Source organism: Crossiella sp. CA198, from assembly GCF_052078295.1.
Classification (GTDB): Bacteria; Actinomycetota; Actinomycetes; order Mycobacteriales; family Pseudonocardiaceae; genus Crossiella.
The window spans coordinates 1-57,671 of record NZ_JBQJIM010000002.1 but is presented as its reverse complement, the minus strand read 5'-3'; the positions used below and the strand labels follow the sequence as shown (position 1 = coordinate 57,671).

General features: G+C 71.9%; 45 protein-coding genes, 1 rRNA gene, 1 other RNA gene and 1 pseudogene (1 of these 48 running past the window's edge). 34 read left to right on the top strand and 14 right to left on the bottom strand.

The features are described from left to right. The 6 genes from ACTOWY_RS02700 to ACTOWY_RS02675 all read left to right on the top strand — a co-directional run. Positions 1-456 carry the final stretch of a hypothetical protein gene (locus ACTOWY_RS02700; RefSeq protein WP_441308007.1) on the top strand. The gene continues 639 nt to the left of window position 1, outside the view, so only the last 456 of its 1,095 coding nucleotides appear in the window; the start codon falls outside the window, past its left edge; its stop codon occupies positions 454-456. A 266-nt stretch (positions 457-722) separates the two neighbouring features. Continuing rightward, positions 723-1,088, top strand: a complete 366-nt coding sequence (locus tag ACTOWY_RS02695; protein ID WP_441308006.1) for a hypothetical protein — start codon at positions 723-725, stop codon at positions 1,086-1,088. A 2-nt stretch (positions 1,089-1,090) separates the two neighbouring features. Beyond that, positions 1,091-1,702: a DUF3558 domain-containing protein gene (locus tag ACTOWY_RS02690; RefSeq protein WP_441308005.1), complete on the top strand. Its 612-nt coding sequence runs from the start codon at positions 1,091-1,093 to the stop codon at positions 1,700-1,702. 44 nt (positions 1,703-1,746) lie between these two features. After that, positions 1,747-2,946, top strand: a complete 1,200-nt coding sequence (locus tag ACTOWY_RS02685) for a hypothetical protein (RefSeq protein ID WP_441308004.1) — start codon at positions 1,747-1,749, stop codon at positions 2,944-2,946. Positions 2,947-2,948: 2 nt separating this feature from the next. Beyond that, entirely contained in the window at positions 2,949-3,734 is a 786-nt protein-coding gene (locus ACTOWY_RS02680; RefSeq protein ID WP_441308003.1) for an ESX secretion-associated protein EspG, read from the top strand. 219 nt (positions 3,735-3,953) lie between these two features. Then, positions 3,954-4,997 carry a saccharopine dehydrogenase family protein gene (locus ACTOWY_RS02675; RefSeq protein WP_441308002.1) on the top strand — a complete coding sequence of 348 codons (1,044 nt, stop codon included), beginning with the start codon at positions 3,954-3,956 and terminating at the stop codon, positions 4,995-4,997. A 76-nt stretch (positions 4,998-5,073) separates the two neighbouring features. Here the strand turns inward: ACTOWY_RS02675 and ACTOWY_RS02670 are convergent, their stop codons facing one another. The 4 genes from ACTOWY_RS02670 to ACTOWY_RS02655 form a co-directional block, all read right to left on the bottom strand. Continuing rightward, a complete protein-coding gene (locus tag ACTOWY_RS02670) occupies positions 5,074-6,486 on the bottom strand; it encodes a M14 family zinc carboxypeptidase (RefSeq protein WP_441308001.1) in 1,413 nt (470 codons plus the stop codon). Positions 6,487-6,657: 171 nt separating this feature from the next. After that, positions 6,658-10,794 carry a TIGR02680 family protein gene (locus tag ACTOWY_RS02665; RefSeq protein WP_441308000.1) on the bottom strand — a complete coding sequence of 1,379 codons (4,137 nt, stop codon included), beginning with the start codon at positions 10,792-10,794 and terminating at the stop codon, positions 6,658-6,660. Beyond that, on the bottom strand, positions 10,791-12,026 hold the full coding sequence (locus ACTOWY_RS02660; RefSeq protein ID WP_441307999.1) for a TIGR02678 family protein: 1,236 nt from the start codon (positions 12,024-12,026) through the stop codon (positions 10,791-10,793). The genes ACTOWY_RS02665 and ACTOWY_RS02660 overlap by 4 nt, the downstream gene beginning before the upstream one ends. Continuing rightward, positions 12,023-13,555: a DUF2397 domain-containing protein gene (locus tag ACTOWY_RS02655; protein WP_441307998.1), complete on the bottom strand. Its 1,533-nt coding sequence runs from the start codon at positions 13,553-13,555 to the stop codon at positions 12,023-12,025. Before ACTOWY_RS02655 ends, ACTOWY_RS02660 begins: the two co-directional genes overlap by 4 nt. Before the next feature lie 102 nt (positions 13,556-13,657). Between ACTOWY_RS02655 and ACTOWY_RS02650 the strand changes: the two genes are divergently transcribed. After that, positions 13,658-14,623, top strand: coding sequence for a cobalamin biosynthesis protein (locus ACTOWY_RS02650; protein ID WP_441307997.1), 966 nt, complete (start codon positions 13,658-13,660; stop codon positions 14,621-14,623). On the opposite strand, the gene ACTOWY_RS02645 is transcribed toward ACTOWY_RS02650, so the two are convergent. Genes ACTOWY_RS02645 through ACTOWY_RS02630 form a run of 4 tightly spaced genes read right to left on the bottom strand, consistent with a single transcriptional unit; the run spans position 14,564 to position 17,553 of the window. Beyond that, a complete protein-coding gene (locus ACTOWY_RS02645) occupies positions 14,564-15,385 on the bottom strand; it encodes an SURF1 family cytochrome oxidase biogenesis protein (protein WP_441307996.1) in 822 nt (273 codons plus the stop codon). The two genes, ACTOWY_RS02650 and ACTOWY_RS02645, sit on opposite strands and share 60 nt — an antisense overlap. Positions 15,386-15,407: 22 nt before the next feature. Next, positions 15,408-16,256, bottom strand: coding sequence for a fructosamine kinase family protein (locus ACTOWY_RS02640; protein WP_441307995.1), 849 nt, complete (start codon positions 16,254-16,256; stop codon positions 15,408-15,410). Then, positions 16,253-16,723, bottom strand: a complete 471-nt coding sequence (locus tag ACTOWY_RS02635) for a low molecular weight protein-tyrosine-phosphatase (RefSeq protein WP_441307994.1) — start codon at positions 16,721-16,723, stop codon at positions 16,253-16,255. Before ACTOWY_RS02635 ends, ACTOWY_RS02640 begins: the two co-directional genes overlap by 4 nt. Further along, positions 16,720-17,553 (bottom strand): PIG-L deacetylase family protein, encoded by an 834-nt coding sequence (locus tag ACTOWY_RS02630; RefSeq protein ID WP_441307993.1) that lies wholly within the window; start codon positions 17,551-17,553, stop codon positions 16,720-16,722. Before ACTOWY_RS02630 ends, ACTOWY_RS02635 begins: the two co-directional genes overlap by 4 nt. A 68-nt stretch (positions 17,554-17,621) precedes the next feature. On the opposite strand from ACTOWY_RS02630, the gene cobC reads away from it, so the two are divergent. The 5 genes from cobC to rnpB all read left to right on the top strand — a co-directional run bounded on the left by cobC (position 17,622) and on the right by rnpB (position 22,637). Next, positions 17,622-18,686 (top strand): Rv2231c family pyridoxal phosphate-dependent protein CobC, encoded by a 1,065-nt coding sequence (cobC, locus tag ACTOWY_RS02625; protein ID WP_441307992.1) that lies wholly within the window; start codon positions 17,622-17,624, stop codon positions 18,684-18,686. After that, a complete protein-coding gene (locus tag ACTOWY_RS02620) occupies positions 18,683-19,831 on the top strand; it encodes a Nif3-like dinuclear metal center hexameric protein (RefSeq protein WP_441307991.1) in 1,149 nt (382 codons plus the stop codon). Before cobC ends, ACTOWY_RS02620 begins: the two co-directional genes overlap by 4 nt. Next, positions 19,828-20,559 carry a zinc ribbon domain-containing protein gene (locus ACTOWY_RS02615; RefSeq protein ID WP_247759869.1) on the top strand — a complete coding sequence of 244 codons (732 nt, stop codon included), beginning with the start codon at positions 19,828-19,830 and terminating at the stop codon, positions 20,557-20,559. The genes ACTOWY_RS02620 and ACTOWY_RS02615 overlap by 4 nt, the downstream gene beginning before the upstream one ends. Before the next feature lie 2 nt (positions 20,560-20,561). Beyond that, positions 20,562-21,686, top strand: coding sequence for a bifunctional RNase H/acid phosphatase (locus ACTOWY_RS02610; RefSeq protein ID WP_441308385.1), 1,125 nt, complete (start codon positions 20,562-20,564; stop codon positions 21,684-21,686). Between the two features lie 550 nt (positions 21,687-22,236). Beyond that, positions 22,237-22,637, top strand: an RNA gene (rnpB, locus tag ACTOWY_RS02605) — RNase P RNA component class A. A gap of 18 nt (positions 22,638-22,655) precedes the next feature. On the opposite strand, the gene ACTOWY_RS02600 is transcribed toward rnpB, so the two are convergent. Next, complete coding sequence (locus ACTOWY_RS02600; RefSeq protein ID WP_441307990.1) at positions 22,656-23,183, bottom strand: hypothetical protein; 528 nt, start codon at positions 23,181-23,183, stop codon at positions 22,656-22,658. After that, the gene (locus ACTOWY_RS02595) at positions 23,180-24,298 is read right to left on the bottom strand and encodes a helix-turn-helix domain-containing protein (protein WP_441307989.1); all 1,119 of its coding nucleotides are present in this window, start codon (positions 24,296-24,298) and stop codon (positions 23,180-23,182) included. The genes ACTOWY_RS02600 and ACTOWY_RS02595 overlap by 4 nt, the downstream gene beginning before the upstream one ends. A 553-nt stretch (positions 24,299-24,851) precedes the next feature. On the opposite strand from ACTOWY_RS02595, the gene ACTOWY_RS02590 reads away from it, so the two are divergent. From ACTOWY_RS02590 to ACTOWY_RS02530, 13 genes and pseudogenes are all read left to right on the top strand, one after another. Further along, positions 24,852-25,121, top strand: a complete 270-nt coding sequence (locus ACTOWY_RS02590; protein ID WP_185002384.1) for a hypothetical protein — start codon at positions 24,852-24,854, stop codon at positions 25,119-25,121. 6 nt (positions 25,122-25,127) lie between these two features. Next, positions 25,128-25,505 (top strand): annotated as a pseudogene (locus ACTOWY_RS02585) (hypothetical protein); the annotation flags it as partial. Between the two features lie 298 nt (positions 25,506-25,803). After that, on the top strand, positions 25,804-28,599 hold the full coding sequence (locus tag ACTOWY_RS02580; protein WP_441307988.1) for an ATP-binding protein: 2,796 nt from the start codon (positions 25,804-25,806) through the stop codon (positions 28,597-28,599). Beyond that, entirely contained in the window at positions 28,596-30,545 is a 1,950-nt protein-coding gene (locus tag ACTOWY_RS02575) for a hypothetical protein (protein ID WP_441307987.1), read from the top strand. The genes ACTOWY_RS02580 and ACTOWY_RS02575 overlap by 4 nt, the downstream gene beginning before the upstream one ends. A gap of 14 nt (positions 30,546-30,559) precedes the next feature. Beyond that, positions 30,560-31,168, top strand: coding sequence for a hypothetical protein (locus ACTOWY_RS02570; RefSeq protein WP_441307986.1), 609 nt, complete (start codon positions 30,560-30,562; stop codon positions 31,166-31,168). Position 31,169: 1 nt separating this feature from the next. After that, a complete protein-coding gene (locus ACTOWY_RS02565) occupies positions 31,170-32,165 on the top strand; it encodes a C40 family peptidase (protein ID WP_441307985.1) in 996 nt (331 codons plus the stop codon). A 23-nt stretch (positions 32,166-32,188) separates the two neighbouring features. Then, positions 32,189-33,241 carry a hypothetical protein gene (locus tag ACTOWY_RS02560; protein ID WP_441307984.1) on the top strand — a complete coding sequence of 351 codons (1,053 nt, stop codon included), beginning with the start codon at positions 32,189-32,191 and terminating at the stop codon, positions 33,239-33,241. Between the two features lie 62 nt (positions 33,242-33,303). Continuing rightward, positions 33,304-33,747, top strand: coding sequence for a hypothetical protein (locus tag ACTOWY_RS02555; protein WP_441307983.1), 444 nt, complete (start codon positions 33,304-33,306; stop codon positions 33,745-33,747). Between the two features lie 41 nt (positions 33,748-33,788). Next, on the top strand, positions 33,789-34,226 hold the full coding sequence (locus ACTOWY_RS02550; RefSeq protein ID WP_441307982.1) for a hypothetical protein: 438 nt from the start codon (positions 33,789-33,791) through the stop codon (positions 34,224-34,226). A gap of 75 nt (positions 34,227-34,301) precedes the next feature. Then, a complete protein-coding gene (locus ACTOWY_RS02545; RefSeq protein WP_282105969.1) occupies positions 34,302-34,490 on the top strand; it encodes a hypothetical protein in 189 nt (62 codons plus the stop codon). A gap of 20 nt (positions 34,491-34,510) precedes the next feature. Further along, positions 34,511-35,926, top strand: coding sequence for an RNB domain-containing ribonuclease (locus ACTOWY_RS02540; protein WP_441307981.1), 1,416 nt, complete (start codon positions 34,511-34,513; stop codon positions 35,924-35,926). A gap of 64 nt (positions 35,927-35,990) precedes the next feature. Then, complete coding sequence (gene npdG, locus ACTOWY_RS02535) at positions 35,991-36,662, top strand: NADPH-dependent F420 reductase (RefSeq protein WP_441307980.1); 672 nt, start codon at positions 35,991-35,993, stop codon at positions 36,660-36,662. Further along, positions 36,663-37,409, top strand: coding sequence for a helical backbone metal receptor (locus ACTOWY_RS02530; RefSeq protein ID WP_441307979.1), 747 nt, complete (start codon positions 36,663-36,665; stop codon positions 37,407-37,409). On the opposite strand, the gene pip is transcribed toward ACTOWY_RS02530, so the two are convergent. Further along, positions 37,399-38,355 (bottom strand): prolyl aminopeptidase, encoded by a 957-nt coding sequence (pip, locus tag ACTOWY_RS02525; protein WP_441307978.1) that lies wholly within the window; start codon positions 38,353-38,355, stop codon positions 37,399-37,401. The genes ACTOWY_RS02530 and pip overlap by 11 nt on opposite strands. A gap of 74 nt (positions 38,356-38,429) precedes the next feature. On the opposite strand from pip, the gene ACTOWY_RS02520 reads away from it, so the two are divergent. Continuing rightward, positions 38,430-39,416 carry a glutathione S-transferase family protein gene (locus tag ACTOWY_RS02520; RefSeq protein WP_441307977.1) on the top strand — a complete coding sequence of 329 codons (987 nt, stop codon included), beginning with the start codon at positions 38,430-38,432 and terminating at the stop codon, positions 39,414-39,416. A gap of 54 nt (positions 39,417-39,470) precedes the next feature. Here ACTOWY_RS02520 and panB read toward each other — a convergent pair whose 3' ends face one another. Continuing rightward, positions 39,471-40,340 carry a 3-methyl-2-oxobutanoate hydroxymethyltransferase gene (panB, locus tag ACTOWY_RS02515; protein WP_441307976.1) on the bottom strand — a complete coding sequence of 290 codons (870 nt, stop codon included), beginning with the start codon at positions 40,338-40,340 and terminating at the stop codon, positions 39,471-39,473. 126 nt (positions 40,341-40,466) lie between these two features. Continuing rightward, positions 40,467-41,339 (bottom strand): alpha/beta fold hydrolase, encoded by an 873-nt coding sequence (locus ACTOWY_RS02510; RefSeq protein ID WP_441307975.1) that lies wholly within the window; start codon positions 41,337-41,339, stop codon positions 40,467-40,469. Positions 41,340-41,402: 63 nt separating this feature from the next. On the opposite strand from ACTOWY_RS02510, the gene lysX reads away from it, so the two are divergent. Together lysX and ACTOWY_RS02500 are read left to right on the top strand one after the other, a co-directional pair. Continuing rightward, the gene (gene lysX / locus ACTOWY_RS02505; protein ID WP_441307974.1) at positions 41,403-44,789 is read left to right on the top strand and encodes a bifunctional lysylphosphatidylglycerol synthetase/lysine--tRNA ligase LysX; all 3,387 of its coding nucleotides are present in this window, start codon (positions 41,403-41,405) and stop codon (positions 44,787-44,789) included. A 69-nt stretch (positions 44,790-44,858) separates the two neighbouring features. Beyond that, complete coding sequence (locus tag ACTOWY_RS02500; protein WP_441307973.1) at positions 44,859-45,272, top strand: hypothetical protein; 414 nt, start codon at positions 44,859-44,861, stop codon at positions 45,270-45,272. A 39-nt stretch (positions 45,273-45,311) separates the two neighbouring features. Here the strand turns inward: ACTOWY_RS02500 and ACTOWY_RS02495 are convergent, their stop codons facing one another. Continuing rightward, complete coding sequence (locus ACTOWY_RS02495) at positions 45,312-47,033, bottom strand: NAD+ synthase (RefSeq protein WP_441307972.1); 1,722 nt, start codon at positions 47,031-47,033, stop codon at positions 45,312-45,314. 72 nt (positions 47,034-47,105) lie between these two features. Between ACTOWY_RS02495 and ACTOWY_RS02490 the strand changes: the two genes are divergently transcribed. The 6 genes from ACTOWY_RS02490 to ACTOWY_RS02465 form a co-directional block, all read left to right on the top strand. Continuing rightward, positions 47,106-48,695: an alpha/beta hydrolase gene (locus tag ACTOWY_RS02490; protein WP_441307971.1), complete on the top strand. Its 1,590-nt coding sequence runs from the start codon at positions 47,106-47,108 to the stop codon at positions 48,693-48,695. A gap of 52 nt (positions 48,696-48,747) precedes the next feature. Then, positions 48,748-50,292: an alpha/beta hydrolase gene (locus ACTOWY_RS02485; RefSeq protein WP_441307970.1), complete on the top strand. Its 1,545-nt coding sequence runs from the start codon at positions 48,748-48,750 to the stop codon at positions 50,290-50,292. A 55-nt stretch (positions 50,293-50,347) separates the two neighbouring features. Continuing rightward, positions 50,348-51,691 carry a type I glutamate--ammonia ligase gene (gene glnA, locus ACTOWY_RS02480; protein WP_247759891.1) on the top strand — a complete coding sequence of 448 codons (1,344 nt, stop codon included), beginning with the start codon at positions 50,348-50,350 and terminating at the stop codon, positions 51,689-51,691. Positions 51,692-51,732: 41 nt separating this feature from the next. Continuing rightward, a complete protein-coding gene (locus tag ACTOWY_RS02475; protein WP_441307969.1) occupies positions 51,733-53,235 on the top strand; it encodes an amidase in 1,503 nt (500 codons plus the stop codon). A 62-nt stretch (positions 53,236-53,297) separates the two neighbouring features. Continuing rightward, positions 53,298-56,981, top strand: a complete 3,684-nt coding sequence (locus ACTOWY_RS02470; RefSeq protein ID WP_441307968.1) for an FkbM family methyltransferase — start codon at positions 53,298-53,300, stop codon at positions 56,979-56,981. Between the two features lie 390 nt (positions 56,982-57,371). Next, positions 57,372-57,671 (top strand): 16S ribosomal RNA (locus ACTOWY_RS02465); the annotation flags it as partial.

Sequence of the window (57,671 nt, the reverse complement as noted above, 5' to 3'; positions counted from 1 at the left end):
TTCACCACCATCCGCAGCCACTGCGTCCCGGCGAAATCCCCCAAGGAACTCCGGCTGCCCAAGGACCAGCACCTCATGGGCATGCTGACCGCCTTCGGCGCCCCACAACCGCTGATCGACGACTGGATCACAGTCCGCCAGACCCTGTCCCAGCTGCCACCCGCCGAGGTCGTGGCAGCGGAACCGGAGGAAACCGGCCCGCCCCCACCCTGCCTGCCGCCCGCACCCCGGCGACCACCGGAGGCCCTCGACCCGGCTGCCGGCAACCCGCCGCCGGTCGACCCGACCGCCACCGCCCCACCGACACCCGCGGGCACCTCCGCCCGGCTGCCCGTGCTGCTGTCGGGCCTGCTCCCACTCCACCCCCGCCCCACCCGCACCGACCTGTGCTGGGGCCTGCGCGGCCTGGTGGCCGGGATCCTGCTCGCCGTGGTGGTGCTGTCGATGGTGTGGTGACCGGGTGGGGACCGGCTCCGTGCGCGCCGGTCCCCACCCGGCGACTCCACGAAATCGACACCACCGCGCCCACCACTGCCCGTAGTCACGTTTTCGCTGGCTACGGGCTTTTCTTGAGTTCGGTCAGTGTTACTACTTAGGGGCCAGCCGCCATTCGGGTGATGTGATCGCGAATACGTGTGGATTGGTCACGAACCGGTCGTGACGCCGTCGTGATCGCGTTACTGTCCGTTGGGGAGATTTTCCAGGGGACGGGGGGATTTGCCATGGCTCCACGTGAGACCAAGGTGTCGATCGACTTCGGCGGGGGTTCGAAGTTCACGGTCGACGTGGCACAACTGGACAACCTGATCAGGGGACTGGCGGAAGCCAAGACCAAGGTCGAGGAGATCGGTCAGCTGGCTGCTGAGACCAGCAGGATGACTAACCCGCCCAGCGACGAGGACTACAGTCGCGGAGCTATCCGTCAGATCATCGAGCGCACCACAGCCGAGCGCGATGGCACGCATACCAAAGCCAACCAGGCGTATGCCGCTGCCCTCGATGCGATGATTCACAAGTTGACGGCAGCCCGTGACCAGTACGCCGGGACCGAGGGCGCCAACAAGAACAAGCTGAAGCCAGGGGGCTGACTGTGACCCGTCGAGGGATTCGCGTGCTGGTTGCGATTGGCGCGGTCGCCGGGGTGGTGCTGGCCGGATGTGGTGGCGGACAGACTCCGGGCACGACAACCACGTCGGCGAGCGGCGCACCCACCTCGAGTCCGGCGCCGAGCGACGTGCCCACGGTGCCGTCGCCGGATCTGGACACCAGCCGGTTCGCTGCAAACCCGTGCGGCCTGCTCACCACCGACCAGGCCAAGCAGGTCGCGGGCGGGGTGCGAGGGGATCTGCGCGAGAGCCCGCTCGGGCCCTCGTGCAGGTGGTTGGCCAGCAGCACGCCGGTGAAGAACCACTTCTCGGTGACGGTGAACAACCAGCTCGGCGGGCTTGCCCAGCTCTACGCGCGGAAGTCGGACTTCAAGGTGTGGCAACCGGCGCAGGTGGCGGGCCAGCCCGCGGTGATCGCGATGGATGCGGACGTCCGGGACAAGGGCGTGTGCGTCCTGGAGATCGGCACCGCACAGCAGACCACGGTCGCCATTGATGTCCGGTTGTCACTGGGCGCTCCTGATTACGCGAACGCCTGCCGTTCGGCTACCGGGATCGGCGAGATGGTGATCGCCACGTTGAAGGGGGGAAGCTAATGCCATTGCCACTGCTTGTCGGAGTGGCTGCCGGGGGTGCGGCCATGCTGGGGATCAACCTGTGGCCGTCGGACACGCCGCGGCCGGAAGGTATTCGGGGGGACCAGATCTACAAGTGGTTCCAGGAAGGCAAGGGGCCGGGGACCGGTATCTCGCCGATTCAGCAGACCTGGAACAAGGTCGGGAGCCAGTACGACGAGGTGAAGGCCCTCGTGGAGAAGGTGCTCCGGGACTCGCACGGGGTCTGGGAGGGCAAGGCGGCTGATGCGGCGCGGCAGCAGATCAGTCCGCTGGCCGCTTTCGCCGATCACGCCAAGCAGATGGCGGGGAACACCGCCAAAGCCGTTGGGCAGCAAGGTACTGACTGGCACGGCTGCAAGAACCAGCTGAAGCCGGTGCCGGAGAATCCGCCGCAGAACAATCTCGGCAACAAGTTGACTCCGTTCACCACCGATCTCGATCGGGAAATCGACAAGTTCAAGGCCGACACCGGTGACAATCAGCGGGTTTATGCCGGTTATGGGGTGCGGACCGAGGACAATGTGAAATCACTGCCGACCTGGTTGACGCCGCCGGAGGTCAGTGGCGACGTCTCCGTGGTCAAGCCCGGACCCGGCGGTCCTGGTGGGCCCGGTGGCGGCGGCGGATTTGAGGGTGGCCGCAGCGGCGGTGGAGGTCTTGGCGGCGGGCACGGGCAGTTCGGCGGCGGTGGTGGCGGTGCGGGCTACGGCGGCGGGGCTGGTGGCGGTGCCGGCGGTGGTGTCGGCAGTGGTGGTGGCGCTGGTGGTGGGTCGGCGGAGGTTCCCGTGGTGGGGACTGGGCCCGCTTATCCGCCGCGGGATCAGACCGGGTCCGCTGGGTACGTCTCCAATGAGGTGCCGATTTCCGGTGGTGGCACCGGTGTCGGGCCCGGTGGTGGCGGGGGTGGTTACGCCGGTGGGGCCGGTGGTGGCTTTGGTGGTGCCGTGCCTGGTGGGTTTGGGCCTGGGGGCGGTGCCGGTGGCGGGCTTGGCGCCGGGGGGAGTGCCGGGGTTGGGCGTGCTGGTGGTGGTGGGTTTGGGCCTGCTGGTGGTGGTGCGGCTGGGCGGGCCGGCGCGCCGGGGATGGGTGGGATGCCCATGGGTGGCGCGGGGGCCGGGCGCAAGGAGGAGGACGAGGAGCATGAGCGGGCCTCGTTCCTGATGGAGACCGACGACATCTTCGGCGACCATCGGTCCGTGGCGCCGCCGGTGATCGGCGAGTAGTGATGTTGCGTTCCGCTGTCACGTTGTCGGCGCTCGCCTACGACCTGGTCTGGGAGGCCGAGGAGATCGGGGACAAGCACAACGCGCTGCTCACGCACTCGCCGGGGGCGACCATGGCCGAGCGGTTGGCGGTGGCCCGGCCCGCACTGGCGGAGTTGGACCGGGCCGGGTTGTTCGATGGGCGGCGGGTGCATCCGGATCTGAAAGCGGCCATGCGGCTCATCGCGCGGGCTCATCGGGAGCTGTACGGGTGGTTCATGCCTGAGCCTGCGGCGCCGATCCGGTCGGTGCTCGCGGTGGCCAGTGGGCGGGACGGACTGCTGGCGGTGCTGGCCGAGGAGCAGTTGCACCTCCAGCCGATCGACGCCAGGGAACTGGCGCCCGCGGTGGCGGGGGTGTTGCCGGAGGCTAAGCCGTTGCGGATTCCGACCTATTCGGTGCCGGTGGCGGATCTGCACGGGGGTGGGCACCGGCGGGAGGAGGACGGGGGCGGGTATCTGCAGCGGTCCGCGGCCGGAGCCGGGCGGGGGGCCGAACTGGACCGGGTGCGGCGGTTGTTCGCCGAGCCGCGGCTGGGGGCTGGGCAGTTCCGGGCCGCCGGGCGGGACCGGCACGGGCGGCGGCAGGTCAGTGGCGCCCCGGTGGACTACTTCGACGTCGCGGGCGGGCGGTACGTCACCTACCTGCCCGCGGGCTCGGACGGGCCGGAGTGGGGCCTGGTCGCGCCCGGTGGGCGGGCGCAGCTGGTGGAGCGGTTCAGCGAGCTGGTGGCGAGCACCGCGAACTGAGCGGTGGGATGTTCCGCAGGTCACATCTGTCGCCGCGTCATCGGTTCGCGGTCCGTGTGTCCCTTTAACGCCGCGGGGGGCACACAGACCAACTGGCGAATCCCTGCACGCGGCCCGGACAGGCGTCCCCTCACCTGTCCGGGCCGCGGCAGGTCTCCGGGGGCGCGGCGGATACCTACCCCCTGGTAACTCCAGTTCGAATTCGGCATGCTCTTGGGCATGACGTGGATGGTGTACGGGGCCAACGGCTACACGGGGACGCTGATCGCGGAGCTGGCGGCGCGCCGGGGTGAGCGGCCGGTGCTGGCGGGGCGGGCGGCGGAGAAGGTCGTGCCGCTGGCGCAGCGACTGGGGTTGCCGTACCGGATCTTCGGGCTCGACGAGCGGGTGACCGACCACCTCGCCGACATCGACGCCGTGGCGCACTGCGCCGGGCCGTTCTCGGCCACCGCGGCCCCCATGGTGCAAGCCTGCCTGGACGCCAAGGTGCACTACCTGGACATCACCGGCGAGATCGACGTGTTCGAGCAGATCGCGCGCCGCTCCGCCGAGGCCGAGGCGGCCGGGATCGTGCTGCTGCCCGGTGCCGGGTTCGACGTGGTGCCCACCGACTGCCTGGCCGCGATGCTGGCGGCCGACCTGCCGGGCGCCACCCACCTGGAACTCGCCTTCGCCGGGATGGCCAGTGCCAGCGCGGGCACGCTGCGGACCGCGGTGGAATCACTCGGCCAGGGCGGCCGGGCCCGGATCGACGGGAAGATCCGCGAGGTCTCGCCGGGCTGGCGGGTGCGTTCGGTGGACTTCCCCGGCAAGCGCCGGGAGGTCATCTCCATCCCGTGGGGCGATGTGAGCACCGCCTACCGCTCCACCGGCATCCCCAACATCGTCGTCTACGCCGCGCTCGGCGTGCCGGCGCCGCTGTTCCGGGCCCAGCGCTACGTGCAGCCGCTGCTGCGCACCGACCTGGTGCGCAAGGGGCTGACCGCGCTGGCCAACCGGGTCTCCGGCCCGGACGAGGCGGCGCGGGCCGGCGCCCGCTCGGAGGTGTGGGGGCAGGTGCGGGACGCGGACGGGCGCACGGTGAGCCGGACCCTGATCGCGCCGGAGGGCTATGAGCTGACCGCGGACGCGGTGGTGCGGGCGGTGCAGCGGGTCCGCTCCGGCGAGGTGCCCGGCGGGGCGCACACGCCGTCCTCGGCGCTGGGGGCCAGCTTCGTGCGCTCGCTGACCGGGGTCGAGGTGCAGGACGTGCAGGTGCGCTGAGTCGTATCGGGTGCTGAGACGTGCCGGGGCGCCCCGCGTACAGCCTGCGGGGCGCCCCGGTCACCTGTGGAGCAGGTCAGCTCGCGTACGGAGCCGCCGCCTGCTTGGCGGCGTACATCAGCGCGGGCTTGATCTTCGGCCAGAAGGTGCTGGTCTGGCAGGAGTACGGCGGCAGGAAGCCGCCGCAGGTGCCGCTGGCCGGGCCGATCTCGAAGGTGAAACCGGGCACGCCGAGCTTGTCGTAGAGCCAGTCCTCGGTGCCACCGGAGGCGGCGTAGCCGACAACCTGCGGCGCGGTGCCGTAGGTGTAGCCGGTGATGCCCGCCATGTCCTTGGCCATCCGGCGCAGGCTGGCGTCGTTGCCGGTGTAGGTGTTGGCCCGGTGCGCCCAGGGGAAGATGATCCCGTTGGTGTAGCTGTGGAAGGTGATCATCAGGCCCTTGGTGTCCTTGGCCGCGGGCGTGGTGTCACCGTCGCCGCGCTTGTCCGGGTAGAGCTTGGTGAACAGCGCCTGGAGCGAGTTCAGCTCGGTCTCGGAGTCCGCGCGCGGGCCGCGGTAGGTCTCGGCACACGGGTTGGTCGAGGTGCCGGCCTGGCCGTAGTGCGAGTTGGCGTTGCGGTTGAGGTCGATGCCGACCTGGCCGCCGGTGCCGCAGGTGCCGTTGGTGGTGTTGGCGTTCTTGCGCTGCAGGCGCGGGGAGCTGCCGCCGGCCTGGACGATGTCCACGCCGTCCGGGTTGGTGATCGGGACGACCCACATCTCGGTGGTGTCCATCAGCTTGGTGACCTCGGCGTCCTTGCCGTAGCCCTGGGTCAGGTGGTCGATCCACCGCCAGGCCATGTCACCGGTGGTGATCTCCCGGGCGTGGATCTGGGCCATCAGGAAGAAGCGCGGCTTGGCGGCGCTGGTGTTCAGCGCGCAGTCCCCGGCCTGCTTCTTGGTCAGGCAGATGGCACGCAGGTCGTAGCCGTTGGGCTTGCCGGTGCTCTTGCGCCAGGACTGGCCGTAGGTCACCCCGCTGGAGAGCGCGGGGTAGTCGGCGAGCACCTTGTCCAGGTGCGAGTGGTGCGCCCGCACGGTGCGGTAGCCGCCGTAGTAGGTCTCGTTGATGTCGTTGACGCCCAGCGGCTCGCTGTTGTTGTGCGTCTTGGGCGGGGCCCACGGCGCGGGCGCCATCACCGATTCGACCTTGGTGGTGAACCCGGCCTTGGCCAGCCGGTTGGCCTCCTCGGCGTTGCCGAGCACGAACAGGTCGTCGCCGTCGCGCTGTTCCAGCACGTCCGAGCCGACCTGGATGAGCCGCTCGGAGTCGTTGACCCCGCCGACGACGCGGTAGACGAACATCGCCTGGCGCTGCTCCGCCTGGGCACTGTCGGCCTTGGCCGCCGGTTCCGGCGCGGGCGCGCCGGTCTGCTGGAACAACAACAGGGCACTGGTCGCCAACGCGGCGACCACGCCCGCGATGGGGATCCGCCGTGATACGGACATAGCCGTCCTCTCGCAGTTTCGCCGAGATGCACTGCGCGCAGCAGGGTGGATGCGGCAGGTGGGTCAGGACGCTAGGACGCGCGCACTTATCGCCATAACCCTACGAATGGACGACGAGATTCAGTTTTAAGAGGTACCCGATCGTGAACGGGACATATCGCCGGTCCCGGGTCAGGCGTCCTCCCGGTCCAGCCCCGCTCCGTCCCAGGTGGTGTGGGTGCAGGCGACGCCGCCGCCGTTCTTGGGGCGGAGCACGTCGTAGATGTGCATGCGCGGGATCTTGCCGGAGACGCCCCAGCCGCTGGGCCAGGTGATGATCCAGTCCATGTCCAGGTCGACCAGCAGGCCCAGCATGCGGGCGATGGTGGGGTCGTCGAGGCGTTCGAAGGCCTCGTCGAGCAGGACCAGGCGCAGTGGGTGCCAGCCTTCCTCGCCCGCGCTGACCGCGTCGTAGAAGCTGGCCGCGGCGGCGAAGAGGGTCACGTAGGAGACCAGGCGGGTCTCGCCGGAGGAGAGCTGGCGCAGGCGGCGGACCCGGGGCTTGCTGTCCGGGCCGGTGTCGCGTACCCGCACGGTGAAGGAGTACCAGGAGCGGTAGTCCAGGGCGCGGCCGAGGATTTCGGCGTAGCCGGCCGAGTGGGCGTCGCGTTCGGCCTCGATGCGTTCGGTGAAGGCGCGGCGCAGGGTGGCGTCCTGGTCCTGGCTGCGCTGGGCGAAGGGGGTGCGGACCAGTTCCAGGGCGTCCCTGGTGGACTCGTCCAGCGCGGCCGAGGGGCGCCATTCCAGCTGGACGTGCACGCCCTGGCTGGAGCGGGCCCGGTCGAGGACCTCGTTCATCCGGCGGCACAGGTCCTCGGCCACCGCGATCTGGCTGCGCAGGCGTTCGGCCAGGTCGCGCATGAGGTAGTCGGAGAAGATCTCCTGGTACCGCTCGCCGAGGTAACCGCGCTGGTCGCCGAGGCGGGTGGCGACCAGGGCTGCGGCGTCGGCGACCGGGCGGGGGCCGTCCTCGGAGGTGACCGTGACGGTGAGGATGCCCGCGGTGGTCTCCGCGGTGATGTTGTGCGAACCGGCGAGGGCGGACTGCAGCGCCTGCAGCCTGCCGATCACGGTGCCCTCGCTGGCCGGACGGCGGTCCTCGGCCGCGCCCAGGCGTTCGGCGGTGGCCAGCAGGTTCTCCGTGTCGGGGGCCTCGGCCTCGGGCAGCGCGGCGGTCCACACGCCGGGGGCGGCCAGGGTGTCCCGGAAGGCGGCCTCGGCGGTGCTGACCTCTTGCTGGCGGCCGGTGCGCTGCTGCTGTTTGGTCTCCAGCAGGGTGGCGATCTTGGTGGCTTCCTCGCGCACCTCGGCGACCCGCTCGCGTGCGCCGGGCAGGTCGGTCTTGGCCCGCTTGTGCTCGGCCTCCAGGGTGGCCAGTGATTCGGCGACCTGTTTGGCCTCGCCGCCGATGGCCGAGGTCAGTTCGGCCAGCGCGGCGGCTTGTTCGGCGTACTCGGCGCAGCGGGATTCGGCCTGGGCCTCGGCCTGTTCCCGGTCGCCGAGGGCGACCCTGTGGTTGTGCAGGGCGTCGGCGAGCTGGCGGATGGAGCCTGCGCAGCGTTCGGTGAGGGCTTCCTTGAGGCTGTCCACGGTGCCGCGGACCTGTTCGGCGGCCCGGTGCGCCTGTTCCAGCGCGGCGGTGTCGGCGGAGAGCCCGGCCTCGGTGGCGGCGTGGGTGAGTTCGGACTGCACGGCCCGCCAGTGGTCCTCGGCGTGCGAGTGCTCCTCGCGCAGGGTCAGCGCGCGGTGCTCGGACTCCTCGGCGCTCTCCTTGGCCCCGGCCAGCCGGGCGTGCGCGGCGATCAGTTCGTCGTCGTGCGGGAAGCCTGCCAGGTGCTTCTCCCAGCCGGTGGCCTGCCTGCGCAGGGCCTCCAGGTGCTGCTGGGCGGTGGCGAGTTCGCCGCGCCGCTGTTCCAGCTCGTCCTCCAGGCCGAGGATGCGGCGTTGCCGGGCGGCCTCGCGGGCGCCGGCGCCGATGTGTTCGGCGGCCTCCTTGGTGGCCGAGCCGGAGAGCACGCCCGCGCGCCAGCGGCCGTCGGTGGACAGGGCCAGCGCGGCGGCGGGCAGCTCCTCGCCGGGGGCGGCCAGGGCGATCGCCGCGAGCAGGCCGCTGACCAGGTCGGCGGGCACGGGGCTGTCGGGTTCGGCGGCGGCGGTGAGTGCCTCGGCGAGCGAGCGGCCGGTGACCGGGGGCAGTGCGGCGAGGGCGGCGGCCAGGTCGGCGGGGGTGTGCAGCACACCCGCGACGACCTCGGCGGAGCCGGCCTGGGCGAGGGTGCCGTCGGCGCGGACCCAGGCGGTGAGCAGGCCGCTGGCCTGCATCGCGGCTTCCAGCCCGGCCCGTTCGGCCTCGGCCAGGCCCTCGGCGAAGTCGACCAGGCGGTAGCAGGACTCGCCCAGGTCGGCCGGGCGGTCCCCGGCTGGCAGTTCGGGGGCGCGTTCTTGGCCGCGGCGCAGGGCGGCGAGTTCGGTCTCGCGTTCCCGGATGGCCTCGCGCACGGTGGCGCAGGCCTGGTCGGCGGCGAGGACCCGCTGGGTGGCGGAGTGCAGGTGCGGGGTGCCCCACTGGCGGAATTCCTCGCGCACCGCGCGGGCCCCGGCCCGGTCGATGACCAGGCTTTCCGGCTGCGGCGGCGCGGGCCGGTCTGCCTCGGCGCCGCCCTCGGGCGCGGCCTCGGCCCATTCGCGGACCTGGTTGGCCCAGTGTTCGGCGTGTTCGCGCAGCTCCTGCGCGGTCTGGTTGCGCCTGCCCGCGGCGTCGGTGGCGCTGATCTGGGCGTCCTTGGCGTTGCGGTGCAGTTCCTCGACCTTGCGCAGCGCCCGGTCGGATTCCAGGGCGCGCTGGTGCAGCATCAGGGTGAGCGCGCCGCGCTGGCGTACCTCGGTGGCGGCCTCGGCGGCCTGGGCGGCGGCCGTGGACAGGCCGTCCAGGAGTTCCTCCGGGTCGAGTTCGGGCACGGCGCGGCGGGTCACCGCGAGGGGCGCGGTCTCGGCTTCGGGTTTGGCCCTGACCTGTTCGGTGGTCTCGGTGACGGTGGCTGGCGGCACGGTGGGCACCACCGGGCACAGGCCGCGGTCCAGGCCCGCGGTGTGCAGCAGCTGGCCCGCCCGGTCGGCGAGGTCCTGGGCGGCGGCGGTGTCCCGGCCGAGCCGGTCCAGCACGGAGAGCACCGAGTCGACGCCGCGGTCTTCCTGGGCGCGCTGGCGGCTGGCCACCTCCAGCGCGGTCTCGGCGGACTTGCGGGTGTTGGCGACCAGCTTCTCCCGGTCGGCCAGATCGCGCATGCCCTGGTAGGCGGGCAGCGCCTTGAGCGCCTCGATCCGCATGGCCAGTTCGCTCTCGGCCTCTTCGAGCGCGGCGACCCCGGCGTCGGCGGCGGTGCGTTCCTGCTGTGCGGTGGCCTTGCGCCGTTCCAGCCTGCTCAGTTCGGCGAGCAGGCGCTGCAGGGTGTCGTGTGCGGCGCGCACCCCGTCGGCGGCGGTGCGCAGCGCGGCGAGGGCGTAGCCGGAGTAGGCGGTGAGGAAGGTGCGCAGCGCGCCGTCGGCGGTGGAGAGCCGGACGATGTTCTCCCGGATCGACTCCAGGTCGTCGAAGGAGGTGGCCAGCCGTTCGATCAGGCCGGCTTCCAGCGGCGGCAGCGCGTCGCTGAGGATCTGCTCCAGCTGGCCTTCGAGGACCTTGAGGCCGACGTCGGGGTTGCGCAGGGTGCGTTGCAGGTGCAGCAGGTCGCCGTAGCGGTCGGCTGGCACGCCGTAGACGCTTTCCGCGATCCGGGCCCGGAAGCCGGCTTCCTCCAGGACCGCGTCCGCGCCGAGCAGTTCGCGCAGCTGACCTGGTCCGACCGGCACCCGGTCGGCGCCGACGAGCAGCACGTCCTTGCCGACCCGGCACGGGGTGATGAATCGCCAGGAGTCGCTGACCTGCTGCGAGGTCTTGGACGCCTTCACGCCGATGCCGCAGGTCAGGTACTCGTCCTGACCGGCGTCGTCGGTGCGGACCAGTTCGATCCAGGCGTAGCCGATCCGGTTCGGACCGCCTTGGTAGTCATCGAGCATCAGTCGCCGGATGCTGACCGTGTCGAAGCCCTTGGAACCCATCTGTCGCAGTTCGCCGTCCAGGCACAGCGGCAGCAGCAGTTCCAGGGTGCGGGACTTGCCGGAGCCGTTGGTGCCCTGGAAGATCACCCGGCCGCCGGAGAAGTCGAACTCCTGCTCGGCGTACTGCCAGATGTTGACGATGCCGCCCCGGTTGAGCCGCCAGCGGTTCACGCGGGTTCCTCCTCATCAAAAAGCGACCAGCTCGCCGGTGGCGGTGGCGCTTCTTCCTTTTCCTGGGCGGCGGGACCGCCAGGGGTGTCATCGGGTTCGGGCACCCACCGGTGCGCGACTGGGGAGAGCAGCCAGTCCGGCTCCTCCCAGCGCGCCAGGCCGGTGTTGACCAGCAGTTCGAGTACTTCGTCGACCAGGCCGTCGATGTCCTCGGTGGCCTGTTTGGACCAGGCGGCCGGGTAGGACTCGACCAGGTCGGCGCAGATCTGTTGCAGCCGCTGCCTGCTCACCGGGTGGCGGCCGTCGGCGCGTGCCTCGTGTTCGGCGAGCAGTTCGGGCAGGGCCAGCAGCGCGACCCTGGCCACCGTGCCGGAGGAGGGGAAGGCCAGGTCGGTGAGGTATTCCTCGGGATCGGTGACCGCGATCCCCTCCAGCCGCGCTTCGGTGACCAGGCCGAAGCAGCGGTCCAGCAGCAGGGATTCGCGGCGCTGGTTCTTCTTCAGCCAGGAGGCCTGCTCTGGCGGCAGGTCGGCGTGCAGCACCACCGGGTTCTCCACCAGTTTGCGGCGCACCGCGTGTTCGGTGGTCTGTTCCATCCCGGCCGGTCCGGCCTCGGCGGCCTTGCCGATCAGCTCCTCCGGGGTGTCCACCTCGCCGACCGGTCCGGCCAGCAGGTGGCCGAGCACATCGGTGTCCACGGTGATCAGCGCCTCGGTGATGGCATCGCCGGACCAGGTGGACACCGAGCCCTCGGTCTCGGTGATCACGCCGAGGGCGAGCAGGTGGCGCAGTGCGGCGGTGAGCGCGCGCCGGTCACCCAGGTCGTCCACGACCTCGATGCCTGCTTCGACCGCGGCCGCGCGCACCTCGCTGACCAGCCGGGACAGCAGCACCTGGCGGCCGACGCCGGTGAGCGCGGCCATGGTCAGCGCGACGTAGGCGTAGCCGCGCGGGGACAGCCCGGTCTCACCGCGGGTGGGGTCGGCGCCGGGGCCGGCCTTGTAGAGCCGGGCGTAGCGGCGCTGCACGACCAGGCGGTAGCCCAGCAGTGAGGCGAACAGGTCGTGCAGGGCGTTGCGGTGCCGGAAGACCAGTGGCAGCAGGTCGCCGTCGGGGCCGTCGGCGCGCAGCAGCGGGCGGCGCAGCAGGGTGCGGGCGCAGCGGGTGACGTTGGCCGCGTCGATGTCGGAGAGTTCGTCCAGGATGCCGATCCCGCTGGGCTTGCGGCTCATGCCCGCTCTCCCAGCTGGACGCTGGCGTGGTGCAGGGTGAGAACTCCGCCCGATGTGGCGATCTGTGTCACCTGGTCGGGGACATGGTTGATGGTCAGTCGCAGTCCGTGCACCGGGTCGGCGGCGGAGCCGGTGTCGGTGTCGCGTTCCCGCTGGGCCATGGCCATGGTGAGCAGTTCGCAGAGCACTTCGAGGGCCTCGGGGGAGAGGTTGCTCTGTGCCAGCGCGGGCGCGGCGGTGCTGAGTTCGGCGACCGCGGCGGCCCGCTGCCGGTCCGCCTCGCGGGCCTGGGCGAGCAGGGTTTCCTGCAGCATCGGGTCGTCCAGGATGCGGGAGGCGCGACCGCGGGCGCCGCGGTCGCCACGGCTGCGCACGCTCACGTTGACCTCGACCACCGGACCGTCCCGCCACGGCGTGTGCTCGTCGTCGCCGTCGTGTTCGGGCGCGGGCAGCAGATGCCGGGCGGAGTAGAGGCCGAAGGCGGCCGCGTACAGCTCGTGCGAGCGGTGCGGTCCGGCCGAGTCCAGCCAGCCGGCCAGTTGCAGCAGTTCGGCGCGGCGGCTGGGCAGCAGGCCACCGCCCGCGGTGGCGCGTTTGACGCTGGCCAGCAGGGAGCCGATGGCGCGGGCGGTGGCCTCACGCAACGCGGTGACCTGGCTGGGGCGACCCGGGCGGTCGGCGAACCAGTCGGTCAGCTCCCGCCAGTCGGTCTCCGAACGGCCACGGCCGCGTTCGACCGCGATGCCCAGGCGTTCGGTGGGGCCGAGGATGCGCAGCAGCTCGCCGCGGGCGGGGGCGAGTCCGGCCAGGGACTCGGCGATGGCGGGGGTGTGCCGGAGCACGTCCTCGACGACCATCTGGATGTATTCGACCAGCAGGTTGCGGAAACCGGAGATCTCGTCCGGGTCGAGATGGAACCGGGTGACCACCTGACCGAGGTACGCGTAGAAGTCACGCACGGTGACCGCGAGTTCGGCGTGCTGCAGGAACAGCGTGGTGACCTGCTCGGCCAGCTCCTCCTTGGCCCGTTTCGCACTCGCCGAGCCGGGCGCCTGCTGCTCGGCGACCATGGCCTGGGACAGCGTGCCGCCCAGTTTGGACAGGCCGCGCTCGATCGCGGGCAGCAGTTCGCGGGAGACCTCGCGGGCGCCCTCGGGCACCCGGAGCAGCTCGTCCACGTCCCGCTGCACCCGCACCGCGAGCTTGTTGATCTGGTACCGGAACGCGCCGCGGACGAACTCGGCGATGCTGGAGGCGATCGTCTCCCGCCGCCCCTGCACCAGGTTTCCCCAGTCCTTGAGCCGTTTCAGCCGGTCGGCCACGGTGTCCGGATCGGATTCGCCGATGTCCAGGCGGCCCTCACGCTCCAGTGGTTTGAGCGCGGCGGCGACCTCGTTGGGGGAGAGGTCGGGCAGCAGCGTCGCGGTGAACAACCGCATGATCGCCACGTAGGTCCTGGTGTGCTCAGCGTTGAGGTAGGAGTAGAGCCGGAGCCGGCCCTCACCGCCTGTCGAGTCGCCATGAGTCACGGACGGCCACATTAGAGCCTTGAGCGTGGCCAGGCAGAATCGTGGGTCGCCGGGCGCGCTAACGTCACCCGTCGGACTTCGCGGACTCAGGGGGTGTGGGGGATGAGCGGCGCGGCTCGGGCGATCGGTCTGCTGCTGGGCGCGGCCGCCGACGTGGTGGTCGGCGACCCCCGGCGCGGGCATCCGGTAGCCGCCTTCGGCACGGTCGCGGCAGGTCTGGAGAAGGTGCTCTACCGGGACCACCGGGCGCCGGGGGTGCTGCACGTGGTGCTGCTCACCGGGGGCGCGGTGCTGCTCGGGGTGGCCGCGGAGAAGCTCGGCAAGCACTCCCCGGTGCTGCAGGCGGCGACCACCGCGGTGGCCACCTGGGCGGTGCTCGGCGGCTGTTCGCTGGCCGGTGAGGGCACGCTGATGGCCCGCGCGCTCGACGCCGGGCGCCTCGATGAGGCCAGGGACCGGCTGCCCAACCTGTGCGGCCGCGACCCGGAAGCCCTGGACGCGCTCGGACTGGCCAGGGCCACCGTGGAGTCGGTGGCGGAGAACACCTCCGACGCCCAGGTCGCGCCGCTGTTCTGGGGTGCGGTGGCCGGGGTGCCCGGCCTGCTGGCCTACCGGGCGATCAACACCCTGGACGCGATGGTCGGGCACCGCTCGCCGCGCTACCGCAACTTCGGCTGGGCCGCGGCCCGGCTGGACGATGTGGTCAACCTGGCGCCCTCCCGGCTGGCCGCGATGCTGACCGCGCTGGGCGCGCCGGTGGTCGGCGGCTCGGCCAAACACGCCTGGCGGACCTGGCGGCTGGACGCCTCGGCGCATCCGAGCCCGAACGCCGGGCAGGTGGAGGCGGCCTTCGCGGGCGCGCTGGAGATCCGCCTGGGTGGGCGCACGGTGTACAAGCACGGCGCGGAGGAGCGGCCGGTGCTCGGCGACGGGCGCAACCCCGACTCCGGGCACGTCACCAGGGCGGTGGAACTGTCCAGGGTGGTCGGCGGGCTGTCCGCGCTGGCCTCAGCGACGGCCGCCGTAGCGATCGGCGGTCTGCGGCGCAGGCGTCGGCACCGGGTCTGAGTCCGCTTCGTCCTCGTCCGGCTCGTCCTCGTCGTCCTCTTCGGGGTGCGCCTCCCGCCAGAGCAGGAAGACCAGCCCGATCGGGGCCATCAGGCCGAAGGCGATCCACTGCAGGGCGTAGGAGAAGAACGGCCCGGCCTCCAGCTTCGGCAGCGGCAGCAGGCCGAGCACGCCCGGCTGGCCCTCGTTGAGCTGCACGTAGCCCGGCCGCAGGTCCAGACCGACGGCCTTGCCCAGCACCGTCGGGTCGATGGTGTAGATCTGCCGCTTGCCGTCCTGCTGCAGCACGTCCTGCCTGCCAGGGTCGATCTCGCTGCCGCGCACCCGGCCGATCACGGTGACCTGACCGCCCGGCGCGGCGTCGTAGGCCGCCGGTTTGGTGCCCAGCTCGACCTTGATGTAGCCGCGGTTGACGATCACGATCTGCCCGGAGTCGGTGCGCAGCGGGGTGAGCACCTCGAAGGCGGCCTTGCCCTCGGCCTTGCGCAGCCGCACCAGCGTCTCCGCCTCGGGCAGGTACCGCCCGGTGAGCTTGACCACCTGCCACTGCTTCGCCGCCGGGTTGGCGCCCGGTGGCAGCGCGGTGTCGTAGTCGATCGCCGCGGTCTCCAGCGAGCCGGTGATCGCCGAGTTCTGCGTCTCCCGGCGTTCGTCCTGCCGGAACTGCCAGGGAGCCAGGATCCACAGGCAGGCCGCCGAGAACAGCAGCACGAACCCGATCAGGGCCAGCCAGCCCGGTCGCAGCAGGAACTTCCAACGCACCCCTCCACGGTAGGGGGCGCGTTCACCCGCTCGGTGGCCGCCCCCGGACCGCCCGCGCCGCGGCCACCGTCCGCTCGCCATAGGAGCCGCCGAAGAGCACCACGTGCACCAGCAGCGGGAACAGCTGGTGCAGCGGAACCCGGTCCCGCCAGCCCGGCGCCAGCGGGGCCACCTCCTGGTAGGCACCCAGGATCCGGTCCAGGTGCGGGCAGCCGAACAGGGCCAGCATGGCCAGGTCGCTCTCCCGGTGCCCGCCGTGCGCGGCCGGGTCGATCAGGTGCACCCCGCTCGCGCCCCACAGCACGTTGCCGGACCACAGGTCGCCGTGCAGCCGGGCAGGCGGCTCGGGCGGTCCGGCGTACTCGGCGATCCGGTCGCACACCTCGCGCACCGGCGCCGGATCGGGCAGATCCGCGGTGCGCAGGTAGGGCTCCAGGCGCTGGGTGGCGAAGAACTCCGGCCAGTCGGCGTGCGGCTCATTGCGCATGGGGGCCGCGCCGATCCAGGCCTGCGCCGGACCGCCGGGCGGCGGGCAGCCGAAGGCGGTCGCGCCACTGGTGTGCAGGGCGGCCAGTTCCCGGCCGAACCGCTCGGCCGCCGCCGGAGCGGGTTCGCCGGGCGGCACCCAGTCCAGCACCAGCCAGGTCTCGTCGTGGCCCAGCACCGCCGGGATCGGCACCGCGTTCGCCGCGGCCAGCCAGCGCAGGCCCGCCGCCTCGGCCACGCTGCTGCCCGCCGCCGCGGATTTGGCCACCACCTGCCGCCCGTCGGCCAGCCGGGCCCGGAACACCTCGGCCGCGCTGCCCCCGGCCGGCCGCACCCGCACCGGATCCACACCGGTGAGCCGGGCGATCGCGGCGGCCGCGGTCACAGCTTCTTCCGCACCCAGTCCAGCAGGCCGGGCACGGCCGCCTCCACCATGCCCAGCACCTCGGCGAAATCGGCCCGGCCGCCGTAGTACGGATCGGGCACGTCCAGATCCTCCCCGGCGGCCGGGTCGAAGGAGCGCAGCAGCCGGACCTCGCCGGTGACCAGGCGGCGCAGCTCACGCTGGTGCCCGGCGTCCAGGGCCAGGAACAGGTCCGCGTCCGAATGCACCGGCCCGACCTGGGCGGCGATGTGCTCGGCCGGGTAGCCGTGCCCGGCCAGCACCGCGCGCGCCCGGTGGTCGGCCTGCTCGCCGATGTGCCAGGGCCCGGTGCCCGCGCTGGTCACCTTGACCCGCTCGGCCAGTCCGGCCCGGCGCAGGTGCTCGCGGAAGACGATCGCGGCGATGGGGGACCGGCAGATGTTGCCGGTGCAGACGAAGCTCAGGTGCACCGGATCAGTCTCCGTCATCGCGGTACATCGAGGTACTCGTGCGGATCGGCGGCGGCGGGATCGATCATCAGGCGCACGCTGTGGTAGCCCAGCGCGTAGCGGCCGTTGGCCGGGTCCCAGCGGCGGTACTCGGCCAGGGCCTGGCGTTTGCGGGCGTGCTGGGCCGGGGTGAGCGGCACCACGTGGTCGGCGGTGCGCTCGGCCGGCGGGTAGGTGTAGCCGTAAACCCAGTAGTAGCGGAAGTCGCTGATGCGGTCGCGCAGGCTTTCCGCGGCGTCCCGGCAGGCGGCGTGGGTCTTGTTGGGATCGGCGGGGTCGCCGCCGTGGATGACGTCCCGCCAGCCGCTGACCAGCTTGTGCGAGGCGCCGGGATAGCGAGTCTCGAAGTCCAGGATGGTCTCCCGGACGTACTGGACGAACCCGGGGTAGTCGGTCCAGGCGCTGTCCGGATGCCGCATGTTGATCACCCGGTCCACGCCCAGCCGGTGCGCGGCCGCGGTGAACTCGGCGGTGCGCGTGGTCACGATGTCGTCCAGGCTCAGCTCGATCCGGTGGCCAGGGTCACCGGCTGGGCAGTCCGCGCCCAGGTTGCAGTTGCCGTTGATGATGTCGATCAGCCCGCCGTTCTCGCCGCGGGAGAGCAGCACCAGGTACACCGGCCGCCCGGCCTCCTTGTGCGCCCGGATCGCACCGGCCATCGCGATCGACTCGTCGTCCTGGTGCGGGGCGTAGAAGATCGCGGGCCAGTCGGCGGCGGCCGCCGGGGCCTGGCCGAGCGCCAGGCCGCCGAGGGCGGCCGCGGAGACGCCGAGCAGGCGGCGGCGGGAGAGTCCGGGGTGATCGCGCACCAGCCGAGTGTCCCGGCCGGGCCCCGACTGGTCATCGGCCACTCGTCGGGCGGCTTAGACTCGCCGCGATGACTGGCGAGGACTTCGAGCGCGCGCGACTGCGCCACCACGGTGATGCCGAGGCCGCGCCGGGACTCGCCGACTTCGCGGTCAACGTGCGCCTGCCCCGCCCGCCGGACTGGCTGCGCGACCGGCTCGCCGAGACCCTCGACGGACTGGGCCGCTACCCGGGGACCGAGGACGAGCTGGCCGCCAGGGTGGCCGCCGCCGACCGGCACGGCCGTTCCCCCGAGCAGGTGCTGATCCTCAACGGGGCGGCCGAGGGGTTCGCGCTGCTGCCCCGGCTGGCGCCGAGGCTGGCCGCGGTGATCCACCCCTCCTTCACCGAGCCCGATGTGGCCTTGCTGGACGCCGGGGTGCCGCTGACCAGGGTGCTGCTGCAGGCCGAGGATGGCTACGCGCTGCGGCCGGAACTGGTGCCCGATGCCGCCGATCTGGTGGTGGTCGGCAACCCGACCAACCCGACCTCGGTGCAACATCCGGCCGACACACTGCGCGCGCTGGCCAGGCCCGGCCGGGTGCTGGTGGTGGACGAGGCCTTCGCCGACGCGGTGCCCGGTGAGCCGGAATCCGTTGCGGGCCAGGACATCCCGGGACTGCTGGTGTTGCGCAGCCTGACCAAGACCTGGGGCCTGGCCGGACTGCGCGCCGGGTACGCCCTCGGCGCGCCGGAGCTGCTCGCCCAGCTGGCCGCGCACCGTCCACAATGGCCGGTGAGCAGCCTGGTGCTGACCGCGGTCGAGGCGTGCTGCGCCCCAGCGGCCGTGCGGGAGGCCGACATCGCCGCCCGCGAGGGCGTGGCGCACCGGGTCGCGCTGGCCGCGGCACTGGCCGCGCTGCCCGGCGTCGAGGTGTGTGGAGGGGCCGCCGGGCCGTTCCTGCTGCTGCGGGTCGCCCACGGCGAGCGGGTGCGGCGCCGGCTGCGGGACCAGGGGGTCGCGGTGCGCCGCGCGGACACCTTCCCCGGCCTGGACGCCGAACATCTGCGGGTCGCGGTGCGCCCGCCGGAGCAGGCCGAGGTACTGCTCAAGGCGTTGGAGACGGTGTTGCGGGAAGAGGGGGAGCAGGGATGAGCCCGACACTGGCCGAGGTGGTCGCCGCCATTGAGGCGGCCTACCCGCCCGCACTGGCCGAATCCTGGGACGCGGTCGGCCTGGTGTGCGGCGATCCGGCCGAACCCGTCGACCGGGTGCTGGTCTGCGTGGACCCGGTCGAGTCCACAGTGGACGAAGCGATCGAACTGGGCGCGCAACTGGTGCTCGCGCACCACCCGCTGCTGCTGCGTGGTGTGCACGGCGTGCCGGCCGATGACGTCAAAGGCCGCCTGGTGCACAAGCTCATCCGCAACGGCGCCGGGCTGCTGTGCGCGCACACCAACGCCGACTCCGCCGACCCCGGCGTGTCCGACGCGCTGGCCGAGGCACTGGGCCTGCGCGTCACCGGACCCCTGGACGCCAAACCGGCCGACCCGCTGGACGCGCTCAGCGTGATCGTCCCGGCCGGGCACACCGACAAACTGCTCGACGCGCTCTTCGCCGCAGGGGCGGCCGCGATCGGCGACTACCGCGAGGCCGCCTTCCTGCACGAGGGCACCGCCCAGTTCCGGCCGGTCGCCGCCGCCGACCCGGCCGTGGGCAGCCACGGCGAACTGCACCGCGGCCCGGAGACCCGGATCGAGACCGTGCTGCCCCGGCACCGCCGCCGCGCGGTGCTGGCCGCCCTGCACGCCGCCCACCCGTATGAGACCCCCGCCTACGACCTGCACGAACTGGCCGAAGAGCCCTCCAGTCGCGGTATCGGCCGGATCGGCGAACTGGCCGAGGCCGAACCCTTCGGCGCGTTCGTGCAGCGGGTCGCGCTCGCCCTGCCCGAGACCGCCTGGGGCGTGCGCGCCGCCGGCGAGCCGGAACGCCCGGTGCGCACCGTCGCGGTGTGCGGCGGCGCGGGCGACTCGCTGCTGCGCGCGGCGACCAAGGCCGGCGTGGACGCCTACGTCACCGCCGACCTGCGACACCACCCGGCCGGGGAACACCTCGCCGGGCCAGGCACCCCCATGCTCGTCGACGTCGCGCACTGGGCCAGCGAATGGCCGTGGTGCGCGCAGGCGGCCGACGTCATCCGCCGGGCGTTCCCCGGTACGGTCGACGTCCACGTCTCCACCCGACGCACCGATCCGTGGACGCTGGCCGCGTCCGCCACAGGGAGGACCCCCGCGTGAAAGCCGATCCCGCCGTGCAGAAGCGGCTGCTCGACCTCGCCGAGGTCGACGCCGAGCTGAACCGCGCCACCCACCGGCGGCGCACCCTGCCCGAGCTGGCCGAGATCGTCACCGCCGAAACCGAACTGCGCACCCGCAAGGACGCGGTGGTGGCGGTGGAGACCACCCTGGCCGACCTGGACCGGGACGCCAAGCGGCTGGACACCGAGATCGACCAGGTCCGCGCCCGCGAGGAGCGCGACCGCACCCTGCTGAACTCCGCCGACGCCAAGCGCTCGGTGGACCTCCAGCACGAGCTGGAGACCCTCGCCCGCCGCCGCGGCATCCTGGAGGACGAGTCCCTGGAGCTGATGGAGCGGCGCGAGGCCGTCGAGATGGACGTGCAGCACGCCCGTGCCCAGGACGGCCTGGCCCAGGAGAAGCTGGCCGACGCCCAGCGCCGCCGGGACGAGGCATTCGCCGACCTGGAGACCATCGAGGCCCGCTCCGGCGACCGGCGCAAGACCGTGCTGGCCGGCCTGCCCACCGACCTGGTCACCCTCTACGAGCGGATCCGGTCCAAGGGTGGCACCGGGGCCGCGCTGCTCAAGGCCCGCCGCTGCGGCGCCTGCCGGCTGGAGCTGGACCGGATCGCGATCAGCAAGCTCAAGGAGGCCGCCGCGGACGAGGTGGCCCGTTGCGAGGAGTGCGGCGCGATCCTGGTGCGCACCGCGGAGTCCGGCCTGTGAGGGTGCTCGTCGAGGCTGACGGCGGGTCCAGGGGCAACCCCGGTCCCGCCGGGTACGGCGCGGTGGTCAAGGACCCCGGCACCGGCGAGGTGCTGGCCGAACGCGCCGAGGGCATCGGCGAGGCCACCAACAACGTGGCCGAGTACCAGGGCCTGCTGGCCGGGCTGCGGGCCGCCGCCGAGCTGGGCGCGACCGAGGTGGAGTGCAGGCTGGACTCCAAGCTCGTGGTCGAGCAGCTGGCGGGCCGCTGGAAGATCAAGCACCCGGCGCTGCAGCCGCTGGCCCGCGAGGCCCAGCGGCTGGCCGCCGGTTTCGACTGGGTCGGCTACACCTGGATCCCGCGGGAACGCAACACCGACGCGGACCGGCTGGCCAACGAGGCAATGGACGCCCAGGCCAGCGGCACCCCGCGGATCGAACGCGCGGACAGCCCGCTGCCGGACCTCACCGCCGCCGTGGCCCAGCCGGACAGCGCCGCGCAGGCCGCGCCGCCGTCCTGGACCGGGGCCAAGGGCACGCCGACCCGGCTGATCCTGCTCCGGCACGGCCAGACCGCGATGTCCGCCCAGCGCCGCTACTCCGGCCACGGCGACCCCGAACTCACCGAGATCGGCCGACGGCAGGCGGCAGCCGCTGCCAAGCGACTCAGCTCGTCCACCGAGGTCAGCGCGGTGATCGCGTCCCCGCTGACGCGCACCCGGCAGACCGCCCAGGCCGTCGGCGACGCGCTCGGGCTGGCCCCGGAGATCAGCCAGGGGCTGGTCGAGACGAACTTCGGTGCCTGGGAGGGCCTGACCTTCACCGAGGCCGCGCGGCGCGACCCCGCGCTGCACACCCGCTGGCTGGCCGACCCGGCCGTGCCCACCCCCGGCGGGGAGAGCTTCGACCAGGTGCACCGCCGCGTTCAGCGGGCCAGGGACGAGATCCTGGCCGCGCGGGCCGGACAGACCGTGGTGCTGGTCAGCCACGTCACGCCGATCAAGTCACTGCTCCGGCTGGCCCTGGACGTCGGCCCGCAGCTGCTCTTCCGGCTGCACCTGGACCTGGCCTCGATCTCCATCGCCGAGTTCTACCCGGACGGCAACGCCTCGGTGCGCCTGGTGAACGACACCGCGCATCTGGACTAGTCACGAGACACCGGCGTCCGAAACCGGACAGAAGTTCTCGAAACGAGCCGGGTTCGTATTCAGCCGCACCGGGCGGGAGCAGGCAACGGCGCGGAACGCCTGCTCCCACCCGGACATCCGGCGGCCTACGGCGTTTCCCGTTCACCCGTGCACTGGGGGGCAGCTCACAACGAAGGACGGGACGCGGCCTTTGTATCGCCGGGGTTATTTTCTGCGGCCGTGGCAATGACGGTAATGAGCCGGACAGGAAGCCGCAAGCACGAAAAATGGGGGATGACATTCGTTCACTCGTTCGGCTGTATGTAATGAATTTCCCATGCCCCCAAAGTGGTACAACCAATCCGGGTTGACCTGGGAAAACTCAGGCACATCCGCGAGTCGTCACGCGACACGCTCAACCTATCGCGCAGGGTGACTTTGTAGCTTGGTCCGTTCCGCGTAATGGGTTGGTCGCCAATTGTGACGACCGTTCACGTTGATTGAGTGACTGTGTTTCAGCAGCCCCTGGCACAGACCGCTTCACGGGGGGTCGTACACTACTGCGAGCGGATGAGTCGGCCGGGCGGCCGCGTCGGAGGAGCGATCCTCCGCCGAGGAAAGTCCGGACTCCGCAGGGCAGGGTGGTTGTTAACGGCAACCCGGGGTGACCCGCGGGACAGTGCCACAGAGAGCAGACCGCCCGGGTCGTGCGAACGACTCGGGTAAGGGTGAAAGGGTGGTGTAAGAGACCACCAGCATCCCGGGTGACCGGGATGGCTAGGTAAACCCCACCCGGAGCAAGGCCAAGAGGACGCCGCGAGGCGTCTGCGCAGGCGTTTGAGGGCTGCCCGCCCGAGCCTGCGGGTAGGCCGCTGGAGTGTGCCGGCAACGGCAGACCGAGATGGATGGCCGCCACCCGCCGACCGCGAGGTCCGGCGGGCACAGGATCCGGCTTACGCGCCGACTCATCCGCCCCTTACCCGCGGGGGCTCAGTTCAACAGCTTGTTCTTCCGCGCCCACACCTCGAAGCCCTGGGGTCCGCAGGGGTAGCGCGCTCCGGTCGCGATGAGGGCGGTCACCAGTCCGTTCACCCCGGCCGCGGTCGACCTGCCCGCGTTGACCCCTTGGGCGAACACCCACAGGCTGCCGTGCACGGTCAGGCCGTGCGCCGCCGCGGCCTCCCGGGCCGCCTGGTCGTCGGTCACGACCGTTGCGCCATGTACCTCCGCCCATGCGCAGACAGTTGTCTCACCGTGGTCCCTGGCACCGGCGTCGAGCCGGGCTTGCCAGGTGAACACCGCCTTCAGCGTGTCCAGTTCGTCCACGTGCACGGATTCCAGCCAGGAGGCGGTCACCGCCAGGTCATTGCGACGCAGCTCGGACAGGACCGTCGCCGTGGTGACGTTGCGCCACGGCTCGTGATCCGTGCCACGGGCGAGGTCGCCTACGACGTCTAGCCGTTCGGCGACTGCCGCGTGGTGCAGGGCGGAGGCGTCCCACACCAGGGTGCGGATCATGGAACGTCGACCTCCGGCTTGCTGGGTAGCTCCTCGACCTGGGTGATCGCGCCGTGCAGGAGCTGGATCGCCCGCCGGCCGGTGATCCGTGACTGGGTGTACGCCGCCATCGCGGCCCGTCGCCAGGCCGGTCCGGTCGCGCCGAGCGCGAGGTCCTCCTCCGGCGGCGAACCCACCTGCGCCAGGAAGTCGCCGAAGACCGGGGAACGCGCGGCCAGCGAACCGGCCTCCCTGCTGTCGATCAAACCGAGTTCGCGGGCGCGCGTAACGGCCACGCTCCACGACACCCGGTAGGTCCCGGCTGCCCGGATCAGCGTCCGCCACTGCCAGTCGGGTTCGCCGGTGTCGGCCTGGGTCCAGCGCTCGGCGAGATCGGCGCGGGGCAGCAGCAGAGCACAGGCGAAGGCGTCGATCAGGCGTTCCCGGTCGGAGCGCATGATCGAGACGCCGACCTCGGAGCTGTAGGCGTCGCCGAGCAGGTGGTGGCCGAGTTCGTGCGCCGCGGTGGCCCGGCGGCGACCTGGCTGGGCCTGTCCGCCGATGACCGCCGCGCCCAGACCGGGAAACTCCTCGATCAGGGTGGAGGCGCCGTCAGCGTCCCGGTCGACCACGAGCAGGTACAGACCCCAGCGTTCGCAGACCTCGGCCATCGCGCCGAGCGGGCCGGTGGGCTGGCCCATGAGTCCGCGGACGGTGGCGGAGTAGGACTCGGCGGCCGCCACATCGGCCGGGCAGGCGACCGCTGAGGGCAGGCGCAGCGCGGGTGCGCCGAGGAAGCCCTCCTGGGCCAGCAGTCGCACGTCCACCGCGTGCGCCTCAAGGTCGACGTCCAGCCGCCAGGCCAGCCGGGCGGCCTCGTCGGCGTCCTCGCTGAGCGCGGTGCGGCGGGAGACCACCGCGGGCGCCTCCTCGCCGAGGAAGTAGCCCATCGGGACCTCGAAGAACTCGGCCAGCTGGGCTAGCTCCAGCGCGGAGACCTTGCGCCCCCCGGACTCCATCCGGCTGATCGAGAAGCGGTCCACACCGAGCACGGCCGCGACCTCGTCCTGCGTACGCCGGGACCCGGCGCGGGCCATGCGCACCCGTTCCCCGATCCCCGCCCATGTCAGAGCCATGTTGTGATTTTCGCACATCCCGCCGAGGCATGGGCAATCTGTTTGGTGCCCCGGCCGCGCCCGCGCTCACCGCGCGCGGTAACGTATCGGTCACCGGGACGGGTCATCGCACCCTGCCCGGCTGCCTCAGATCAACGGCACTCGTGCCGACGAACCGACGAGGACTGGCTTGCGGGTACAGGTTCGACCATGTCGACAATCCCCTGATGTGGCCCGCGTTCGCCCGAAGATGTGCATCGGCAACCGATTGTTCGGCTGCCTCGAACACAATCTGTGACGGCTCTCTGGGCAAGTGGGTGAACTCTGCTTGCCGGTGCAAGAAGACCGCGTCGTGTGCTTACCGCTGAGTGGCTCCCAGCCATCATGGGATGGTCAGTTCGGAGGTAGCGCCGGTTCCGGGAGAGCAACTCACGGGTCCACTCACGGGACTTCGTCCACTACACCTTGTCAGCCACTCATGCTCTACTCGTAACGTCCACCGCCGTCCGCTGGGCAGGCCAGGCGTCCACGTCCGGAGCCCCTGACCCCGCCCCAGCACACTGGAGTACCCACGATGACGACCATGACCCTCCTGGATACGTTGGCCCAGGGCAACCAACTGCAAACCGGGGGTATCACCCGCTGGATCCTGGAGAACATCGTCCCGCTGCTGCTGTTGCTGGTGGCGCTGCTGCTGCTGTGGCTGGGCGGCAGCAAGGGCGACAACGCCGGCGTGATGCGGCGGGTCGGCGGTGTGATCGTCGCGCTGGCCATCATCGGCCTGGCCGTCAGCGGCGCCGGCGTGAACATCGGTAAGTGGATCGCCAGTCTGTTCACCGGGTGATCGAGCTTGCGGATTCGTACTGACGACGAGGTGTACCGGGTCGACGCCGTGTGGCTCGGCCCGCCGAAGGCCACTTTCCCCTGGCGGGCCCGCTACGTCGCCTGGGGCGTGGGACTCGTCGTGTTCCTGCTGGTCCTTGCGGTCGAACGCCGGATGGGCTTCGGCTTCAGCTTCTTCTCCACCGCGTGGGCGATCATCATCACCGTGGTGATCACCCGCATCATCTGCTCCCGGATCAACCAGGAGCGGCCGCTGGGCGCGGTCAGTGTGATGTGGCTGCGTGAACTCACCGCGCCCCGCCAAACGACCTCCGGCAACGGCGGGGCCGCCACCGCCGCCAGGATCCGGGTCAGTTCCGCACGTCCCCGGCCCAAGCCGAAGAAGTCCGAGCAGAAGAAGCAACGGGGGAAGAGCCAGTCCGGCTCTGTGATCTCCGATGGCTCTGTGATCTCTGATACAGCGGTGAGCCCCGATGTGTCAGCAGTCTCGACGCCGTCAGGTCACGGCACGGACGCGCCGTCACCCTCTTCCCCGTCACGGCGTGGACGTTCACGCCGTGCTCGCACCAAGGAGGTTCGCGGTGTTCCGTCGCCGACGAAACCGTGACCGTGACCGTCGCGCCACCGAACAGCCCGGCCGCCACGCGCGTGCGCTGCCGCCGGGGCAGGTGAACGACCAACGGGTGTACAGCAAGCGGGGCCGGCGGCTACCCGGTGAGGCGGCCATCCCCACCTACACCCCGTCGATCTCGGCCCGCAGCATCGACGGTCACCTGGTGCGCACCGGGCAGGACGTCTACGCCTGGTACCGGCTGGCCCCGCAGCGCTGGTCCTTCCGCTCGGACTCCCAGCGCCAGGACCTCATCCACGCCATCGCGGGCCAGTACGCCGAACTCCAGGGCCGCTGGCTGCACCTGCGGGTGACCACCCGCCCCTATCCGATCCGGATGTGGGCCGAGGCGCACGTGCACAACGCGGTCGGCCGCCTGCCCGACACCCCCGGCACGCTCTCCTTCGACGACTACATGGTCGGCGAGCAGCAGCAGCTGATGGGGCGCTCGATGGCCGAGAAGGAGGTCTACCTCGGCGTCCAGGTGCAGACCCGCAACGTGATGGACCGCGCGGTGGAACGCGCCGCGCCGGTGCTGCGCAAGATCTTCCCGGAGGCGGTGGACGCCGAGCTGGTCGCGCTGGACAGCGAGGTCGAGCACCTGGACCAGATCCTCGGTTCCTCCGGCCTGGAGGGCAGGCCGGTCACCGCCGAGGAGATGTCCTGGCTCATGCACCGCTCCTGCTCGCTGGGCCTGCCCGCGCCGCGCAACCTGCCCGCGGTGCCCGGCGCGGCCTGGGAGCCGGAGGACCTGGCCTCCTTCACCGACGCCGCCGACTTCCACCAGGAGCCCTACTCCCCGAGCGTGACCGTGCGTGGCCGCACCGGGTCCAACGCCGGGGTGAAGCGGCACGTGGTGGTGCTCACCGTGGGGCTGATGCACGGCCTGCAGATCCCGGAGATCGACGATCCGTGGTTGCAGCGCTCGGACCGGCTGCCCGCGCCGGTGGAGTGGTCCGCCCGCATCTACGTGCGCAAACCCGAGGACGTCACGGGTGAGCTGCAACGGCAGATGAACAAGGTGCGCTCCCAGGTGCGGCACTACACCGACGAGCACGACCTGGAGCCGCCGCAGTCGCTGGCCCGCCAGGCCGCCAGGGTGCTCGAGATCGACGACGAGATGACCACCGGGTTCACCTCGCTGGCCACCAGGGTGCGCTCCTGGTGGCGGCTGTCGGTCTCCGGCGCCACCGAGCGCGAGGCGCTGCGGCTGGCCCAGCAGCTGGTTGACCTGTACAAGCCCAAGATCGCCATCGAGCACCCCGAGTCCCAGTACGCGCTGGCCAGGGAGTTCATCCCGGGTGAGCCGCTGGCCTCGGCCGCCTACCTGCGCCGCGGCTCGGTGAGCTGGGCCGCCTCCGCGGTGCCCACCGCCACCGCCGAGGTCGGCGACCGGCGCGGCATCCTGCTCGGCGAGACCTGCACCGCGACCCGGCGCCCGGTGGCCTGGGACCCGTGGATGGCCCAGGAGGTCCGCGAGGCCTCCGGCCTGACCGCGATGGTGGCCGGCCTGGGTGGCGGCAAGTCCTTCCTCGGCGGCGGCATCGTCTACAAGACGCTGCGCGCCGGGGCGTACTGGACCATCCTGGACCCCTCCGGCCCGCTGGCGAAGCTGTGCGACCTGCCGGAGCTGCGGCCCTATGCCCGGCCGATCAACCTGCTCAACGCCCAGCCCGGCATCCTCAACCCGTACCGGGTGGTCGCCGAGCCGATGCTGGAGCACTTCACCGACGAGGACGATCCGGAACGCGCCTGGCGGCGGGAGCGGGCGCTGGCCGCCGCGACCCGGCGACGGCTGGTCCTGGACGTGCTCAACGGCCTGCTGCCCTATGAGGTGGCCCGGATGCCGCAGACCCGGATCGTGCTGCTGCGCGCGGTCCGCGCGGTCGGCGGGCGGGCCACCGCGCACCCCGGCCTGGTCTTCGACGCGCTGCGCCGGGACGCGGGCGAGCACCACGAGCACGCGGTGGTGGTCGCGGACTTCCTGGACGAGATGCGCGAGCGGATGTCGCTGCTGATCCCGGAGCGGGACGCCGACCCGTACTCCGAGACCCGCGACGACCGGCTCACCGTGCTGACCATGGCCGGGCTGACCCTGCCCAAGGACGGGGTCGGCCGCGAGCACTGGACCGACGCGGAGGCCCTCGGCGTCGAGATGCTCAACCTGGCCGCCTGGCTCACCCAGCGCTCGATCTACGAGCGGCCCAAGGACATGCGCAAGGGCGTCTGGATCGACGAGGCGTTCTTCCTCTCCGAGGTGCCCACCGGCCGGGTGCTGATGAACCGCTTCGCCCGTGACTCGCGGAAGTGGAACGTCCGGGTGCTGCTGTCCAGCCAGATCCCGGCCGATTTCCTCAAGATCCAGGGCTTCGTGTCCCTGCTCGACTCGGTCTTCGTCGGCAGGCTGGACGACGAGCACGCCCAGGCCGACGCGCTGCGCCTGCTCAAGGTGCCGATCGGCGCGGGCTACGAGCAGGTCGTGGCCAGCCTGGGCCGCCGCCCCGGCGGGGTGCGCACCGCCACCGAACGGGACCGCTCGCCGCGGCAGTTCATCTTCGGCGACGGCGCGGGCGGCGTGGAGCGGATCCGGATCGACTTCGGCGGCCCGCACCTGAACCACCTGCGCAACGGCATGGACACCACCCCGGACGCGATGCGCCAGGCCGCCTCCGGCGCCCCCGCCCTGCCCTCGGGCCGGGTGGACGGCGTGCTGCCCGACCTGCCTGCCGAGGAGGAGCTGGAAGCGGAGTTCGCGGCCGAACTGGGCCTGGGCGATGAGGACTTCGACGACCCCTACACGCCCTCGGCCGGAGCGGACAACGAAGGGCACGGGGACAGGCACCACGTCGGCCGGGGCAGCGCACGATGATCACGTTGCTGGCGGTGGTGGCCGCCGTGCTGCTGGTCGCGGCGCGGCGGCGGGCTAAACGCACCCTCCGGCCGCTCCCGGCGCCCCGCCGGGGCAGACGCCGGCTGGCCCTGATCGGGGTCATCGGCATGCTCGGCCTGCAGATCATGGTCGGCGGCGTCGCGCACGCGCAGAGCATCTGCAAGGAGTCGCCGAACCCGGACCGTCCCGGCTCCGGCATGGTGGGCGCCTTCGACGCCGCGCCGCTGGGCACCGGTGTGCCCGGCAGCGCCTACGACGAGGTCGGCTACGCGGGCCACGTCTGGCACACCTACGACCTGGGCTGCGGCCCCGAGGGCCTGCGCAACCCGAACGCGGTGATCGACACCTGGGCGGGCAACCAGACGTTCAACATGGCCAAGGTGCTGGTCGGGGCCACCAACGGCCTGCACTACGCGCTGCTCGGCGGCGAGCTGATGAAGCCACTGGACGATCTGGTCTCCACCGGCACCATCGCGCTCTACGACACCGTCTACGCGCCCTGGTTCGGGCTGGCCGCGCTGATCCTGGCGATCTTCCTGTTCCGTCATATCTGGCAGGGCGACCTGGCCAGCATCGGCAAGCGCTCGATGTGGGCGCTGGCCGCGATCTGGCTGGCCGCGGCCACCTACCTGACCCCGCTGCTCTACACCCGGCTGCTGGACGACGTGCTGATCAAGGGCACCTCGCAGATCCAGGCCGGGTTCCTGCGCGAGGTCGGGGTGGACGAGCGCAACTCGCTGCCCACCGTGCTGCACGACCAGGTGATCTACCGCAACTGGCTGCGCGGGGAGTTCGGCTCCCCGGACAGCACCCCGGCCAAGGACTTCGGCCGGGACCTGCTGCGTGCCCAGACCTTCACCAAGCAGGAAGTGGCCGAGGGCAAGGACCAGGGCAAGGACCCGATCGTGGCGAAGAAGGCCGCGTTCGAGGGCCTGGTCGCGCGGGCTGACGAGGTCGGCGCGAAGGGACACATCCAGGGCATCGACGGCAGCCGGATGGGCGCAGGCGCGCTCGGGTTGTTCCAGTCGGTGGTCTACTCGCTGTTCCAGCTGCTGGCCAAGGCCGCCATCCTGCTCGCCCAGGTGCTGCTGCGGGTGGTCATCCTGGCCGGGCCGATCATCGGCCTGATCGCCATGCTCTACCACGCGATCCTGCGCGGGGTCGGTCGCGCGATCGGCGCCGCCCTGCTCAACGTGGTGGTCATCGCCGCGCTGGCCGGCCTGCACACCCTGCTGCTGACCTGGATCTTCGCCCCCACCCGGGGCCTGGGGCTGCTCGCCCAGATGGCTCTGGCCGGACTGGTCACCTTGGTGTTTTTCTTGGTGGGCAAGCCGGTGCGGCGGATCTGGCAGATGGTCGAACTCTCCGTCGGCGCGGTCGGCAACGCCATGCCCGCGCCGCGCACCGGCCTGTGGTCCCGGCTGCGTGGCCGGGGCGGGCAGGAACGGACGCCGCAGGACGAGTTCTGGGAGCAGGTGCGGGACGTGGATCCGGACGGCGGGACCGAGCCGAGGCGGGCCCGGCGGCGGGACCGGCCCGAGGCCTCCTACGAGGCGGCGGGACCGGGCGGCTTCCGGGGCGATGCCTCCGGCGGCGCGCTGCCGGTGGCTGGCGCGCTCACCGGGACGGTCAGCGACCGGCTGCACGAGTCCGGTGGCGGCGCGCTCGGGGTGAACCGGGCCGCCGGGGCGCTGCCGTCCGGGCGGGGCAGCCGGACGGTGGACACCGCGCCGGTGTTCGACCGGAGCTGGGACCGCAACGACGAGGACGCCGTGGTGGTGCCGTCCCGCCTGAACAACACCGCGGGCAGTGTGCCGGGACCACGGCGGGCGGACATGGAGGTCGTCGCCGGACGGCCGGTGTGGGCGGTGTACCGCCCGTCGCGCGGGGTCGAACTCCGTGACGGCGACGCGGTGCGCGGATAGCGGGAGGGGGAGACATGCCGATTCGCACCAATCGCGGGCGGGCCGCGGTCTATCGCAGGCTGTGGGGCTGGCCGCTGCGCTCACCGCGGCACTTCACGACCACGTTGGTCCTGCTCGCGGTGGTGATCATCGGAGTGGGCATCCTGTTGCCGGAATCCGAGCCGCTGCCCGAGCCCGACCCACGCACCACCGGCAGCGGTCAGCTGACCAACCCCGGCGCGCCCACCAGCGGCACCAGGGCCTTCGCCGCGCCGACCACCAGCACGCACGCCCCGGTGACCTCCTTCCCGCAGGCCGCCCCGCCGCCCGCGGCGCCCGCGCCCGAGGCGCTGGCCATCGCCGAGTCCTGGGGCAAGGCCTGGGTGGACCACCCTGACGGCACCACCACCCAGCAGTGGCTGGACAAGCTCAAGCCGTTCACCACCGACGAGTACCTGGGGCAGCTGGCCTCGGTGGACCCGCGGATGGTGCCCTCCAGCAAGGTCACCGGCAAACCCAGTTCGATCAGCGCCACGGCCAGCTCGGTGGAGGTGAAGCTGCCCACGGACAAGATCGTGCTGCGGCTCACCGTGATCACCACCGCGGCGGGATGGCGGGTCGCCTCCTACACCGAGGCGGACTGACATGAAACTCGCGCTGGCCGGGGTCGCGCTGGCGGCCACCGTGGTGGTCGCGATCACCACCACCGGAGTGATCCGGACGGTGGTCGGCGGCAACGAGACCTACCAGCCCAAGGCCGTGGTCAACAGCCTGTGCACGCCGGACATGGACTGGGGCATCGGCGGCGCCAACCAGGGCGCGCAGGACGCGTCCCGGCTGGTCGAGGAATCCCGGATGATCGTCTCGATGATCATCACCATCGGCCGGGAGCGGAAGCTGCCGCCGCGGGCCTGGCAGGTGGCGATCCAGGCAGGCCGCACCGAGTCCGGCCTGCGCAACCTCAACTACGGCGACCGCGACTCGGTGGGCATCTTCCAGATGCGCACGTCCATGGGCTGGGGCTCGCCCGAGGAGCTGCAGAACATCCCGTACCAGATCCACAAGTTCTACGACGTGTTGCTGAAGGTGCCGAACTGGGAGAGCAAGCGTCCCGGCGACGCGGCCCAGGCGGTGGAGCGCTCGGCCTTCCCTGACCGGTACCACCGGTGGGAGTCGATGGCGGTCCACCTGATCAACCAGATCACCGACGAGACCTCCTTCGTCAGCTGCAAGCAGCTCCCGCAGCCGGGCGAGGTCGCGGTGACCGCGATCCAGTTCGCGATGAAGGAGCTGGGCAAGCCGTACGTGTGGGGCGCGGAGGGCCCGGACACCTACGACTGCTCCGGCCTGATGCAGTGGTCCTACCGGCTGGCCGGGCTGAACCTGCCGCGCACCTCGCGCGAGCAGTGGTTCGCCGGCGGGTACGTGCCGCTGCGCGAGGCCCAGCCAGGTGATCTGATCTTCTGGTCCACCAACACCAGCAACCCGAAGAACATCCACCACGTGGCGATGTACCTGGGCGACAACAAGATCCTCGAGGCGCAGCAGTCCGGGGTGCCGGTGCACATCCGGAACCTGAAGTGGACCGAGGGCGAGCTGATGTCCATGGCGGTCCGCCCGAAGTCGAACAAGTCGGCATGAGGCGACCCCAAGGGAGGCAGCGCATGTTCAGCAACGACCCGATCCCGCGCCCTGGACGGCCCCCGGCCTCCAGCAGCCCGCTCGCGGACTACCTCAGCGGCGCCCGGCACGGCGTGGACAGCGGGTACGCGGTGCTGCCCAGATCCCTGGCCGAGTCCATGCCGCTGCCCTGGCAGCAGCAGATGGTGCACCTGCTCGCGGAGTTCCACCAGGCCTACGGCCACCTGCCCTGGCCGGTGTACCGGGTGGTGCCGTCCCGGTATGAGTTCCTGGTCGACCTGGACGAGGACCAGCTGGCCGAGGTCGGCTGCCTGGTGGAGATCGACGGCGACGGCGAACTGGTCTACCGCGAGCGCAACGGCGCCCGCATCCCCAACCCCGAGGACAAGCGGGTCCTGGTCTCCTGCCTGGACCCGATCCCGAACCAGCAGTCCGGTTTCGTGCAGCCCGCGGTCGCGCCGAGGCCGGTCCCGCCGCTGCCTGCCAACGAACCCGCGACCACCCCCGCCCCGCCCCCGGCCCCGCCGCCCACACCGCCGCACGGCGAGCCCCCGCTCTTCGAGTTCCCCCCGCCGCCAGCCCCGTCCCCGTTCGTCGCGGGCGCAGGCATCCCGTCCGGACCGCCAGCGCAGCAGCACAACCCGCCGCTGCCGCACCCGCCGCAACACAGCCCCACCCCGCAACACACCGGGGCGCAACACACCGGCGCGCAGCAGGCAGGAGCACCACACTCCGGGACGCAGCATTCCGGCGGGCAGCAAGCCCCGCCCCAGCACCCGTCCCCGCTGAGCACCCCGCCCGCGGGCTCGCCCGCACCGGGCTTCGGCGCGCCACCCCCCGGCTTCCGCGGCCAGCACACCCCGCCGCCGGGCCTGGGCACCCCACCGCCCGGGATGCCGGGCATGAACGTGCCGCCCGGCCCGCAGGGCCAGCCGGTGCCGGTTCAGTCGGCGCCGGGTCAGCCGGTGCCCGGCCAGCGCACCTTCGGCCCACCGCCGGAGGAACCCGAGGAGCCGGGCTACGACCAGCCATTCGGTCCGACCGGCTCCGGGAACCGCCCCAACCCGTCCTGGTGACCCACTCGCTTTCCAAAACTGCTACTATTTTGGAAAGCAACCCAGCGGCGGGAGGTGGAGTCATGGGAAACACGGTCGACCGCGAGCGTCAGGAGACCTGCGAGCAGTTCGGCTTCATCGGCGAACTGGAAGGCATCGCCGAGGACGCCGACCCGCGGACCGCCGCCCGGTTGCGTGCCCTGGTGCGCAAGCGGGTCGCCTGCCTGGCCCCGGTGCGGGTCTCGGTCACGGCCCAGCTGCTCGAGGTCACCACACCGACCGTCCGCGCCTGGCTGGACCGGGGCGTGCTGACCGAGGCCGAGGGCGACTCCAGCAGCCGACGGGTCGATCCGCGCAGCCTGCACGCGGTCATGGGCCTGGTCCGCGAACTCCGGGCGGCCGGAGCGAAGCCGGGCAACCTGGTGGACCAGCTCTGGGATCGCCTGGCCGACCAGGCATTGCTGGATCGGAGCGACCTGCGGGAATCCCTGGCCAGGGTGCGGGGTGGGGACGTCGTCGAACTGTGACGGATTATCGCTGTCCGTGATGGCTGTGGCACTCTGCGTTCATGGTCCGAGTAACGGCAGACCGGCTGGCGGTCGAGTACGGCAAGAGCCTGAAGGGCAGGCAGCGCACAAGTTACGACCGCTGGCTGGCTGATCTGAAGCAGCGCGGCTGCGCGGCCATGCAGTACCGCCTGCATGGCGCGGGCGTCGACCACTTCTGCGTCAGTCACCTCTATGGCGCGTTGCGGGTCGTGGTCGCCTTCGAGAGTTCGAGGTCGGCGGTGATCGTGCTGCTCGGACCACACGACCACTCCGATCCCGGCCTGGACGTCTACACCCGGCTGTACAACCTCGCCGACATCCCGGTCCCCACGGGCAGGCGCACCAAACCGCCCTGCTGCGCCGCCGAGGGCAAGCCGCCCGAGCTGGGCGCCGAGCTTGACGGGCTGATGGATCGGATGCGCGAACAGGCCAGGGCGCTGACCGGCAGGCTGCGCTGAGCCACCAGACCGGCCCCGTTGCCACCGTGGCGTCGGAGTGACATGCGCTGCCCCGCATGAAAGGGTCGGTGTGTGGTGGATCTCAACGGTTGGTACTACTGCCTGCGGCACCATGAGGTCGAGCACGGGCTCGGGTGCAAGGCGGCGGAGCGGATGGGTCCCTATCCGGATCAGGCCTCGGCCGAGCGTGCGCTGGAGATATCCCGGGAGCGCAACGAGGCCGCGGACGCGCAACGGCGTAAGTGGGACGACGACGATGACTGACGGCGCATAGGCTGGCTGGCGTGGAGCGCGCGCCGGAACGCGACACCAGGGCCGCGGCGGACTTCGCCGCGATCCGGGTCGAGTTCGGGCTGCCGGGGGAGTTCCCGACCGCGGCGCTGGCCGAGGCGGAGCAGACCTCCAGCGAGACCGTGCACCGGTTGCCGCGGCGGGATGCCACCGAGGTGCCGCTGGTGACCATTGATCCGCCGGGCGCCAAGGACCTGGACCAGGCCGTGTGCGTGCGGCGGCTGGCCAGTGGGTTCCGGGTGCACTACGCGATCGCCGACCTGGGTGCGGTGGTGCCGCCCGGTGGCGCGCTGGACGCCGAGGTGCGCAGGCGCGGGCAGACGCTGTACCTGCCGGACGGCAGTGTGCCGCTGCACCCGCCGGTGCTCTCCGAGGACGCGGCGAGCCTGCTGCCGGACCAGGTGCGCGACGCGGTGCTGTGGACCATCGAACTCGACGACGACGGTGAGCCGACCGGGGTGCACGTGGAGCGCGCGATCGTGCGTTCCACCGCCCAGTTCGACTACGCCACCGTGCAGGCCGCCATCGCCGACGGCACCGTGCATCCCTCGGTGGCCGCGCTGCCCGAACTGGGCAGGCTGCGCCGTGGACTGGCCGTGCGGCGCGGTGCGATCGAGCTGGCCCTGCCCGAACAGGAGATCCAGCCCGACGGCGCGGGTGGCTGGCGGCTGGTGGTGCGGCCACGGACCGAGGTCGACGGCTGGAACGCGGAGATCTCCCTGCTCACCGGCATGTGCGCGGCCCAGATCATGCTCAAGGCCGGGATCGGCATCCTGCGCACGCTGCCCGATGCCAACGAGGGCGCGGTGCACGAGCTGCGCCGCACCGCCGCCGCGCTGGGCCTGGACTGGCCTGTGGAGATGCCGGCGGCCGAACTGCTCGCCGGGCTGGACCCGGCCGAACCGACCTCGCTGGCGCTGTCCACCGACGCGACCCGGCTGTTGCGCGGCGCGGGCTACACCGCCTTCGACGGCGCCCCGCCCGAGGTGACCACGCACGCCGGGATCGGCGCCTCCTACGCGCACGTCACCGCCCCGCTGCGCAGGCTGGTCGACCGGTTCGCCACCGAGGTGTGCCTGGCGGTGGCCGCCGGGGTGCCGGTGCCGGAGTGGGTGCGCACGGCGCTGCCCGAGCTGCCCACGGCCATGGAGGTATCCGACCGGCAGGCCGCCCAGGTGGACCGGGCCTGCATCGACCAGGTGGAGTCCTGGCTGCTGGCCGACGAGGTGGGGCAGAGCTTCGCCGCGGTGGTGTTGCGCACCAACGCCGAGGGCGGCGAGATCTTCGTCACCGAACCGCCGGTGCTGGCCAAGTGCCGGGGCGCTGGCCTGGTCGAGGCAGGACGGGTGCGGGTGCGGCTGGTGGAGGCGGATCCCCTGCGGCGCAAGGTGTCCTTCGAGACGGAATGACCCTCCACACCAGACGGTTGCGTAGGGTGCGGGGATTGGTTCCACCACAGTCGTTGGAGGCGAAGTGAGCGAGCAGGACGTGCGCGGTGTGACGGTCGGGGTGCTCGGCGGCACCGGCCCACAGGGCAAGGGCCTGGCCTACCGCTGGGCGCGGGCCGGGCTGAAGGTCGTCATCGGGTCCCGCGACGCCGCCCGCGCCGAGTCCGCCGCCGCCGAACTGGCCGAGCTGAGCGGGGGCGCGGTCTCCGGCGCGGACAACGCCGCCTGCGCCACCGCCGCCGACCTGGTCCTGGTCGCGGTGCCCTGGGAGGCGCACGAGCCCACCCTGACCGCGCTGCGCGAGCAGCTCGCCGGGAAGATCGTCATCGACTGCGTGAACCCGCTCGGCTTCGACAAGCAGGGCCCGTTCGCGCTGGACGTGGCCGAGGGCAGCGCCGCGCAGCAGGCCGAGGGGCTGCTGCCGGACTCCCGGGTCACCGCCGCCTTCCACCACGTCTCCGCGGTGCTGCTCGCCGACCCCGAGGTGTCCACTGTGGACACCGACGTGCTGGTGCTCGGCGATGACCGCGAGGCCACCGACCTGGTGCGCGCGCTGGCCGACACCATCCCCGGCATGCGCGGGATCTTCGGCGGCAGGCTGCGCAACGCGGGCCAGGTGGAGGCGCTGACCGCCAACCTGATCGCGGTCAACCGTCGGCACAAGACGCACGCGGGCGTCCGGATCACCGGCGTCTGAATGCGTGACGACCTCGGCGAACCGGTCCGCCTCGGCGCTGTGCCGAGGCGGGTCGTCTCGCTGGTCCCCTCGCTCACCGAGGCGGTGGCGGTCACCGTGCCGGGCGTGCTCGCCGGGGTCACCGACTACTGCACGCACCCACCGCTGGACCTGCCGCGGATCGGTGGCTCCAAGTACCCGCGGGTGCCCGATGTCCTTGCCGCCCAACCGGATCTGGTGCTCGCCAACGCCGAGGAGAACCGGCCGGAGGACGTCGCCCAGCTACGCGCCGCCGGCATCCCGGTCTGGGTGAGCGCCGCCCCCGCCACCGTCCCGGCCGCCCTGGACTCCCTGGACCGCTTCTTCCGCGAGGTCTTCACCGCCGAACCCGGCTGGCTGCGGCAGGCCCGCGAGTTGTGGGCGGACCTGCCCGAGCAGCGCGGCACCGTGCTGGTCCCGGTCTGGCGCCGCCCGTGGGTGGTGCTCGGCCGCGCCACCTTCGCCGGAGACGTGTTGCGCCGCCTGGGTTTCGGCAACGTCTACGCCGATCACCCCGACCGCTACCCGCGCCCGCCACTGGCCGAACTGCTCGGCTGCGGCGCGGACCTGGTGGTGCTGCCGGACGAACCGTACGAGTTCACCGCCACCGACGGCCCGGAGGTCTTCCCGGGCCGCCGCTGCGTGCTGCTCTCCGGCCGCCTGCTCACCTGGCACGGCCCCTCGCTGGTGCCGGCCAGGGCCGAGCTGGCGGCGGCGTTCAGCGCCTGAACCGGTCCGTCGCCTCGATCAGGTGGTGCAGGGTGCCGGGTTCGTTGAAGGCGTGGCCAGCGTCCGGCACGATGATCAGCTCCGAGCCGGGCAGCGCGCGGTGCAGTTCCCAGGCCGTCACCGCCGGGGTCACCACGTCGTAGCGGCCCTGCACCAGCACGGTCGGGATGCCGGCGAGCTTGGCCGCGTCCCGGATGAGCTGGCCGTCCTCGTAGAACCCGCCGTTGACGAAGTAGTGCGTCTCGATCCGGGCGAAGGCCGCGGCGAAGGCGGGCTCGGCGTAGTGCGCGATGTGCTCGGCGTCCGGGTACAGCCGGGTGGTCGAGCCCTCCCAGACGCTCCAGGCGATCGCGGCGGGCTGCCACACCGCGGGGTCCGGGTCGGCCAGCCGCCGGTGGTAGGAACGCAGCACGTCGGCCTGCTCCGGCTCGGTCAGCACGTCCAGCACCGCCTGCCACTGCTCGGGGAAGAGGAACCCGGCGCCGCCCTGGTAGAAGAAGTCCAGCTCGTTGCGGCGCAGGGTGAAGATGCCGCGCAGCACCAGTTCGGTGACCCGGTCCGGATGCGTCTGGGCGTAGGCGAGGGAGAGCGTGCTGCCCCAGGAACCGCCGAAGACCTGCCAGCGATCGATGCCCAGGTGCTCGCGCAGCAGCTCCATGTCGGCGACCAGGTGCCAGGTGGTGTTCACCGACAGGTCGGTGGCCGGATCGCTCGCGTGCGGGGTGCTCTGGCCGCAGCCGCGCTGGTCGAACAGCACGATCCGGTAGGCGGCCGGGTCGAACACCCGCCGATGGGCCGCCGAGGTGCCGCCGCCGGGGCCGCCGTGCAGGAACACCGCGGGCTTGCCGTCAGGGTTTCCGCTGGTCTCCCAGTAGATCCGCTGGCCGTCGCCGACCTCCAGCCAGCCGCTGTCGTAGGGCTCGATCTCCGGGTAGAAGGTCCGCACGCGCACCGCTCCTAGTCGTGTCTACCTGATGGGATGAAGGCCATCATCGTCCCCCAGACCGTAGATTCGGGCGTATGGCTGGTGCGCAGTTCGGCAAGGAGACCTCCGCCCGCGGCGAGTGGGTGCGGCAGGCCAACCGGTTCACCCGGCGGATCACCGCCGACGGCTCCTCGGGATTCCCGGCCGAACGCGGCCGCTACCGGCTGGTGGTGTCGCTGGCCTGCCCGTGGGCGCACCGGGCGGTGATCGTGCGCAGGCTGCTCGGCCTGGAGGACGCGCTCTCCCTGGCGGTGGTCGACCCGATCCGGGACGAGCGCGGCTGGCGGTTCACCCTCGACACGGACGGGCGGGATCCGGTGCTGGGCATCGAATACCTGGCCCAGGCATACCACCGCACCGACCCGGAGTTCGAAGGCCGGGTCACCGTTCCGTCCATTGTGGACATCCAGACCGGCGAGGTGGTCACCAACGACTACCCGAACATCACCGTGGACCTCAACACCGAATGGCACGCGCTGCACCGGCCGGGCGCGCCCGAGCTGTACCCGGCTGAGCTGCGCGCGGAGATCGACGAGGTCAGCGAGGGCATCTTCCACGACGTCAACAACGGCGTGTACCGCTGCGGCTTCGCCACCACCCAGCTCGCCTACGAGGAGGCGTTCACCGCGCTGTTCGCCCGCCTCGACCAGCTCACCGAACGCCTGTCCACCCGCCGCTACCTGGTCGGGGACACCATCACCGAGGCCGACATCCGGCTGTTCACCACGCTGGTCCGCTTCGACGCGGTCTACCACGGCCACTTCAAGACCAACCGGCACAAGCTGGCCGAGCTGCCGGTGCTGTGGGCCTACGCCCGCGACCTGTACACCACACCGGGTTTCGGCGACACGGTGGACTGGGACCACATCAAGCGGCACTACTACGTCACGCACGACAACATCAACCCGACCCGGATCGTGCCCCTGGGACCTGACCTGACCCACTGGTACGAGCCCCACGGCCGGGAAGCCTTGGGCGGCCGTCCTTTCGGCAACGGCACCGCACCCGCGTCCCACGCCTGAGACGACAAACGGCGGCCGTCCCCACCGGGGAGCGGCCGCCGTTTGTGTGTGCGTTCAGTGGAAAACGTGCTCCGGCGCCGGGAACTGGCGTCCGCGTACCTCGGCCGCGAACTCGTTCGCCGCGCCCGCGATCATGCCGCCGACATCGGCGTAACGCTTGACGAAGCGGGGCGCCTTGCCCTGGTTGAGCCCGGCCATGTCCTGCCACACCAGCACCTGCGCGTCGCAGTCCGGGCCTGCGCCGATGCCCACGGTCGGGATGGCCAGCTCGGAGGTGATCCGCTTGGCCACATCGGCAGGCACCATCTCCAGCACCACCGCGAACGCCCCGGCCTCCTGCAGCGCCATCGCGTCGGCGACCATCTCGTCCCCGGCGTCGCCGCGGCCCTGCACCCGGTAGCCGCCCAGGTTGTGCTCGCTCTGCGGGGTGAAACCGAGGTGGCCCATCACCGGCACGCCCGCGCTGGTGATCGCCTCCACGTGCGCGGCGAACCGGCGGCCGCCCTCCAGCTTCACCGCGTGCGCCTGGCCGTCCTTCATGAACCGGACCGCGGTGGTGAGCGCCTGTTCGGGGGAGACCTGGTAGGAGCCGAACGGCAGGTCGGCGACCACCAGTGCCTTCTTCACCGAGCGGGTGACCGCCCGGACCAGCGGCAGCATCTCCTCGACCGTGACCGGCAGCGAGGTCTGGTAGCCGTAGACGGTGTTCGCGGCCGAATCGCCGACCAGCAGCACCGGGATCCCGGCCTGGTCGAAGATCGCGGCGGTGAAGGTGTCGTACGCGGTGAGCATGGGCCACGGCTCGCCGCGTTCCTTTAGCTCACGCAGGTGGTGCACCCGGACCCGCTTGGTCGGGCCACCCGGCGCGGGGGCCGCTCCGGTGCCGTAGGGGGCCTGGCCTTCGCCATGGGACACAGCAGTCATCGTTGACCGTCCTCTCCTCGCCCCTCGAGGCCCGACCTCACGCGGGTCCCCGGGTTCGCTGGGAAAATGCAGTGCCAGCTCAGCGTGACACGTGGTGCACACCTCGGCACGCCGGTGGGAGCAGCTTCACACCCCCTTGACCCGGCGCACCGCCTCGGCCACTGTGTCCGGCCGGTCCAGCGGCATCATGTGCCCGCAGCGCTGGACCAGTTCATGCCCGCCACCGGGGACCAGCCGGGCCAGCCGGGCGTGTCCGGCCAGGATCCGCCGGGCCTGCCGGGGCCTGCCAAGGGCCCCGGCCGCGGTGAGCACCAGCCAGGGCAGTTCGGGCAGCGGGTGCCTGGCGCGCACCGCCTCCAGTTCGGCGACCAGGTCCGGGTAGGCGGCCAGCTCGTCCAGGATCGCGCCGATCACCTCCGGCCGCCGGTACACTGCCTCGATCCGGTCCAGCGGCGCCACCTCGCGGTGGGTGTGACTGCCGGTGCGCAGCACGGACCGGCGGCTGGCCGGACCGGACCAGCCGGCCAGCGCCCGGCCCAGCCGCCGCATCCCGGGCACCCGTCCGAGCGCGAGCAGCACCCGGGCGAAGACCGCCTCCCCGTCGAAGGGCCTGCCCACCCCCGGCGGCTCCGGGCTCGGGTCCAGCAGCACCGCCCCGGCCACCCGATCCGGGCGCAGCCGGGCGTAGCCCTCCACGTGCAGCCCGGCGATGGAGTGCCCGACCAGCACCGCCCGCGCCGCGCCCACCCCGTCGAGCACCGCGTCCAGCACGGCCACCTCGCGGGCCAGACTTGGTGGGGCCAATGCAGGTCCGCTGTCGCCGGTGCCGGGCCGGTCGAAACACACCACCCGCAGGTCAGCGGCCAGCAGAGCGACCACCGCGGGCCAGTCGAACCAGCCGCCGCCGAGTCCGGCGGAGAGCACGACCACCTCGGCGGCGGCGGGACCGTCCACCTCGACCCGCAGCAGCCCGGCGGGCGAGGAGATCAGCGAGGGCACCCCGCCAGCCTGCCGCATCGCCTGCGGACCGGGTGGATCGGCAGATCGAATACGGTGAGCACCGTGAGGCGGCACACTGCGGACGAAGCGGCGATCCGGACGGCCCTGCCGAGGTGGCAGAGCCGGGCGGCCGGGATCGTGGCCACCGTGGTGCAGCTGTCCGTGCTGTCCTGCCTGCTGCTGTTCACCGTGACCGACCTGCACGGCGATGTCGCCGAGGACGACTACAACGCGCCGGTGGTGCTCTTCGGCGAGGTCTTCAACGCCCTCGGCCTGCCGGTCGAGCCGAACATGGTGATCATCCTGGTGCTCGCGGTGCTCGGCGCCGCGCTGCGCAGGCGCAAACGGGCCGCGCTGTGGACGTTACTGCTGTTTCAGATGATCAACCTGACCATCTCGCTGAGCGCGTTGCTGCTGGCCTGGCTGTTCCCGGCGGCCATGGAGATGCAGCCGGAGCTGGTCGAGGAGATCCTGGACTACGCCTGGTGGCGGCCGCTGACCACGGTGGCCATCTCGCTGTTCCTGCTACTGCTCGTGCCCGCCTTCCCGGCCCGGCTGGCCATCGGGGCCTGGCGGCGGGCGATGGCCGTGCTCGGCTCCGGCATGGTCGTGGTGGTCTGGATCGGCTGGGGCCTGACCCACCTGTACCCGGACTCCGCCTTCGAGCCGACCGACCGGCTGCTGTGGGTGCTCAACCAGGTCACCGGCGAGATCCCGCCCGCCCGCCAGCTCGGCGTGGTGGACGGGCCCGGCTCGCTCAGCGTCACGCTCAGCCTGCTCAGCGCGGTGGTGCTGGGGTACGCGCTGGCGGTGTTCTTCCGCGGCGTGCGCACCCAGCGGCTGATGTCCCCGGCCGAGGAGCTGCGGCTGCGTGAGCTGCTGGCCGAGCACGGCGAACGCGACTCACTCGGCTACTTCGCCACCCGCCGGGACAAGAGCGTGCTGTTCGCGCCGAACGCGCAGGCCGCGGTCACCTACCGGGTGCTCGGCGGCACCAGCCTGGCCAGCGGTGATCCACTCGGCGATCCGGACTACTGGCCGCAGGCCATCCACGCCTGGCTGGCCGAGGCCCGCCGTTACGGCTGGGTGCCAGGGGTGCTGGGCGCCTCCGAGCACGGCGCGCACGCCTACGCCGCGGCCGGGCTGAAGGTGCTGGAGATCGGCGACGAGGCGATCCTGGAGGTCCGCGACTTCAGTCTCACCGGCAGGCACCGCCGCGCGGTCCGGCAGGCGGTGAGCAGGCTGGAACGCGCCGGGTACACCGCGCGGATCCGCCGCCACGGCGAGATCCCACCGCACGAGCTGGGCAAACTGGTCGACCTGGCCCAGGAGTGGCGCGGCGAGGGCAGCGAACGCGGGTTCTCCATGGCGCTGGGCCGCCTGGACGACGCCAGCGACGGGCGCTGCGTGATGGTCGAGGCCTACGACGCCGGCGGCAAGCTGCGCGGCCTGCTCTCCTTCGTGCCCTGGGGCCGCACCGGCCTGTCCCTTGACCTGATGCGGCGGGACCGGCAGGCCGAGAACGGGCTCAACGAGTTCCTCGTCTCCGAACTGGCCGCGGCCAGCGGACGCCTTGGCGTGCAACGCATCTCGCTGAACTTCGCGATGTTCCGGGCGGTATTCGAGGAGGGCGCGCAACTGGGCGCCGGACCGGTGCTGCGGCTGTGGAAACGGGTGCTGAGCCTGTTCTCCCGGGTCTTCCAGCTGGAATCGCTCTACCGGGCCAACGCCAAGTACGGCCCGCGCTGGGAACCGCGGTACCTGTGCTTCCCCGGCTCCCGGAAACTGCCCAGGGTCAGCATCGTGGCCGGGGTCGCCGAGGGTTTCCTGCCAGCCACCCGCACCCTGCGCCGCAACTCCGCCCGCGACCTGCGCACCGGCGAGGTGGCCGCGGAGTTCGTCCGCCAGGTCGCCCAGATCGAGGAACGCGCCCGCACCGTGCGCGCCCCGGCCGCGCGGCTGCCCGAGCAGGTCCGGGTGCGCCGCCGCAAGCTGGACCGGTTGCGGGAACTGGGCATCGACCCATACCCGGTGAACTTCGACCGCGAACTCACCCTCGGCGAGATCCGGGCCGCGCACGACGGACTGGCCCCGGACAGCCACACCGGCGTGCAAGTGCGCATCGCCGGACGGGTGGTGGCCAAACGCGAACTGGGCCAGCTCTGCTTCGCGGTGCTGCGCGATCTCACCGGCGAACTCCAGGTGATGCTCGCGGTGGACGCGCTGGGCAAGGCGCTGCTGGACGACTGGAAACTGGCCGTGGACATCGGCGATCAGGTCGGCGTGATCGGCCAGGTGGTCACCACCCGCCGCGGCGAGCTGTCCGTGCTGGCCACCGAGTGGGAGATGACCGCCAAGTGCCTGCACCCGTTGCCGGATCGGCGTAAGGGCCTGTCCGACCCGGAGGCCAAGGTCCGGCAGCGCTACCTGGATCTGGCGGTCAACCCGGACGCCGGGCAGATGCTGCGGTTGCGCAGCACGGTGATCCGCTCGGTCCGCGACTTCCTGCACGACCGGGACTACCTGGAAGTCGAGACCCCGATGCTGCAGGCGGTGCACGGCGGGGCCAACGCGCGCCCGTTCGTCACCCACATCAACGCCTACGACATGCGGATGTACCTGCGGATCGCGCCCGAGCTGTACCTCAAACGGCTGTGCGTGGCCGGGGTGGACCGGGTCTTCGAGCTGAACCGCAACTTCCGCAACGAGGGCGCGGACGGCACGCACAACCCCGAGTTCACCATGCTGGAGGCGTACCAGGCCTACGCCGACTACGACACCATGCTGCGACTGACCAGGGAACTGGTGCAGCGCGCGGCCACCGCCGCCTACGGTGCGCCGATCGCCCGGCACCGCGACCGCGCGGGCAAGATCGTCGAGCACGACCTCTCCGGGGAGTGGCCGGTGATCGGCTGTTACCAGGCGATCTCCACCGCGCTCGGCGAGGAGATCACCCCGGACAGCGGCCGGGCCGAACTGCGCGCGCACAACCAGCGCGCCGGGCTCACCGTGGCCGATGACGCCGGGCACGCCCAGCTGATCCAGCACCTCTACGACCACCTGGTGGAGGCCCGCACCGGCGCCCCGGTGTTCTACCGCGACTTCCCGGCCGAGGGCTCGCCGCTGACCCGCAGGCACCGGGTGGACCCGCGGCTGGCCGAACGCTGGGACCTGGTCGCCTTCGGCAGCGAGATCGGCACCGCCTACTCCGAGCTGACCGATCCGGTCGAGCAACGCGACCGCCTGGAGGCCCAGTCGCTGCGCGCGGCCAGCGGCGATGTCGAGGCGATGGAGCTGGACGAGGACTTCCTGCGCGCGCTGGAGTACGGCATGCCGCCCACCGGCGGCCTGGGCATCGGCGTGGACCGGCTGCTGATGATGCTCTCGGGCGCGTCCATCCGGCAGACCGTGCTGTTCCCGTTCGCCCGCCCACTGGGGCGCAGACGGTAATCGGACCGCAACTGGCGAGTGTGCGCCGTTTCGCAGCCGGGAACGGCGTTCCGGAGCAGGATCTACCCCATGGTTGTCTCCACCCGGCTGCCGACCACCATCCTGGGCGGCGGCTATCTCATGGTGGGTGTGCTCGGGCTGAACGCGCCGGGCAACACCCTGCTCGGTGTGTTCACCGCCGATCTCGCGCACAGCTGGCTACATCTGGCGCTGGGCGCGATCCTGCTGGTCGGCGGCACCGCGGGCGGTCGCTGCGGCACCGGCGCGCAGCTGCTGTCCGGGGCGCTGGCCGGGGTCGCGGGCACCCTGGGACTGGCGCTGACCGGCAGCGGACCGTTCCTGGCCACCACCGCGGACAACATCCTGCACCTGAGCACCGCGATGCTGTTGCTGGTGCTCGGCCTGTCCACCGCGGTCCGCACACCACCGGCCAGGCCGGGCCGGTACGGGCCGCTGTCGGTGGCCAGCTATTGCGGGCGCTGAACCCCTGGCCCAGCTCCGCGAGCTGGGCCAGGTCCCGCGTCAGCTGTGGTGCTCGCGCCAGAGATTGGTGATCGGCAGCCGCCGGTCCCGCCCGAACGCCTTGAAGGTGATCTTGGTGCCCGGCGGGTACTGGCGGCGCTTGTACTCGGCCCGGTCCACCAGTTGCAGCACCCGCTCCACCAGGGCCTGGTCGAAGCCTGCCGCGAGCAGCTCGGTGAAGCCCTTGTCGCCCTCGACGTACTCGTCCAGCACCGCGTCCAGCAGCGGGTAGTCCGGCAGGCTGTCGGAGTCCTTCTGGTCGGGCCGCAGCTCGGCCGAGGGCGGCTTGGAGATCGAGTTCTCCGGGATCGGCGGCACCTCGCCGCGCTTGTCCGCCTCGGCGTTGCGCCAGCGGGCCAGCCGCCAGACCAGCGTCTTGGGCACGTCCTTGATCGGGGCGAACCCGCCGACCGCGTCGCCGTAGATGGTGGAGTAGCCCACCGCCAGCTCGGTCTTGTTGCCGGTGGCCAGCACCAGGTGCCCGTGCTGGTTGGACAGCCCCATCAGCGTCACGCCGCGGGCGCGGGCCTGCACGTTCTCCTCGGCCAGCCCGGTCAGCCCGAGCTGCTCCACGAAGACCTTGACCACCTCGCCGATCGCCCTGGTCTCGTAGTGCGTGCCCAGCCGCCGGGCCAGCTCGGCCGCGTCGGACTTGGAGTGCTCGGAGGAATAGTCGCTCGGCATGGACACGCCGTGCACCGCGTCCGCGCCGAGCGCGTCCGCGGCCAGCGCGGCCACCACCGCGGAGTCGATGCCGCCGGAGAAGCCGAACACCACCGAGCGGAACTTGTTCTTGGTGACGTAGTCGCGCAGCCCGGTGACCAGCGCGTGCCACACCTCGGCCTCTTCGCTGAGTGGTTCGGCCACCGGGGGAGCGGGCTGGGCCTCATACGCGGGCAGCGGGTGCTCGCTGAGCACGGTCCGGCTGACCTCGAACCCGCCGATGTCGCCGGTCCCGGTGTGCCCGCCCGAGGTCAGGTCCAGGTCGAGCACGGTGAGGTGCTCGACGAACTGCGGCGCCCTGGTGAGGATCTCGCCCTCGGCGCTGACCACCAGCGAATCGCCGTCGAAGACCAGCTCGTCCTGGCCGCCGACCAGGTTCACATAGGCCATCGGCGCCCCGGCCTCCGCGGCCCGCCGGGCCACCAGCGGCCCGCGCGCGTCGTCCTTGTTCCGCTCATACGGCGAGCCGTTGACGCAGACCACCAGGTCCACCCCGGCCTGCCCGTAGGCGGCCACCGGCCCGCCGTCCTGCCAGATGTCCTCGCAGATGACCACGCCGACGTCCACCCCGTGCAGGCGCACGATCGGCAGCGCCTGGCCGGGCACGAAGTACCGGAACTCGTCGAAGACGCCGTAGTTGGGCAGGTGGTGCTTGGCGCACCGGGCGACGACCCTGCCGTCCTGGATCAGCGTGGCCGCGTTGCGCGGGCCCGCCTCGTCCCGGTCCAGGTAGCCGACCACCACGAGCGCGTCGCCGCAGCCCGCCGCGGCCAGTCGCTCGGCCAGCTCGTCCACGGCCGCCCGGGAGGCGGCGGCGAAGGACTCGCGCAGGGCCAGGTCCTCCACGGGGTAGCCGGTGAGCACCATCTCGGGGAAGGCCACCAGGTGGGCGCCGGCCTGCACGGCCTTGCTCGTCCACTCCACGACCATCTTCGCGTTTCCGACCAGGTCGCCGACGCAGGCGTTGACCTGTGCCAGGGCGATGCGCAACTGCGTCATCTGACTATCTTCTCCCAACGACTCCAGCGATGTACCGAGGCAGGACAGTTTTCGCCTGGCAGTATCGAACAGGTGAACCGGCTCCTGATACCCGCCCTGGCCGTGCTGCTGCTCACCACTGCCTGCGTGAACCCCATCGCAGGTGGCCCAGCCGAAGCCGTCCAGGTGGAGCAACGCGGACCGGCGGGTGCCGTGCCGCCAGGTCTGGAGAACTTCTACGGCCAGCGCCTCGGCTGGGGCCGCTGCGAGAGTTACGTGCGCGGTGAGGACCAGGCGCTGGCCTTCGCCCGGCGGGACGCCCAGTGCGCGCGGCTGACCGTCCCGCTGGACTACGCCAGGCCGGACGGGCCGACCATCAGCCTCGGCCTGCTGCGCCGTCCGGCCACCGAACCGGCCAGCCGGATCGGCGCGCTGGTGCTCAACCCCGGCGGCCCCGGCGGTTCCGGGATGAGCGCCGCCGCCCAGCTCGGCGCCAGCGCCACCGCGCCAGGACAGCGGCTGGAGATCACCCGCCGGTTCGACCTGGTCGGCTTCGACCCGCGCGGGGTCGGCGCCAGCGAACCCCAGGTGCGCTGCCGCACCGACGCCGAACGCGACGCCGAACGCCTGGACCTCGACCTGGACAGCTCGCCAGCCGGGATCACCCAGACCGAGGCCGAGGAGAAGGAACTGGCCACCCGGTGTCAGCAGCGGGTCGGCGAGGCGCTGCTGGCCACCGTGGGCACCAGGGACGTGGTCAAGGACGTCGACGTGCTGCGCTCGGCGCTGGGTGAGCCCAAGCTCAACTACCTCGGCTACTCCTACGGCACCCGGATCGGCACCGCCTACGCCGAGGCGTTCCCCGGCAACGTGCGGGCGATGATCCTGGACGGCGCGCTCGACCCGGACCAGGACCCGGCCGCTGAACTCCTGGCCCAGGGCGCGGGCTTCCAGAAGGCCTTCGACACCTTCGCCAAGGACTGCCTCAAGCAGCAGGCCTGCCCGCTCGGGCGCACCGCCGATGGCGCGGTCCCCGCGTTCCGGGCCCTGATGAAACCGCTGACCAGCACCCCGGCCGAGGCCACCGGCGGCCGCAAGCTGTCCTACTCCGACGCCACCACCGCGGTGATCCAGGCGATGTACAGCCAGCAGCTGTGGGAGCCGCTGCGCACAGGGCTGACCGAGCTGAAACAGGGCAGGGGCGAGACCCTGATGCGACTGGCCGACACCTACTACGGCCGCGGCGAGGACGGGAAGTACAGCAACCTCAACGACGTGTTCACCGCGATCCGCTGCGTGGACGACCCGCGCACCACCGACCCGGACCAGCGCCGCGAGCTGGACCGCCGCTACCGCGCCGCCGCGCCCTTCCTCGACGACGGCAACCCGCCCAGCCCGGCCAGGGACGCCTGCGCGTTCTGGCCGGTCCCGGTGACCAGCCGGCCGCACCTGCCCCAGGTCGACGGCCTGCCCAAGGTCCTGGTCATCTCCACCACCGGCGACCCGGCAACGCCCTACCAGGCCGGGGTCGAACTGGCCCAGGCGCTCGGCGGCGCGCTGCTGAGTTTCGTCGGCACCCAGCACACCGTCTTCGCCCAGGGCAACCAGTGCGTGGACACCGCGGGCACCGCCTACCTGACCGAACTGGCCCTGCCCGCCCCGGACACCCGCTGCATCGGCTGAACTTGGGCAGCCCCGGCGGGCGGCCGCCGGGGCCACCGGGCAGAGTGACGCCGTGACCCTGAAAGCCACCGGCCTGCTCGCCGCGCTCCTGCTGCTGGCCGCGTGCACGCCGAGTGCCCCCGAACCACCCAGGACGGATCCGGCGCTGGACAAGCTGTACGCCCAGAAACTGAGCTGGGGACCGTGCCCGCCGCTGGCCGCCTCCAGCCAGCAGCAGGAGGCCTTCGCCGGTCAGGGCCTGGAGTGCGCCAAGCTCACCGTGCCGCTGGACCACGCCAAACCGGGGGAGAAGACGATCTCCCTTGGCGTGCTCCGGGTGGCCGCCACCGAGCAGGCGGGCCGGATCGGCTCGCTGGTGTTCAACCCGGGTGGACCCGGCCAGTCCGGCATGAGCCACCTCGCCGTCGAGGGCCCCAAGATGGTCGAGCTGCGCAAGCGCTTCGACCTGATCGGCTTCGACCCGCGCGGGGTCGGCGCCTCCGAACCCAAGGTCCGCTGCCTGGACGCGGCCGAACGTGACGCCCAGCGCCTGATCCACATCGACCCGGCCGCGCCGGACGCGGTGGCCCGGACCGAGGCCGAGGCCAAGCAGGTCGCGGACAAGTGCGCCGAACGCACCGGCAAGGACGTGCTCGCCGTGCTCGGCACCCGCGAGGTCGCCAAGGACCTGGACCTGCTGCGCGCCGCCCTCGGTGACGCCAAGCTCAGCTACGTCGGCTACTCCTACGGCACCCGGATCGGCACCGCCTACGCGGAGAACCACCCGGACAAGGTCCGCGCGATGGTCCTGGACGGCGCGGTCGACCCGAACCAGGACCTCTCCGCCGCCCAGCTCGCCCAGGAGGAGGGCTTCGCCAAGGCATTCGCCGCCTTCGCCAAGGACTGCGCCAAGCAGGCCGCCTGCGCGCTGGGCCGCAAACCGGAGCTGGCCGAGGACAACCTGGACAAGCTCACCGACCCGTTGAAGAAGACCCCGCTCAAGGTCGGCGCCCGCAAGCTCTCGGCCAACGACGTCGGCATCGCGCTGACCGCCGCGCTCTACACCCAGGAGCAGTGGCCCACCCTCAACCTGGCCCTGCTCGCCCTGCAGGCCGGTCAGGGCGAACTCGTGCTGGCCTTCGCCGATGCCTACCTGGGCCGCGCCGAGGACGGCAGCTACGCCGGGGACACCGACCTGCTCACCGCGGTGAACTGCGTGGACACCCCGCCGGTCACCGACCGCGCCCAGGTCGAGGCGAACACCCGCAAGATCGCGGACAAACTGCGCGAGATCCGCGGCGGCAAACCCGACCCGGAACCGCCGGTGGCCGCGCTGGACGTGTGCGCGCACTGGCCGGTCCCGCCCACCGGCAAGCCCCACCAGCCCAAGGCCGACGGCCTGCCGCGCACCGTGGTCATCTCCACCACCGGCGACCCGGCCACCCCGCACCAGGCGGGCATCGAGCTGGCCAAGGCGCTCAACGCGCACCTGGTGACGGTGGAGGCCACCCAGCACGGCGCGTTCCTGCTGCGCGGGAACAAGTGCGTGGACGACCCGGTCACCAGGTACCTGCTCGACTCGACCCCGCCCGCGGACAACATCCGCTGTCCAGGTTGAGCGGCACGCCACAACATCGACCCAAGTCCCACAGCCGAGCATTTAGGGTTACGCCATGGATCGCCAGCAGGAATTCGTGCTGCGCACGCTGGAGGAACGCGACATCCGGTTCGTCCGGCTGTGGTTCACCGACGTGCTCGGCTTCCTCAAGTCGGTAGCCGTCGCCCCGGCCGAGTTGGAGGGCGCCTTCGCCGAAGGCATCGGCTTCGACGGCTCGGCGATCGAGGGCTTCGCCAGGGTCTATGAGTCCGACATGGTCGCCAAACCCGACCCGGCCACCTTCCAGGTGCTGCCCTGGGAGACCGCGGACGGCCAGCTCTACTCCGCGCGCATGTTCTGCGACATCACCATGCCCGACGGTTCGCCCTGCTGGTCGGACCCCCGGCACGTGCTGCGCCGCACCCTGTCCAAGGCCAGCGAGGCCGGGTTCACCTGCTACGTGCACCCCGAGATCGAGTTCTTCCTGCTCAGCAAGCTCACCAACGACGGCACCGAACCCGAGCCCGCGGACAACGGCGGCTACTTCGACCAGGCCAGCCACGACACCGCCCCGCACTTCCGCAGGCACGCCATCGAGGCCCTGGAGGCCATGGGCATCTCGGTGGAGTTCAGCCACCACGAGGGCGCGCCCGGCCAGCAGGAGATCGACCTGCGCTACGCCGACGCGCTGACCATGGCCGACAACGTGATGACCTTCCGGTACGTGGTGAAGGAGGTGGCGATCAAGGACGGCGTGCGCGCCTCCTTCATGCCCAAACCCTTCTCCGACCAGCCCGGTTCGGGCATGCACACCCACGTCAGCCTGTTCGAGGGCGACCGCAACGCCTTCTACGACAGCGAGGACCCCTACGAACTGTCCGGCACCGGCAAGGCGTTCGTGGCCGGCCTGCTCAAGCACGCCCGCGAGATCAGCGCGGTCACCAACCAGTGGGTCAACTCCTACAAGCGGCTCATCGTCGGCGGCGAGGCCCCGACCGCGGTCTGCTGGGGCCACGCCAACCGGTCCGCGCTGGTCCGGGTGCCGATGTACTCCCCTGGCAAGGCATCCTCGCGCCGGGTGGAGATCCGCAGCATCGACTCGGCCTGCAACCCGTACCTGGCCTACGCGGTGGTCCTGGCGGCCGGGCTCAAGGGCGTGCGCGAGGGCTACGAACTCGCGCCGCCCACCGAGGACGATGTGTGGTCGCTCACCGAGTCCGAGCGCCGCGCCGCGGGCTATGACAGCCTGCCGCAGAACCTCACCGAGGCGCTGACCGCGATGGAGAACTCCGAACTGCTCGCGGAAACCCTGGGCGAGGGCGTCTTCGACTACTTCCTGCGCAACAAGCGCGCGGAGTGGGACGCCTACCGCCGCCAGGTCACCCCGTATGAGCTGCGCACTTATCTGCCAATGCTCTGACCCTCTTGACCGCTGGACCATCCGGAGGATGAGGTGGAGGCATGCGCCGCCTCCGGATGGTCACCACCCTCGCGGGTGAGCTGGACGCGGCCACCATCCCCAGCCTCCAGTCCCGGATGGCCACCGGGGAGTTCACCCCGACCGAGCTGACCACCGCCTACCTGCACCGGATCCACACCCTGGACCCGCTGCTGCGCGCGGTCATCCGTACCGAACCCGCCGCCCTGACCGCGGCGCACGCCAGCGACGAACGCCACCGCACCGGTCACCGGCTCGGCCCGCTGGATGGCATCCCGGTGCTGCTCAAGGACAACATCGGCGCCGGTGTCACCACCGCGGGCTCTCGCGCGCTGCGCTGCCACCAGCCGGCCGACGCCGTGCTGGTCCGCGCGCTCAAGGCCGCCGGCGCGATCATCCTGGGCAAGACCAACCTGTCCGAGTGGGCCAACTTCCGCTCTACGGGCTCCACCTCCGGCTGGTCCGCGCTGGGCGGGCAGACCGCGAATCCCCATGTGCTGGACCACAACCCGGCCGGTTCCTCCTCCGGCTCCGCGGTCGCGGTCGCCGCCTCGCTAGCCCAGGTCGCCGTCGGCACCGAGACCGACGGCTCGATCGTCTGCCCCGCGGGCGCCACCGGCGTGGTCGGCCTCAAACCCACCCTCGGCCTGATCAGCCGCACCGGTGTGATCCCGATCTCGGCCGAGCAGGACACCGCGGGCCCGCTGGCCCGGCATGTGATCGACGTCGCCCTCACCCTGGCCGTGCTGCGCGGCCGCGACCCCGCCGACCCGGCCACCCACGCCATCCCACCCGGGTCCGCCGCACCCGTCGCACTGGCCGGCCTCCGCCTCGGCCTGTGGCGGCGGGCCGGTGTGGACCTGGCCGCCGACCAGGTGATCTCGGCCGCCGTGGAGGTCCTGCGCGGCGCGGGCGCCACCGTGCTCGAGGTCGACCTGCCGTACCAGCGGGAGATCACCGACGGCGAGTTCCCCTGCCTGCTCACCGAATTCCGGCACGACCTGGAGCGCTACCTGGCCGCCTGCCCGCCGTTCCCCTGCGGCCCGCGCACCCTCGCCGACCTGGTCGAGTTCAACCGCGCGGACCCGATCGAGTTACACCGGTTCGGCCAGGAACTCTTCGAGAAGGCCCTGACCGCACCGGCCCGCACCGACCCCGGCTACCTGGCCCAGCGCGCCCGGATCACCCGGCTGGCCCGCGCCGCCATCGACGAAACCCTTGCCGCCCAACAACTCGACGCGCTCATCGCACCCAGCAACGCCCCGGCCTGGCGCACCGACTATCCGGCAGGCGATGACTACCGGCTCAGCTCCTCCACCCCGGCCGCGGTCGCGGGTTACCCGAACGTGTCAGTTCCGGCAGGATTCGCCGGCCCCCTCCCGGTCGGCCTGTCCATCTTCGCCGGCCGCTGGCAGGACGCCGGGGTGCTCGCCATCGCCACGGCTTTCGAGCAGGTCAACCCGGTCCGCCGAGCCCCGCTACTCCTGCCGCGGCTCGCCGTCAACGATCTTGGGGCCGCCCGTTGAGTGATCAACAGGATGTTTTCGCGGACTCGGGGAACGACCCGGCGGCGGCTAGGTTGGCCGATGTGACCGAAACCTTCGTCACCGCCCAGCCGTTGGCCGTGCCGCGTGTCGAGCTGCCCGACCCGCCGCAACCGGCGGTCACGCCCGACCCCGCGGCCGCACCCCCGGTGGTCCTGCGGGCCTGCACGGTGGCCACCAGGGCCCAGCTGCCCGCGGTGCGCGTGCTCACCACCTCCTTCCTCGGCAACCACCAGGACGGCCAGTTCATCGCGCTGGTGGTGGACGCCGATCCGGACGCGGCCGGGCCAGGGGTGCTGACCCCGGCCGACATCGGCGTGTCCACCGAGGAACTGCACCGCCTGGCCACCGCGTGCACCGCGCGCGAGCTGTGCGCGGTGCTGCAACCCCGGCTGCTCACCCACCTCATCGGCGAGGGCGGCCCGGTGCTCTACCTGGACCCGAGCGTGGTCGTGCTCGACTCGGTCGCCGAAGCGGTGCTGTCCGCCGCCGCCAGGGTGCCGGTCGTGCTGGTCCCGCGGGTGCTGCGGCCGCTGCCCAGGGACGGCCGCCGCCCCGGCCCGGCCGAACTGCTCGCCGCGGGCACCTTCGACCCCGGCTTCCTCGCGGTCACCCCCGGCGCGGAGGAGTTCCTGGACACCTGGGCCGAACAGGTCCGCGAGGCTCCCGACGCCGCGGGCGCCTTCCTCGACGGCGCGCCCGCCCTGGTCGACCACCACGTGCTGCGCGACCCCGGTATCGGCGTGTCCGCCTGGAACGCAGGCCAGCGTGCGGTCCGCCGCGACGAGGCGGGCACCCTGCTGGTGGACCAGACCCCGCTGCGCACCGTGCACTTCGCCGGGTTCGACCCGCAGCGCCCGTGGCTGCTCTCCGCCGAACTCGCCGACCGCCCGCGGATCCTGCTCTCCGAACATCCGCCGCTGGCCGAGCTGTGCGCCGGTTACCGCAACGACCTGGTCCGGGCCGGACACACCGCGCACCCGGTGGCCTACCGCTTCGGCGCGGTCGGCGACGGCATCCCGCTGCCCGCGCAGCTGCGCCGGGACTGGCAGGCCGCCCAGGGCGCGGACGCCGCGCCGCCGCCGGCCTTCGGTGTCACCGCAGCCGAATTCCTGCGCTGGGCCTGCGCGCCCGGCGACCCGATCCAGGCCGCCGCGGGCGGTTCCCGCTGGGCAGCGGCCCTGTGGCGGGAGGACCCCGCGCTCCGCGAGCGCTACCCGGACCCCTTCGACGGCGACGCCGCCGGCTTCCGCGAGTGGTGCGCGGGCGCCGGGGTCGCCACCGGCCGCCTGCACCCCGGCGCGGTGCCCCGTGCCGACGCCGGGCGCGGTCCGATCCTGATCGACCAGCTCGGCGTGAGCGTGGTCGGTTCCGGACCCGAGGCCGAGCTGCTGCGGGCCGCGGTGCGCGCCTCCGGCCTGCCCTCGGCCGACGAACCGAGCTACCCGGTGGTGCTGCGCTGCGCAGGCGCGCCCACCCCGCCTGCCGACCGGTACGTGATCAACGTGCTGCCCGAGCCCGGCGCGCGGCCCGGCCCGGCCAGTGAGCTGTGGGTCGCCTCCGACAGCAGCCGCAACGCGCTGCAACGCACCGGCTGGCCGCCGGTGCGCACCATGCCGCTGCCGGTGGTGGACCGCGGCGCGGTGGACGCGGACACCCGCACCATCGCCAGGGACCGGGTCGGCCTGGCCGACGGCGTGGTCTTCGCCGCCACCGTCGACCACTCCGCCGAACGCCAGGGCAACGCGCTCGGCCTGGTCGCGGCCTTCCTCGCCGCCTTCCCCGACCGGCACGACGTGCACCTGTTGCTGCTGGTCAACGGCGCCCAGCAACATCCGGAAGCCGCCGAGCGACTCCGCCTGGCCACCGCGGCCGACCCGCGGATCATCCTGGTCGAGGAAAGCCACGGCGACACCCTGCTCGACGCCGCCGACTGCGTGGTCTCACTGCACCGCGCCGAGGGCGTGCCCGGCGACCGCACCGCGCTGGTGCTGGCCTCCGCCGCCACCCGCGGCCTGCCGGTGCTGGCCACCGAAGCGGGCGCCATCGCCGAACTGCTCGGCTCCGACGCCGCGATGCTGGTGCCCTGCCACCCCGGCGGCCGCGAACCCGACGCCCAGTCCGCGGTCCGGCTGCTGCGCGCGATCGCGGACAACCCGGAGACCGCGGCCAAACTCGGCGCGGCCAGCCGGGAGTACCTGCTGCGCACCCGCGGCGTGGCCATCGCGGGCGAACAGGTCCGGGAACGCGTGGAGCAGGCATTCCGTGCCTGGCGCACCCGCCGCGCCGCGGCCAGGCACGGCCACGGCGAGGACCCGCTGCGCCCACTCCAGTCCGCCAAGCACGCGTTGCTGCGCCGCGCCGATCCCGGCGTGGAAAGCCGGATGCCGATGGCCCCGCAGCTGCGCAAGGCCGTGTTGCGGGTGCTCAGCCACTACGACAACCACCTGCGCGAGGTGCTCAACGCGGTCGTCGACGGCGTCGAGCGCACCGCGAGCGAACTGGCCCGCCGCCAGCACGAGATCGAGTCCGGCGACCTGGGCGGCCAGGACCTGACCGCCGAGGTCGCCGAGCTGACCGACCGGCAGGCCCAGCTGGACGACCAGCTCGTTGGTGTGGACGACGGCGTGGTCCGGGCCAGGGCCGACCTGGCCGCCCAGGGCCGCCGCATGCGCACCATCGAGGAGGCGGTCACCAGCCAGTCCAGCACCAGGGACAAACAGGTGGCCGAGCTGGCCGACCGGATTGACCGGCTGACCATCGCGCTGGACCGCACCCTGGACCGGATCGACGACCTCGAGTCCCGGATGGCCGGCTCGCTGCGCGAACGGGACAGCAGGCTCGGTGCCGGCATCCGCGCCGCGGAGGAGGCCCGCAGCACCGCGGACTCGCTGCGCCGGGTGGTGCTGCGCGAACACCAGCGCACCACGGTCGAACCCGAGCACGCGCCGCAGTCCTCGGTGGTGCTGACCGAGGCCGGGCTGATGCGCCTGCCCAGCGAGGACGCGCTGATGCTGCCGCTGCTCTCCAGCAACGGGGTGTGGCAGCCCGAGGTGTGCGCCCTGATCGACTCGCTGCTGGAGCCGGACGGGGTGTTCGTCGACGTCGGCGCCTACATCGGCTACCACTCGATCCGGGTGCTGAGCAGGCTCGGCGCCAGCGGTGCGGTGGTCGCGGTCGAGCCCAGTGCCACCGCGCGGGAGCTGCTGCACCGCAACGCCGAGCTGAACCTGCCAGGCCCGATCGCGGACCGGCTGGCCGTGCTCGACGTGGCCGCCTGGGACACCGTGACCACGCTCGGCGTGCGGCCGGCGCTCTCCGGCGGGATCTCGGTCTACGAGGCCGAGGCGGACGCCGAGGTCGAACGCGTGCAGGCGGTCCGGCTGGACAAGGCGATCGAGGCGTTGCCCGAGATCAGCCAGCTCAGGTTGTCCGTGGTCATGGTGGACGCGGCTGGCTTCAGCCACCGTGCGCTGGGTGGTCTGGTCCGCCTGTTGCGCCGGGACCGGCCACACGTGGTGTGTTCGTTCGCGCCCCGGGCCATCACCGAACAGGGTGCCGATCCGATCGCGGTACTGCAGGAATTCCGCGTCTGGGGGTACGAGTTGGTCCCCGTTGGCTCCGATGAGTCACGAGAACCAGCTGAGATCGTCCAGTTGGCCGACGCCCGATCGGGTCTAGGCAGTGCGCTGCACCTCTGGTTGCGTCCCAAGGACCGCCGAAGCTGATCGCGGACCGGGGGTTTGATCGTCCGTCAAGCCCCTGGCCAGGCGATTTGACTTCTGCGCCAGCCCTGCGTAACTTTCTCTCTGCCAGCGCGGAACGGCCCCGGGAAATCGGGTGGCGGTCCGCTGGTAGGATCACGAACCAAGCTCCCGCCCACAGGGTGGTAGAGTGGGTGACCGAAAAGCTTCCAGGACAATCAAGCCCCGGAACAACTGTCGGCCTCTGCGGCTGGTGGTTGTGCGGTGTGCGTGTGTTCTTTGAGAACTCAACAGTGTGCCGATGTAAGCCAGTAGAGCTTATATATTTGAAACCTCGTTTGAGGTTCCTTTGAGATCACATTGATAAAGGATTGCGTCTAGCGATCCTGACAGTCTGTGGTCAGACACCATTCATTGATGGAGAGTTTGATCCTGGCTCAGGACGAACGCTGGCGGCGTGCTTAACACATGCAAGTCGAGCGGTAAGGCCCTTCGGGGTACACGAGCGGCGAACGGGTGAGTAACACGTGGGTAATCTGCCCTGCACTCTGGGATAAGCCTGGGAAACTGGGTCTAATACCGGATATGACAACCTTGGGCATCCAGGGTTGTGGAAAGTTCCGGCGGTGCAGGATGGGCCCGCGGCCTATCAGCTTGTTGGTGGGGTAATGGCCTACCAAGGCGACGACGGGTAGCCGGCCTGAGAGGGCGACC

Excerpts from the sequence above, each read along its gene's own strand:
- ACTOWY_RS02675 (WP_441308002.1), top strand. The coding sequence starts at position 3,954 with ATGACGTGGATGGTGTACGGGGCCAACGGCTACACGGGGACGCTGATC.
- ACTOWY_RS02660 (WP_441307999.1), bottom strand. The coding sequence starts at position 12,026 with ATGAGCCGCAAGCCCAGCGGGATCGGCATCCTGGACGAACTCTCCGAC.
- panB (WP_441307976.1), bottom strand. The coding sequence starts at position 40,340 with ATGACTGCTGTGTCCCATGGCGAAGGCCAGGCCCCCTACGGCACCGGA.
- ACTOWY_RS02565 (WP_441307985.1), top strand. The coding sequence starts at position 31,170 with ATGAAACTCGCGCTGGCCGGGGTCGCGCTGGCGGCCACCGTGGTGGTC.
- ACTOWY_RS02560 (WP_441307984.1), top strand. The coding sequence starts at position 32,189 with ATGTTCAGCAACGACCCGATCCCGCGCCCTGGACGGCCCCCGGCCTCC.
- ACTOWY_RS02595 (WP_441307989.1), bottom strand. The coding sequence starts at position 24,298 with ATGGCTCTGACATGGGCGGGGATCGGGGAACGGGTGCGCATGGCCCGC.
- ACTOWY_RS02520 (WP_441307977.1), top strand. The coding sequence starts at position 38,430 with ATGGCTGGTGCGCAGTTCGGCAAGGAGACCTCCGCCCGCGGCGAGTGG.
- cobC (WP_441307992.1), top strand. The coding sequence starts at position 17,622 with ATGACTGGCGAGGACTTCGAGCGCGCGCGACTGCGCCACCACGGTGAT.
- ACTOWY_RS02650 (WP_441307997.1), top strand. The coding sequence starts at position 13,658 with ATGAGCGGCGCGGCTCGGGCGATCGGTCTGCTGCTGGGCGCGGCCGCC.
- ACTOWY_RS02500 (WP_441307973.1), top strand. The coding sequence starts at position 44,859 with ATGGTTGTCTCCACCCGGCTGCCGACCACCATCCTGGGCGGCGGCTAT.
- ACTOWY_RS02575 (WP_441307987.1), top strand. The coding sequence starts at position 28,596 with ATGATCACGTTGCTGGCGGTGGTGGCCGCCGTGCTGCTGGTCGCGGCG.
- ACTOWY_RS02680 (WP_441308003.1), top strand. The coding sequence starts at position 2,949 with ATGTTGCGTTCCGCTGTCACGTTGTCGGCGCTCGCCTACGACCTGGTC.
- ACTOWY_RS02570 (WP_441307986.1), top strand. The coding sequence starts at position 30,560 with ATGCCGATTCGCACCAATCGCGGGCGGGCCGCGGTCTATCGCAGGCTG.
- ACTOWY_RS02695 (WP_441308006.1), top strand. The coding sequence starts at position 723 with ATGGCTCCACGTGAGACCAAGGTGTCGATCGACTTCGGCGGGGGTTCG.
- glnA (WP_247759891.1), top strand. The coding sequence starts at position 50,348 with ATGGATCGCCAGCAGGAATTCGTGCTGCGCACGCTGGAGGAACGCGAC.
- ACTOWY_RS02600 (WP_441307990.1), bottom strand. The coding sequence starts at position 23,183 with ATGATCCGCACCCTGGTGTGGGACGCCTCCGCCCTGCACCACGCGGCA.
- ACTOWY_RS02555 (WP_441307983.1), top strand. The coding sequence starts at position 33,304 with ATGGGAAACACGGTCGACCGCGAGCGTCAGGAGACCTGCGAGCAGTTC.
- ACTOWY_RS02475 (WP_441307969.1), top strand. The coding sequence starts at position 51,733 with ATGCGCCGCCTCCGGATGGTCACCACCCTCGCGGGTGAGCTGGACGCG.
- ACTOWY_RS02635 (WP_441307994.1), bottom strand. The coding sequence starts at position 16,723 with ATGACGGAGACTGATCCGGTGCACCTGAGCTTCGTCTGCACCGGCAAC.
- ACTOWY_RS02670 (WP_441308001.1), bottom strand. The coding sequence starts at position 6,486 with ATGTCCGTATCACGGCGGATCCCCATCGCGGGCGTGGTCGCCGCGTTG.
- ACTOWY_RS02620 (WP_441307991.1), top strand. The coding sequence starts at position 18,683 with ATGAGCCCGACACTGGCCGAGGTGGTCGCCGCCATTGAGGCGGCCTAC.
- ACTOWY_RS02495 (WP_441307972.1), bottom strand. The coding sequence starts at position 47,033 with ATGACGCAGTTGCGCATCGCCCTGGCACAGGTCAACGCCTGCGTCGGC.
- ACTOWY_RS02685 (WP_441308004.1), top strand. The coding sequence starts at position 1,747 with ATGCTGGGGATCAACCTGTGGCCGTCGGACACGCCGCGGCCGGAAGGT.
- ACTOWY_RS02530 (WP_441307979.1), top strand. The coding sequence starts at position 36,663 with ATGCGTGACGACCTCGGCGAACCGGTCCGCCTCGGCGCTGTGCCGAGG.
- ACTOWY_RS02550 (WP_441307982.1), top strand. The coding sequence starts at position 33,789 with ATGGTCCGAGTAACGGCAGACCGGCTGGCGGTCGAGTACGGCAAGAGC.
- ACTOWY_RS02590 (WP_185002384.1), top strand. The coding sequence starts at position 24,852 with ATGACGACCATGACCCTCCTGGATACGTTGGCCCAGGGCAACCAACTG.